The sequence below is a fragment of the Flavobacterium sp. genome, assembly GCF_046153165.1.
In the GTDB taxonomy this organism is placed as follows: Bacteria; Bacteroidota; Bacteroidia; order Flavobacteriales; family Flavobacteriaceae; genus Flavobacterium.
The window spans coordinates 1-57,671 of the sequence record NZ_JBJXEN010000070.1 but is presented as its reverse complement, the minus strand read 5'-3'; the positions used below and the strand labels follow the sequence as shown (position 1 = coordinate 57,671).

46 protein-coding genes and 4 tRNA genes (1 of these 50 running past the window's edge) are annotated in these 57,671 nt (G+C 32.4%); 26 read left to right on the top strand and 24 right to left on the bottom strand.

What is annotated here, in order from left to right; genetic code table 11:
• Together ACKVOV_RS08085 and ACKVOV_RS08080 are read right to left on the bottom strand one after the other, a co-directional pair.
• Positions 1–230, bottom strand: the beginning of a protein-coding gene (locus ACKVOV_RS08085; RefSeq protein WP_409206255.1) for a TonB-dependent receptor. 2,023 nt of this gene lie to the left of the window's left edge; 230 of the gene's 2,253 nt are visible here — the first part of the coding sequence; it begins with the start codon at positions 228–230; its stop codon lies off the left edge, out of view.
• Positions 231–307: 77 nt separating this feature from the next.
• Positions 308–814 carry a hypothetical protein gene (locus ACKVOV_RS08080; RefSeq protein WP_409206254.1) on the bottom strand — a complete coding sequence of 169 codons (507 nt, stop codon included), beginning with the start codon at positions 812–814 and terminating at the stop codon, positions 308–310.
• 143 nt (positions 815–957) lie between these two features.
• On the opposite strand from ACKVOV_RS08080, the gene der reads away from it, so the two are divergent.
• Both der and ACKVOV_RS08070 read left to right on the top strand, forming a co-directional pair.
• Positions 958–2,268 (top strand): ribosome biogenesis GTPase Der, encoded by a 1,311-nt coding sequence (gene der / locus ACKVOV_RS08075; protein WP_409206253.1) that lies wholly within the window; start codon positions 958–960, stop codon positions 2,266–2,268.
• Between the two features lie 56 nt (positions 2,269–2,324).
• Positions 2,325–3,116: an SDR family oxidoreductase gene (locus tag ACKVOV_RS08070; RefSeq protein ID WP_409206252.1), complete on the top strand. Its 792-nt coding sequence runs from the start codon at positions 2,325–2,327 to the stop codon at positions 3,114–3,116.
• A gap of 43 nt (positions 3,117–3,159) precedes the next feature.
• Here ACKVOV_RS08070 and ACKVOV_RS08065 read toward each other — a convergent pair whose 3' ends face one another.
• From ACKVOV_RS08065 to ACKVOV_RS08045, 5 genes are all read right to left on the bottom strand, one after another.
• Positions 3,160–3,960: a TPM domain-containing protein gene (locus tag ACKVOV_RS08065; RefSeq protein ID WP_409206251.1), complete on the bottom strand. Its 801-nt coding sequence runs from the start codon at positions 3,958–3,960 to the stop codon at positions 3,160–3,162.
• Complete coding sequence (locus ACKVOV_RS08060) at positions 3,960–4,397, bottom strand: TPM domain-containing protein (protein ID WP_409206250.1); 438 nt, start codon at positions 4,395–4,397, stop codon at positions 3,960–3,962. The genes ACKVOV_RS08065 and ACKVOV_RS08060 overlap by 1 nt, the downstream gene beginning before the upstream one ends.
• A 70-nt stretch (positions 4,398–4,467) precedes the next feature.
• The gene (locus tag ACKVOV_RS08055) at positions 4,468–5,061 is read right to left on the bottom strand and encodes a LemA family protein (protein WP_409206249.1); all 594 of its coding nucleotides are present in this window, start codon (positions 5,059–5,061) and stop codon (positions 4,468–4,470) included.
• Positions 5,062–5,122: 61 nt separating this feature from the next.
• Positions 5,123–5,455, bottom strand: coding sequence for a MerR family transcriptional regulator (locus ACKVOV_RS08050; RefSeq protein ID WP_409206248.1), 333 nt, complete (start codon positions 5,453–5,455; stop codon positions 5,123–5,125).
• Positions 5,455–6,432 carry a M23 family metallopeptidase gene (locus tag ACKVOV_RS08045; RefSeq protein WP_409206247.1) on the bottom strand — a complete coding sequence of 326 codons (978 nt, stop codon included), beginning with the start codon at positions 6,430–6,432 and terminating at the stop codon, positions 5,455–5,457. Before ACKVOV_RS08045 ends, ACKVOV_RS08050 begins: the two co-directional genes overlap by 1 nt.
• A 327-nt stretch (positions 6,433–6,759) precedes the next feature.
• On the opposite strand from ACKVOV_RS08045, the gene alaS reads away from it, so the two are divergent.
• A complete protein-coding gene (alaS, locus tag ACKVOV_RS08040) occupies positions 6,760–9,402 on the top strand; it encodes an alanine--tRNA ligase (protein ID WP_409206246.1) in 2,643 nt (880 codons plus the stop codon).
• Between the two features lie 44 nt (positions 9,403–9,446).
• Here alaS and ACKVOV_RS08035 read toward each other — a convergent pair whose 3' ends face one another.
• The 6 genes from ACKVOV_RS08035 to ACKVOV_RS08010 form a co-directional block, all read right to left on the bottom strand.
• Positions 9,447–9,830: a RidA family protein gene (locus ACKVOV_RS08035; protein ID WP_409206245.1), complete on the bottom strand. Its 384-nt coding sequence runs from the start codon at positions 9,828–9,830 to the stop codon at positions 9,447–9,449.
• A gap of 4 nt (positions 9,831–9,834) precedes the next feature.
• A complete protein-coding gene (locus tag ACKVOV_RS08030; RefSeq protein ID WP_409206244.1) occupies positions 9,835–10,674 on the bottom strand; it encodes a DUF3667 domain-containing protein in 840 nt (279 codons plus the stop codon).
• Entirely contained in the window at positions 10,644–12,389 is a 1,746-nt protein-coding gene (locus ACKVOV_RS08025) for an ABC transporter ATP-binding protein (protein ID WP_409206243.1), read from the bottom strand. The genes ACKVOV_RS08030 and ACKVOV_RS08025 overlap by 31 nt, the downstream gene beginning before the upstream one ends.
• A 114-nt stretch (positions 12,390–12,503) precedes the next feature.
• Complete coding sequence (gene hemL / locus ACKVOV_RS08020; RefSeq protein WP_409206242.1) at positions 12,504–13,790, bottom strand: glutamate-1-semialdehyde 2,1-aminomutase; 1,287 nt, start codon at positions 13,788–13,790, stop codon at positions 12,504–12,506.
• A gap of 32 nt (positions 13,791–13,822) precedes the next feature.
• Positions 13,823–14,689 (bottom strand): glucosaminidase domain-containing protein, encoded by an 867-nt coding sequence (locus ACKVOV_RS08015; protein WP_409206241.1) that lies wholly within the window; start codon positions 14,687–14,689, stop codon positions 13,823–13,825.
• Complete coding sequence (locus ACKVOV_RS08010; RefSeq protein WP_409206240.1) at positions 14,682–15,611, bottom strand: 1-aminocyclopropane-1-carboxylate deaminase/D-cysteine desulfhydrase; 930 nt, start codon at positions 15,609–15,611, stop codon at positions 14,682–14,684. The genes ACKVOV_RS08015 and ACKVOV_RS08010 overlap by 8 nt, the downstream gene beginning before the upstream one ends.
• 166 nt (positions 15,612–15,777) lie before the next feature.
• Here ACKVOV_RS08010 and ACKVOV_RS08005 point away from each other — a divergent pair, with 166 nt between their 5' ends.
• Positions 15,778–16,398, top strand: coding sequence for a DUF4230 domain-containing protein (locus ACKVOV_RS08005; protein ID WP_409206239.1), 621 nt, complete (start codon positions 15,778–15,780; stop codon positions 16,396–16,398).
• Here ACKVOV_RS08005 and ACKVOV_RS08000 read toward each other — a convergent pair whose 3' ends face one another.
• From ACKVOV_RS08000 to ACKVOV_RS07985, 4 genes are all read right to left on the bottom strand, one after another.
• Positions 16,399–18,156, bottom strand: coding sequence for an aromatic amino acid hydroxylase (locus ACKVOV_RS08000; RefSeq protein ID WP_409206238.1), 1,758 nt, complete (start codon positions 18,154–18,156; stop codon positions 16,399–16,401). It abuts the gene before it with no gap.
• 116 nt (positions 18,157–18,272) lie between these two features.
• Positions 18,273–18,803 (bottom strand): DUF4136 domain-containing protein, encoded by a 531-nt coding sequence (locus ACKVOV_RS07995; protein ID WP_409206237.1) that lies wholly within the window; start codon positions 18,801–18,803, stop codon positions 18,273–18,275.
• Between the two features lie 61 nt (positions 18,804–18,864).
• Positions 18,865–20,841 (bottom strand): urocanate hydratase, encoded by a 1,977-nt coding sequence (locus ACKVOV_RS07990; RefSeq protein ID WP_409206236.1) that lies wholly within the window; start codon positions 20,839–20,841, stop codon positions 18,865–18,867.
• A gap of 7 nt (positions 20,842–20,848) precedes the next feature.
• Positions 20,849–21,034, bottom strand: coding sequence for a DUF5522 domain-containing protein (locus ACKVOV_RS07985; RefSeq protein ID WP_409206235.1), 186 nt, complete (start codon positions 21,032–21,034; stop codon positions 20,849–20,851).
• Positions 21,035–21,060: 26 nt separating this feature from the next.
• Between ACKVOV_RS07985 and ACKVOV_RS07980 the strand changes: the two genes are divergently transcribed.
• Positions 21,061–21,387 (top strand): hypothetical protein, encoded by a 327-nt coding sequence (locus tag ACKVOV_RS07980; protein ID WP_409206234.1) that lies wholly within the window; start codon positions 21,061–21,063, stop codon positions 21,385–21,387.
• Position 21,388: 1 nt separating this feature from the next.
• On the opposite strand, the gene ACKVOV_RS07975 is transcribed toward ACKVOV_RS07980, so the two are convergent.
• Together ACKVOV_RS07975 and ACKVOV_RS07970 are read right to left on the bottom strand one after the other, a co-directional pair.
• Complete coding sequence (locus tag ACKVOV_RS07975) at positions 21,389–26,215, bottom strand: GEVED domain-containing protein (protein ID WP_409206233.1); 4,827 nt, start codon at positions 26,213–26,215, stop codon at positions 21,389–21,391.
• A gap of 218 nt (positions 26,216–26,433) precedes the next feature.
• A complete protein-coding gene (locus ACKVOV_RS07970; protein ID WP_409206232.1) occupies positions 26,434–31,407 on the bottom strand; it encodes a GEVED domain-containing protein in 4,974 nt (1,657 codons plus the stop codon).
• A 203-nt stretch (positions 31,408–31,610) separates the two neighbouring features.
• Here ACKVOV_RS07970 and ACKVOV_RS07965 point away from each other — a divergent pair, with 203 nt between their 5' ends.
• The gene (locus ACKVOV_RS07965) at positions 31,611–33,479 is read left to right on the top strand and encodes a T9SS sorting signal type C domain-containing protein (RefSeq protein ID WP_409206231.1); all 1,869 of its coding nucleotides are present in this window, start codon (positions 31,611–31,613) and stop codon (positions 33,477–33,479) included.
• A 114-nt stretch (positions 33,480–33,593) separates the two neighbouring features.
• Here the strand turns inward: ACKVOV_RS07965 and ACKVOV_RS07960 are convergent, their stop codons facing one another.
• The 3 genes from ACKVOV_RS07960 to ACKVOV_RS07950 all read right to left on the bottom strand — a co-directional run bounded on the left by ACKVOV_RS07960 (position 33,594) and on the right by ACKVOV_RS07950 (position 35,504).
• Positions 33,594–34,544: a GSCFA domain-containing protein gene (locus ACKVOV_RS07960; RefSeq protein ID WP_409206230.1), complete on the bottom strand. Its 951-nt coding sequence runs from the start codon at positions 34,542–34,544 to the stop codon at positions 33,594–33,596.
• 95 nt (positions 34,545–34,639) lie between these two features.
• Entirely contained in the window at positions 34,640–34,981 is a 342-nt protein-coding gene (locus ACKVOV_RS07955) for a hypothetical protein (protein ID WP_409206229.1), read from the bottom strand.
• A 64-nt stretch (positions 34,982–35,045) separates the two neighbouring features.
• Positions 35,046–35,504, bottom strand: coding sequence for a hypothetical protein (locus ACKVOV_RS07950; RefSeq protein WP_409206228.1), 459 nt, complete (start codon positions 35,502–35,504; stop codon positions 35,046–35,048).
• A 248-nt stretch (positions 35,505–35,752) separates the two neighbouring features.
• Here ACKVOV_RS07950 and ACKVOV_RS07945 point away from each other — a divergent pair, with 248 nt between their 5' ends.
• Positions 35,753–37,558 carry a hypothetical protein gene (locus ACKVOV_RS07945; protein WP_409206227.1) on the top strand — a complete coding sequence of 602 codons (1,806 nt, stop codon included), beginning with the start codon at positions 35,753–35,755 and terminating at the stop codon, positions 37,556–37,558.
• A 58-nt stretch (positions 37,559–37,616) separates the two neighbouring features.
• Here the strand turns inward: ACKVOV_RS07945 and lysS are convergent, their stop codons facing one another.
• On the bottom strand, positions 37,617–39,314 hold the full coding sequence (gene lysS, locus ACKVOV_RS07940; protein ID WP_409206226.1) for a lysine--tRNA ligase: 1,698 nt from the start codon (positions 39,312–39,314) through the stop codon (positions 37,617–37,619).
• Between the two features lie 386 nt (positions 39,315–39,700).
• Between lysS and lipB the strand changes: the two genes are divergently transcribed.
• A complete protein-coding gene (gene lipB, locus ACKVOV_RS07935) occupies positions 39,701–40,399 on the top strand; it encodes a lipoyl(octanoyl) transferase LipB (RefSeq protein ID WP_409206225.1) in 699 nt (232 codons plus the stop codon).
• Between the two features lie 7 nt (positions 40,400–40,406).
• Here lipB and ACKVOV_RS07930 read toward each other — a convergent pair whose 3' ends face one another.
• Positions 40,407–41,066, bottom strand: a complete 660-nt coding sequence (locus tag ACKVOV_RS07930) for a ribonuclease HII (protein WP_409206224.1) — start codon at positions 41,064–41,066, stop codon at positions 40,407–40,409.
• Between the two features lie 210 nt (positions 41,067–41,276).
• On the opposite strand from ACKVOV_RS07930, the gene ACKVOV_RS07925 reads away from it, so the two are divergent.
• The 18 genes from ACKVOV_RS07925 to nusG all read left to right on the top strand — a co-directional run bounded on the left by ACKVOV_RS07925 (position 41,277) and on the right by nusG (position 57,556).
• The gene (locus ACKVOV_RS07925) at positions 41,277–44,456 is read left to right on the top strand and encodes a SusC/RagA family TonB-linked outer membrane protein (protein ID WP_409206223.1); all 3,180 of its coding nucleotides are present in this window, start codon (positions 41,277–41,279) and stop codon (positions 44,454–44,456) included.
• Between the two features lie 11 nt (positions 44,457–44,467).
• Positions 44,468–46,078: a SusD/RagB family nutrient-binding outer membrane lipoprotein gene (locus ACKVOV_RS07920; RefSeq protein ID WP_409206222.1), complete on the top strand. Its 1,611-nt coding sequence runs from the start codon at positions 44,468–44,470 to the stop codon at positions 46,076–46,078.
• A gap of 100 nt (positions 46,079–46,178) precedes the next feature.
• The gene (locus tag ACKVOV_RS07915; RefSeq protein ID WP_409206221.1) at positions 46,179–48,101 is read left to right on the top strand and encodes a putative porin; all 1,923 of its coding nucleotides are present in this window, start codon (positions 46,179–46,181) and stop codon (positions 48,099–48,101) included.
• Between the two features lie 225 nt (positions 48,102–48,326).
• Positions 48,327–49,685 (top strand): pyridoxal-phosphate dependent enzyme, encoded by a 1,359-nt coding sequence (locus ACKVOV_RS07910; RefSeq protein ID WP_409206220.1) that lies wholly within the window; start codon positions 48,327–48,329, stop codon positions 49,683–49,685.
• 96 nt (positions 49,686–49,781) lie between these two features.
• Positions 49,782–51,050 carry a DUF2851 family protein gene (locus tag ACKVOV_RS07905; RefSeq protein WP_409206219.1) on the top strand — a complete coding sequence of 423 codons (1,269 nt, stop codon included), beginning with the start codon at positions 49,782–49,784 and terminating at the stop codon, positions 51,048–51,050.
• 66 nt (positions 51,051–51,116) lie between these two features.
• Positions 51,117–51,344 carry a hypothetical protein gene (locus ACKVOV_RS07900; protein WP_011963325.1) on the top strand — a complete coding sequence of 76 codons (228 nt, stop codon included), beginning with the start codon at positions 51,117–51,119 and terminating at the stop codon, positions 51,342–51,344.
• A gap of 3 nt (positions 51,345–51,347) precedes the next feature.
• Complete coding sequence (locus ACKVOV_RS07895) at positions 51,348–52,223, top strand: ComEA family DNA-binding protein (RefSeq protein ID WP_409206218.1); 876 nt, start codon at positions 51,348–51,350, stop codon at positions 52,221–52,223.
• Between the two features lie 38 nt (positions 52,224–52,261).
• Positions 52,262–53,431, top strand: coding sequence for an acyl-CoA dehydrogenase family protein (locus tag ACKVOV_RS07890; protein WP_409206217.1), 1,170 nt, complete (start codon positions 52,262–52,264; stop codon positions 53,429–53,431).
• Positions 53,432–53,504: 73 nt separating this feature from the next.
• Positions 53,505–53,702 (top strand): 30S ribosomal protein S21, encoded by a 198-nt coding sequence (gene rpsU / locus ACKVOV_RS07885; protein ID WP_409206216.1) that lies wholly within the window; start codon positions 53,505–53,507, stop codon positions 53,700–53,702.
• Positions 53,703–53,768: 66 nt separating this feature from the next.
• On the top strand, positions 53,769–54,665 hold the full coding sequence (locus tag ACKVOV_RS07880) for a tyrosine-type recombinase/integrase (protein WP_409206215.1): 897 nt from the start codon (positions 53,769–53,771) through the stop codon (positions 54,663–54,665).
• Between the two features lie 31 nt (positions 54,666–54,696).
• Positions 54,697–54,999: a ribosome hibernation-promoting factor, HPF/YfiA family gene (hpf, locus tag ACKVOV_RS07875; RefSeq protein ID WP_409206214.1), complete on the top strand. Its 303-nt coding sequence runs from the start codon at positions 54,697–54,699 to the stop codon at positions 54,997–54,999.
• Positions 55,000–55,086: 87 nt separating this feature from the next.
• A tRNA-Thr gene (locus tag ACKVOV_RS07870) sits at positions 55,087–55,160 on the top strand.
• A 33-nt stretch (positions 55,161–55,193) separates the two neighbouring features.
• Positions 55,194–55,274, top strand: a tRNA-Tyr gene (locus tag ACKVOV_RS07865).
• A 54-nt stretch (positions 55,275–55,328) separates the two neighbouring features.
• Positions 55,329–55,400: transfer RNA gene (locus tag ACKVOV_RS07860), tRNA-Thr, on the top strand.
• A gap of 58 nt (positions 55,401–55,458) precedes the next feature.
• Positions 55,459–56,646: an elongation factor Tu gene (gene tuf / locus ACKVOV_RS07855; RefSeq protein WP_409206213.1), complete on the top strand. Its 1,188-nt coding sequence runs from the start codon at positions 55,459–55,461 to the stop codon at positions 56,644–56,646.
• A 61-nt stretch (positions 56,647–56,707) separates the two neighbouring features.
• Positions 56,708–56,778, top strand: a tRNA-Trp gene (locus ACKVOV_RS07850).
• Positions 56,779–56,796: 18 nt separating this feature from the next.
• Positions 56,797–56,994 carry a preprotein translocase subunit SecE gene (gene secE / locus ACKVOV_RS07845; protein WP_409206212.1) on the top strand — a complete coding sequence of 66 codons (198 nt, stop codon included), beginning with the start codon at positions 56,797–56,799 and terminating at the stop codon, positions 56,992–56,994.
• A 10-nt stretch (positions 56,995–57,004) separates the two neighbouring features.
• The gene (gene nusG / locus ACKVOV_RS07840; RefSeq protein ID WP_409206211.1) at positions 57,005–57,556 is read left to right on the top strand and encodes a transcription termination/antitermination protein NusG; all 552 of its coding nucleotides are present in this window, start codon (positions 57,005–57,007) and stop codon (positions 57,554–57,556) included.
• Positions 57,557–57,671: the final 115 nt, after the last annotated feature.

The following is a 57,671-nucleotide window of genomic DNA, read 5'->3' as shown; positions in this document are numbered from 1 at the left end:
TTTAAGGCATCTTCAAGAAACAAACCATTACCTCTTTTTAACTCTTTAGCTTCTATTTTAGAAATAGATTGAGGTTGGTTTAATATAGATTTATTTGTAACAGAAGTTGCGGTAATTTCTACCTCTTGTAATTGACTTGATTTAATACTATCGTTTTTAACTTCTTGAGCTATAGACGATATAGATTGAACGATTGTAGCAACAATCGCTATTTTTTTTGTAAAATTCATTTTCATTTTATGATTTATTTATACATAGATAATTAAATAGAAATACTATAAATGTAGAATTCTATTGTTTTGAGCTATTATGTTAAAACTAAATCAGGAGGAGGAATATGTATTTGTTGTGGTCTTTTTATAAGATTCTGATTCTTGTAAAAAGTATAAAAAGAAAGGTTATTAATATTTAAAAAACAAACTTTGTTTTCGGGAACTGAAAAAAAATATAATAAAACTTTATTTTTTGAATCTATTTTGTTTTTCTCATTTTTGCTTTTTTTGTTGTAATCTTTTATTTTATGTAATAATTTATTTTCTTTTTCATCCTTTACAATGCGAAGAACTACAATAGATTTTGTTTTTTTTAATGATTGAATTTCATACATTTTTTCATTAATCCAGATTTCTTTATCGGATATGTTACTCCTTTTATAATCCGCTATCGAAATTGTGATTTTTTGAGACTCTTTATTAATTAAGTCAATTCTAGCTTCATTTTTTATATAAGATTGCTGAATATCATAAGCCAAAAGCATCACGCCAGAGTGATTAATAAGTATGGTTACAAGTAATATTAAACAAATTTTTTTCAAAAAAATAGAAATAAAATTATATATAGAATTTGCAAATATATTTAAAAAATTATATGAGTCTTGCAAATATAAACTTTATTTAAACTTTATGTAAGCTTTAATGGCTTAATTGGTTAACTTTGCAAAATATTTGAAAAAGCATTATGAATAACATTGTAGCTATAGTAGGAAGGCCTAACGTAGGAAAATCGACACTTTTTAATAGGTTGATACAGAGAAGAGAAGCGATTGTCGATTCGGTTTCGGGAGTAACTCGTGATCGTAATTATGGTAAAAGCGAATGGAACGGAAAGGAATTTTCAGTAATAGATACTGGTGGTTACATTAGAGGTTCAGACGACGTTTTTGAAGGAGAAATTCGTAAACAAGTGGAATTAGCCATCGACGAAAGTGATGTAATTATTTTTGTTGTCGATGTAGAAGAAGGTATAACTCCAATGGACGATGCGGTTGCTAAAATGTTACGTAAAGTAACCAAGCCAGTTTTGCTTGCCGTAAACAAGGTAGATAACGCTATGCGTGAAAAAGATGCTATCGAGTTTTATAACTTAGGATTAGGTGAATATTATACTTTTGCTAGTATTTCTGGAAGTGGGACAGGAGATTTGTTAGATGCTCTTATTGATGCTTTTCCTATAAAACCGTTACCAACACAAGATGAAATTGTATTGCCTCGTTTTGCAGTGGTAGGTCGCCCTAATGCTGGAAAATCTAGTTTTATAAATGCCTTGATTGGTAAAGAACGCTTTATGGTTACCGATATTGCGGGTACTACTCGTGATGCTATTGATACAAAATTTGACCGTTTTGGTTTCGAATTTAACTTGGTAGATACAGCAGGTATTCGTCGTAAAGCTAAAGTAAAAGAAGATTTAGAATTTTACTCCGTAATGCGTTCCGTTCGTGCTATCGAACACGCCGACGTTTGTATCTTAATTATCGATGCGACTCGTGGTTTTGAAGGTCAAGATCAAAGTATATTTTGGTTGGCTGAAAAAAACAGAAAAGGAGTTGTTATCTTGGTAAATAAATGGGATTTGGTCGAAAAAGATACGATGTCAACTCGTGATTATGAAACTAAAATTCGTGAAGAATTAATGCCGTTTGTAGATGTGCCTATTCTTTTTGTGTCAGCTCTTACAAAACAACGTTTGCTAAAAGCATTAGAAGCAACAGTGCAAGTTTATGAAAATAGACAGCAACGAATTCCTACATCAAAATTCAATGATTATATGTTAAAAATCATCGAAAACCATCCGCCACCAGCCTTGAAAGGGAAGTTTGTAAAAATTAAATATTGCATGCAGTTGCCAACACCAACACCACAGTTTGTGTTTTTTGCTAACTTACCACAATATGTAAAAGATGCTTACAAACGTTTCTTAGAAAATAAAATTCGTGAAAATTGGGATTTTTCTGGAGTACCAATAGATATTTATATTAGAGAAAAATAATTTTTTTTAATATTCATTTAAAGTTCATTAAGTTTACTACTTAATGAACTTTTTTTATGAAATCAATCAATAACAAAATAGTCTGGATTACTGGAGCGTCATCTGGAATTGGAGAAGCATTAGCTTATGAATTAGCTAATAATAAAAACTGTAAGTTAATACTTTCTGCCAGAAATCAAGAGGCTTTAGAGTTTGTGAAATCGAAATGCAATACCGAAGTTGTTTTACTTCCTTTTGATTTGTCCGATTTCGGTCATGCCAAAAATCATGCTGAAAAAGCGATTGCTGCTTTTGGAAAAGTTGATGTGTTAATTAATAATGGAGGAGTAAGTCAACGATCACTTCTTATAGAAACTGATTTTGAAGTAGATAAAAAACTAATTGAAGTTGATTATTTAGGAACAGTTGCTATTACCAAAGCAATTCTACCACATTTTATTCAAAACCATAATGGACACTTTGTGACAATAACAAGTCTAATGGGTAAATTTGGGTCGCCTTACCGCTCTGGTTATTGTGGTGCAAAACATGCTTTGCATGGCTTTTTTGATGTCTTGCGAATGGAACATCAAAAAGATGCTATAAATGTGACATTAGTTTGTCCCGGATTTATTCAAACCAATGTAGCCAAAAATGCTTTAACGGCTAATGGATCTAAACAAAACATAGACGATAATGCTACCCAAAACGGAATGGCAGTATCTGTTTTTGTTAAAAAATTAGTAAAAGCTGTCGAGACTAATAAATTTGAAGCTTATATAGGAGGAAAAGAAATTTTAGGAGTTTATCTGAAAAGATTTTTTCCAAAATTTTTACATTATTTTGTTTTGAGGAGTAAAGTAAGATAATTGGAAATGGATTATTATGAAAAAGTATAACTAAAAAAATAGTTTACCAACTTCCGCTACTTCCGCCGCCAGAGAAACCTCCACCACCGAAACCTCCACCAAAACCTCCGCCACCAGAGAAACCTCCTCCAGACGAACCTCCAAAACCACCACCACCACTTCGTCCCATACTACTTAAAATAATTATGTCGAGTAGGCTAGGTGTTCTGCCAATTCCGCTTCCGTTTCCTTTGTTGTTTTTGGAGATAATAATTAATATAATTATGAAAAGAATAATAAAAAAGACAATAGGAATTCCTCCGCCATCATCTTTATCTCCTTTTCGAGTTCCTTTGTACTTTCCTTTAAAAACATCAAAAATAGCATCGGCACCTTTATCCAGCCCTTTGTAGTAGCTTCCTGCTTTAAATTCAGGGATAATAATATTTCTAATAATTTCCCCGCCAATTCCTGCAGTTAATCGATCTTCTAGTCCGTAACCAGGATTAATGGCAATTTTTCTTTCAGCTTTAGCTAATAAAATAACAACACCGTTGTCATCCTTTGCTGTTCCGCCAATTCCCCATGTTTGTCCCCATTTTGTAGCAAGTTGACTAACATCTTCACCTTTTAAACTTTCAATAGTAATCACTACAATTTGAGTGGTGGTAGAATCGGAATATTTAATTAGCTTTTCTTCTAATTGTGATTTTTCTTCTGCACTTAAAATATTTGCATAATCATAAACTGAAGTCTGAAATTTGGGAATTTCTGGTATAGTAAATTGTGCAAAACCAATTTGTGTAAAGAAAAAACAAACCAATATTTGGAACAAAAAGGGAGTATTCTTTTTAAGTAAATTCATTATCCTCTAGATATTTCGTTAGATAATTCATTTGTATCATCATCTTGATACGGGAAATATTTTTTGAGTTGTTCACCGGCTTTAAGAATACCATCAACTAACCCTTGTTTGAAATTTCCATTCTGAAAATGATTTGCCATAATATTTTTAGTAGATTCCCAGAAATCGCTAGGAACAACTTTGTTTATACCATCGTCGCCACAAATAGCAAATTGCTTACTTTTTACAGCAATATATATTAAAACGCCATTAGAATCTTTAGTATTGTACATCTCTAATTCGTTAAAAACTTCTACTGCGCGATCATAGGCTACAGTAGTTATGTTTTTTTCTAAGTGTACACGAATTTCGCCAGAAGTATTTTTTTCGGCCATACGAATGGCTTCAACAATTTCTTGCTCTTCTTTTTTAGTTAAAAATTCTTCTACTTTTGACATTTTGTTATTAATTTAAAAATCATTTACCGCGAATTTTAGAAAATTCGCGGTTTAATTTTTTATTGTTTTTTTAGAATTTTACTTCAACTGGTTTTTCAGCTCCAGCCACAGATTGAAAATATGCTTTTTCTTTGAAACCAAACATTCCTGCAAATAATGAATTTGGGAAAGTTTTGATGTGTGTGTTGTAAGGTTTCACAGCTTCATTAAAACGAGTTCTAGCAGTTAAAATCTGATTTTCAGTACTAGCTAATTCATCTTGTAGTTTTAAGAAACTTTGGTCTGCTTTCAAATTAGGATATTGCTCAACAGATACTAATAATCTTGATAAAGAACTACTCACTCCGCTTTGTGCTTGATTAAATTGTGCTAATTGTTCTGGAGTAATATTTGATGGATCAACCGTTACAGAAGTTGCTTTTGCTCTAGCTTCGATAACTGCTGTTAATGTTTCTTTTTCATGCGTTGCATAACCTTTTACTGTGTTTACTAAATTTCCGATAAGGTCATTTCTTCTTTGGTAAGACGTTTGTACATCACCCCAAGATTGCTCTACAGTTTGACCTAATGTCACGGCAGTATTGTTAATTCCTTTAACCCAGCTATAAATTCCAAAAATTAGAACAGCTCCAATAATCCAAGGCAAAAATTTTTTAAAATCCATTTTATTTGTTTTTAAAGTTAGTTTCTTTTTAATTAGTCGTTTGTTTTATAATTCGTTACAATTATAATTCATTTTTAATACTCAATAATTGTGCCTTAACAGTTTCTAGTTTGCTAATAATATCAAACTTGTCTAAAGTTTTTTTTTGATCTTCTTTCAAATGAACTTTTGCACCTTCTAATGTAAAACCACGTTCTTTGACTAAATGAAATATGAGTTGCAAATTTCTCACATCTTCAGGAGTGAACATTCGGTTGCCTTTCGCGTTTTTCTTGGGTTTCAGAATATCAAATTCTTTGTCCCAAAAACGAATAAGCGATTGGTTTACATCAAACGCTTTAGCAATTTCTCCCATGCTATAATATCTCTTATCTTTAGGTAAATCTATATGCATTAATCCAGAGATTGATTTTCTTGTGTTGCTAATTTAGCAATAGCAGTATATTCTACCGCCGAAATATTTCCGTAATAAAAATTAATCGGATTGATAGCGTTTCCGTTTTTATGAACCTCATAATGGCAATGTGGCGCTTCACTACGTCCAGTGCTTCCCACAAATCCTATAATATCTCCACGGTTTACATGTTGTCCTGCCCGTTTATTGTATCTGCTTAAATGTGCATATAAAGTTTCATAACCAAAACCATGCTGAATTACAATATGGTTTCCAAAACCAGAAGCAGTATTATCGGCTCTTTCTATAACGCCATCACCTGTTGCAAAAACAGGAGTTCCTGTAGGTGCTGTAAAGTCCATGCCTTTGTGCATTTTCCTAGCTTTGGTAAACGGGTCGCTTCGGTATCCAAAACCAGAAGCCATATGTTTCAATTGTTCATTTTTTACTGGCTGAATAGCAGGAATAGAACCTAAAAACTTCTCTTTTGCTTTCGATAATTTCAAAATTTCATCAAGCGATTTCGATTGCATAGCGAGTTGTTTCGAGATCAAATCGACACGCTCAGATGTATTGGTTACCAATTGTTCGTTATTATAACTCAACAATTGTTTAAATCTATTTTCTGTAATAATTCCTTTCTTTTTAGGCATTTCAGAAATAGGAGCGTTATTAAAATATACTCGGTAAATATTATTATCACGATCAGCAACACTAGCTAAAACGGCATCTAATTCGTCTATTTGTTTGTTTAAAATAGTGTAATTTAATTTTAAATTCTCATTCTCTCGAGCCAGCAATTTGTCTTTTGGAGTTTCAAAGTAAGGAGTGTTTAGCAACACAACAAAACACAAAAAACCAAACAATGCTGACGCTACTAAAAATAAGGCGATATAGCCAAAACTTTTCGCTTTTTTAGTTTTTATTTTCCGATACGCTAAATTTTCGGCATCGTAATAGTATTTTACTTTCTTCATATCTTAAAAATATACTATTTTTGCAGTCATTATTACAAAAGTAACAAAATATTAGACTAACTAATGTATAATTTGTTTCAATTAGCAAACAATTTTTTTATTAGTATGTGCCTAATCCAGCTATTTGTTGCAAGTTCTCGTTTAGAAATATTTTTTTCTACGAGCCATCAGGAGCTTCCGTTGGTCGCTCTGCCAGCTCAAGAAAAAATAAATTTCTAAATCTCGAAGCTTTTCACTGCTATCTGGGGCAAAAGAGATTGAAAGATTAAAGTATTGAAAAATTCAATCCTAAATAATCTTTTAATTTTAAATTTTTAAATTAAGAAAATGACATCAAAAGAAATCCGCAAGCAATTCCTTCAATTCTTCGAATCAAAAGGGCATCTTATCGTTCCATCAGCACCAATCGTTCTTAAAGACGATCCAACCTTAATGTTCAACAATTCAGGAATGGCGCAATTCAAAGAATATTTCTTAGGAAATGGAACGCCAAAAAGTCCAAGAATTGCTGATACTCAAAAATGTTTGCGTGTGTCAGGAAAACATAATGATCTTGAAGATGTAGGTTTCGATACTTACCACCACACGATGTTCGAAATGCTAGGAAACTGGTCTTTTGGTGATTATTTTAAAAAAGAAGCCATCAATTGGGCTTGGGAATTGTTAACTGAAGTCTATAAAATTCCAAAAGAAAATCTTTACGTTTCTGTTTTCGAAGGAAGTAAAGAAGATAATGTGCCTTTCGATCAAGAAGCTTGGGATATCTGGAAAGGATTAATCGACGAAGATCGAATTATTTTAGGAAATAAAAAAGACAACTTCTGGGAAATGGGAGACCAAGGACCTTGCGGACCTTGTTCAGAAATTCATGTCGATTTGCGTACTGATGCAGAAAAAGCTTTAGTTTCAGGGAAAAGTTTAGTCAATAATGATCATCCTCAAGTAGTTGAAATCTGGAATAATGTATTCATGGAATTCAACCGTAAAGCCGATGGTTCTCTAGAAAAATTACCAGCACAGCACGTAGATACTGGAATGGGATTTGAGCGTTTGTGCATGGCGTTGCAAGGGAAAACATCTAACTATGACACCGATGTTTTTACGCCACTTATCGAAAAAGTAGAACAAATTACGGGATTAAAATATACTTCAAACGAAGTTAAAAATATATCTGAGGAACAAAATAAAACCAATATTGCCATTCGTGTTATTGTCGATCACGTTCGTGCTGTAGCTTTTGCTATTGCCGACGGACAATTACCTTCTAACACAGGTGCAGGTTATGTAATTCGTAGAATTTTGCGTCGTGCCATTCGTTACGGATTTACGTTCTTGAATACCAAAGAACCTTTTATCAATAAATTGGTAGAAGTTTTGGCGAATCAAATGGGTGAATTTTTCCCAGAAATAAAATCACAACAACAATTGGTTACTAATGTAATTCGTGAAGAAGAAGCTTCTTTTTTGAGAACATTGGATCAAGGATTACAATTATTAGACAAAGTTGTTGCCGAAACAAAAGGAAAAGAAGTATTGGGAGCAAAAGCTTTCGAATTGTATGATACTTTCGGTTTTCCAATCGACTTAACGGCTTTAATTCTTCGTGAAAAAGGCTACGAATTAGATGAAGCTGGATTTAATGCAGCCATGCAAGAACAAAAAAATCGTTCACGTGCTGCATCAGAAGTTTCGACCGAAGATTGGACAATATTAATTCCAGGAAATGTGGAAACATTTGTAGGATATGACCAAACAGAAAATGATGTAAAAATCACTCGTATTCGTAAAGTAGATTCTAAAAAAGATGGAATTTTATACCAAATCGTTTTAGACAACACACCATTTTATCCAGAAGGAGGAGGTCAAGTAGGAGATAAGGGAACCTTGGTTTCTGCAAATGAAACGATTGATATTATTGATACTAAAAAAGAAAACAACCTGATTTTACATTTTGCAAAACAATTGCCAGAAAATATTGAAGCAGGTTTTGTCGCCAAAGTAAATACCGATTTAAGAACATCAACTTCCAAAAATCACTCGGCTACGCATTTGATGCATTTGGCTTTGAGAAACATTCTTGGAACACATGTAGAACAAAAAGGATCATTAGTAAATCCAAATTATTTGCGTTTTGACTTTTCACATTTCAGTAAAGTTTCGGATGACGAATTACGTCAGGTAGAAGCAAGTGTAAACGCACAAATCGAATCGCAATTACAGTTGGTAGAACATAGAAACATTCCAATTAAAGAGGCGTTGGACAAAGGTGCAATGGCTTTATTTGGAGAAAAATATGGAGATAATGTCCGCATGATTGAATTTGGCGAAAGTAAAGAACTTTGTGGTGGAATTCACGTGAAAAACACGGCTGAAATCTGGCATTTCAAAATCATTTCAGAAGGAGCAGTTGCAGCAGGAATTCGAAGAATTGAAGCAATTACTGGCGATGCTGTTAAGAATTTCTATACAAATCAAGAAAATACATTATCTGAAATTAAAGAAACTTTGAAAAACCCACAAGATATTTTAAAATCTGTGGCTTCATTACAAGACGATAATGCGAAGTTGAAAAAGCAAATCGAGCAATTGCTGAAAGAAAAAATTGACGGATTAAAAAATAAATTGCTTTCAGAATTTCATGAAATTAATGGAGTAAACGTTTTAGATAGACAAGTGGATTTATCCATGAGTGCTACTAAAGATTTAACGCAAGCATTAGGAAATGCAAAACCAAATTCATTTGTCGTTTTAGCTTCAATAGAAGACAATATGCCAAATATTCATTGTTATATTGCTAAAGAATTGGTTGAAAGAAGAGGTTTAAACGCAAATGTAGTAATCAAAGAATTAGGACAATATATTGACGGAAATGGTGGAGGACAACCCTTCTTTGCATCTGGAAAAGGAAAAAATGTAGCTGGAATTACTGACGCATTGAACAATGTTGCCAAAATTTTGATTCGCAATTAAATAATTTTTAATCCTCCAAGAGTTTCAAACTCTTGGAGGTTTTTTTATACAGATTTTTTATCAATCACAGCAGTAGCTTCTATCTCTATTAGCCAATTTCTATTTCCTAAAACGCTAACACCAACTACAGTGCTTGCAGGATAATTTTTAGAACCTAAAAACGCATTTCGTACTTTTCTAAAAATCGGTAAATCCACTTCTGGATTAAAATTTGCGATATACGTATTCATTTTTACCACATCTTGAAAATTGGAATTACATTCTTTTAAAAGTGATTCTAAATTTTTAAATGTCGAAATAGTTTGATCTTCTAAATCTTTTCCTTCACCAATTTGTCCTGAAATGTGTAATGTTTTGATTTCTTCAGTTTCTATAACTACAATTTGAGAAAAGCCTTCATTAGGATGAAGATATTCTTTTTTAAACATAAAATTAAAAGTTAAGTATTCCTAGGAAATACATGATAACAGCCATAAATGTGGTGAATATAAATAAAAACAACAAATGACTTAAAATAGAATTCAGTATCACTTTAGGTCTGCTTAATTTATCGAAAAATTGAATGTTTGTCCAAAAAATTAAACTTACATCTAGAAGGTATAAAATCAATCGGACTTTATTAATTTGTGGTGTTTCCTTAAAGTAATAAATGACAGGAAAAAGTAGGATATGTACAAATAAACGTTGTGAAGCTTTATACGTGTTTTGTATTAAAAGCTCAATAAAATTATAATTTTGCTTTCTAAAAAACACAAAAGTTCCAATAGTATAAAAAGGAATTGTCAATAAAGTTATCCAAGCAAAATGGGAAGTCGACCATTCATTATAATCATTTATTTTTTCAATATTATTCTCTGAAACAATTAAATGTACATCGAATAAATGACATAAAAATCCATAAATTGTTGCTAAAATTATGACTAAAGAGACGGGTTTAAAATGATGAACCCTTTTTCCTTCTATATATTCTCTGATGGTAATTCCAGGTTCTGTAAAAAGTTTTTTTGCAGAATACAAAATACCTTTGTCAAAATGCAACAAACCATGCTGTATATCGTGCCATAAAAAATGAATATCAAGTTTATGTGTTTCCGCAGTTTGTCCGCAATTGTTACAATAATGACCTTTGAATGTTTGATTACAATTTTTACAAGTTATTAACATATTGTGTAATTCGGTTTCATCACAAATATAATAAAAAACAATAGATGCAAAATGGTAGCTTTTTTTCGAGTTTGAAATTACTTCCTCTCCCCAATCTGTTGTCTCCACATGGCGTAATACAAACCTTTTTCAATCAGTAAATCTTCGTGTTTGCCTTGTTCGATGATTTTGCCTTGTTCTAGAACAAAAATCTTATCAGCATGCATAATGGTCGACAATCTGTGTGCAATAAGAACAGTAATTCGGTTTTGGTCTGAAATACTTCTAATGGTAGTATTTATTTCTTCTTCGGTAATCGAATCTAATGCTGAGGTTGCTTCGTCGAAAATTAATAAATTTGGATTTCTCAAAATGGCACGAGCAATAGACAAACGTTGCTTTTCGCCACCAGACACTTTAATTCCTCCTTCGCCAATAGTAGAATTTAGTCCGTCTTCGGCACGATTTAGTAGTTTTTCGCAACTGGCTTTGTGTAAAGCTTCCAAAAGCTCTTGATCTGTAGCATCTGGTTTTACAAATAATAAATTTTCACGAATAGTACCCGAAAATAATTGTGCATCTTGTGTTACAAAACCAAGTTGCTTGCGTAAGTCTAATAAATCGATAGTATTAGAATCGATACCGTTATATAAAACTTGACCTAACGCTGGCGGATATAAACCTACTAATAGCTTTACTAAAGTTGTTTTTCCAGCACCTGACGGACCAACAAAAGCAACTGTTTCTCCCTGTTTGATATGAAAATTGATATTTTCTACTGCTGAAAATTTTGCTGTTTTGTGTTTAAAACTAACATTTATAAATTGTAAGGAAGAGATTTGACCTATCGATTTAGGGTTTTCAGGACGAAACTCAGATTTAGCATTTAGTAAATTTTCGAAATTTTCCATCGAAACTTTGGTTTCATTTCTTGCAATAATAAATGCGCTTAATTCTTGTAATGGATTAAAAATAAAGAAGGTAAAAAACACCATCGTAAGCAAATCTCCCACTACTATTTTATTGCTAAACAAGAAATAATATAAGGTAAAAACAACAGAAGTTCTCATAAAATGAACAGTTGTCCCTTGAATAAAACTTAAGCTTCTAATGAATCGAATTTTCTCAATTTCTAAGTGTAAAATTTTATGTGTATTCGAATTTAATCGACTTTCTTCTTGTTGTGTTAAACCTAAACTTTTTACTAATTCGATGTTTCGCAAACTTTCAGTTGTAGATCCAGCGAGCGAATTGGTTTGTTGTACGATTCTTCTAGAGACTACTTTGATTTTTTTGCCTAAAAAAGAACTAATAAAAGCAATGATTGGTGCTGTTAATATGAATACAAAAGCAATACGATAATCGATTCTCGAAATGTAAACAATCACAAAAATAAACCCAATGATGGTTTGAAATATTAATGAAATGGAAAGCGTAATTAATTTTTCTGAATCGGTACGTGCTTTTTGTAATTTGCTTAGTGTTTCGCCACTTCGTTGGTCTTCAAAATCTTCATATGGTAAATCTAAAGATTTTTTAATTCCGTCGGTATACATTTCGGCGCCAGTGCGTTGAATCACTAAATTGGTAAAATAGTCCTGAAAATTTTTAGTAATTCTTGAAATCATGGCAGCCCCTAAGGAAAGACCTATCCAAAACCCAACTGCTTTTATAAAATTAAGTTCTTGTCCTTTATATTTGGCAATTCCCACACCACAATCTTGCATTAATTTACCTGTAATTATTGAGTCGCTTAAGCTAAAACAAATGTTTATAGCAGCCATTACTAAAGCAAAAAATAATAGTATTTTATGTTTTATTAAGTAAGAATATAGAAGTTTCATATTTGTTTTTTATAAGAAGTACAAAAGTAGTAAATAGATTTGCGCGATTACAAATTAATGTAAATGCGTACAAACATTCTCTATAGGAAAAGTATAAATAAAAAATTAATTATTTTATAGATTCATAGAAACCTTATCTATTGCTAGAATTGTAAAATCTAAATCTTCATAAGTTAATGCATCGGTGATGAACCAAGTTTCATAAGCAGATGGTGCAATATAAACACCTTCTGCAAGTAATCCGTGGAAGAATTTTTTAAAAGTATCGTTGTCTCCATTTTTAGCTGATTGAAAATCAAAAACTGGATGTGCATCAAAATGAACAGAAATCATTGAGCCGACTCTGTTTATAGTATGGATTACATTATTTGAAGTAAGCACTCTGGCGATTCCTTTTTCTAGATAAGCTGTTTTCTCTTCTAATCTGTTAAAAACTTCTTGATCTTCATTTAAAGCTTTTAACATAGCTAATCCCGCAGCCATAGCTAAAGGGTTTCCAGATAATGTTCCAGCTTGATAAACTGGTCCAAGAGGTGCTAAATAATTCATTATTTCGTTACGTGCAGCAAATGCCCCAACAGGCAATCCGCCACCTATTACTTTACCAAAGCAAACAATGTCTGCTTTTATATTGTATAATTCCTGAACGCCACCTTTTGCAAGACGAAATCCAGTCATTACTTCATCAAAAATAAGTAATGCGCCATTGTCGTTGCAAAGTTGTCTTAAAGCTTCTAAAAATCCTTTGTGAGGCGGGATACAGCCCATGTTTCCTGCAACGGGCTCTATAATAATAGCTGCAATCTCATTTTTATTAGCATCAAATAAATCTTTTACATTTTGAATGTCGTTGTAGTTTGCTAATAAAGTGTCTTTTGCAGTTCCTGATGTTACTCCTGGACTATTTGGTGAGCCAAAAGTTATTGCGCCACTTCCTGCTTGTATTAAAAAAGAATCGGAATGTCCGTGGTAGCAACCTGCAAATTTGATTATTTTATCTCTTTTTGTAAATCCGCGAGCCAATCTAATGGCGCTCATACAAGCTTCGGTTCCTGAATTTACAAATCGAATTTTATCTATGTTCGATACCATAGAAACTGCTAATTTTGCGATTTCAGTTTCCAATTCTGTTGGCATACCAAACGAAGTTCCTAGTTTTGCTTTTTCAATTACTGCATTTACAACTGGCTCGTAAGCATGTCCTAAAACCATTGGTCCCCAAGAATTAATGAAATCGATAAATCGATTCCCATCCTCATCATACACATAAGCTCCTTTTGCACTTTTTGCAAATATTGGAGTTCCACCTACTGATTTGAATGCTCTTACGGGTGAGTTTACACCACCTGGTATTACTTTTTCAGCTTCTAGAAATAACTGACTGCTTCTTTGGTATAACATTTGTTTTTATATAATATTAAATTTCAGCTTTACTACTTCACATTTAAGCTTTGTCCTAATGAAAGTGAATTGTCTGAAATGTTATTTTTCTTTTTTAATTCGTCGATAGTAAGGTTAAATTTTTTTGAAATTGAATACAAAGTATCTCCTTTTATAACTTTATATTGATCATTGTTATCTGCAATTTCTTCTTTCTTATCTAAATTTTTTGTTGGAAAATCTAATCCTAAAACTTCGGCATCATATTGTTGCAACTGATATCTTTCTATGAGTCCAATTAATTTATCTGGATATTTAACATCGGTTGCATATCCAGCTTTTTTAAGCCCTCTTGCCCAGGCTTTGTAATCATTTTTTGGTAATGAAAACAATGATTTATACCATGCTCTGCTGGTTAAAAAATAAGAATGATCTCGATATGATTCCTCTGCATGTTCATATTTTCTAAAACATTCTTGTAGCGCATCATCATCGTGTTTTACACTTTCACCTGTCCATTCTTTGTGACATTTTATCCCAAAGTGATTATTTGCTTGAACACTTAAATCTCCTGTTCCTGCACCAGATTCTAGAATTCCTTGTGCCAATGTTATACTTGCAGGAATCCCGTCTCGAACCATATTTTCTTTTGCGACTGCTTTAAATTGAGAGATGTAAGCTAAAACCATTTCGGTAGTAACTCTTACTTTTTGAGTAGCTTCTAAAATTTCGCTTTTAGGTTGTGTTGTGTTTTCCTTTTCAGGAATTTTTGTCAAGACTTTTTCAGTATGATTTTCAGTTTTTTGTTTGTTAACAGGTCTTTGAGTTGTATGTACAGTTTTTTTAGCCTGCATTTTTGGTTTAGAAACCCCGCAGCTTACTAATAATGATAATAATATGAAAAACGCTATTTTATTCATTTTCATCAAAAACTATTTTGGTCATTTTTTTCTTCTCTAATAACTGATTCATGCCTTTTATTCCTTGTAATCCTCCTGTGTGAATCATTAGTATCTTTGATCCGTTTTGGAAATAATTATTAGCTAATAAATTAATTACACCATAAACCATTTTCCCAGTATAAATTGGATCTAAAGGAATTTTAGTATCTATATAGAATTGGTTTATAAAATCAATTAACTCAGTGGTTACTTTTCCATAACCGCCAAAATGATAATCTGTAATTAAGTCCCAATTATTTTTTTTTGCAAAGTTACGAATTTCATCTTTCAAAAAATCACCTTTTAAGGCTGGGAATCCAAGAATTTTTTGGTTTGTATTACTGCTATTTATTATTCCTGAAATCGTCCCTCCTGTTCCTATAGCGCAACATATATAATCGAAATCTGAATCTTGATTTGTCAAAATTTCTTCACAACCAAGTATTGCTAATTCATTTGTGCCACCCTCTGGAAGTAAATAATGATCTCCATATTTATAACTTAGTCTAGAAATAAATGATTCGGAAGTTTTATTTTGATATTCTTCACGAGAAACAAACTCAAATTTCATTCCACAATTTTGGGCAAAGAGTAAAGTTGGGTTATCTTGAATTTTATCTGCCAGTTCGTCACCTCTAATAATCCCTATCGATTGAATACCTTCTTCCTGACAAGCAAACGCCACAGCTGCAATATGGTTTGAGAAAGCTCCGCCAAATGTAATAAGCTTCTTGTGATTAAGCTCTTTGGCTTTAATAATGTTGTATTTTAGTTTTCTAAACTTATTTCCTGATATAAATGGATGTAACAAATCTTCACGCTTTATAGATAACGTGATTGTACTATTTGCAACTTGAATGTTTTGATTAATTATATTCATATTCATTACAAAAATACGCATAAATACATATTTTTTGCTTTTATAGATATGAGAATTTATGTTTTATGAACAAGTATTTATAATCAAAAAAGTTGTAATTATTTATAATTCAAACATTATTTTACTTCTTTTAGATCTATATGTTTTGGTTTCAGCTTAATTTTATATTTTTATAAAAAATAATAAAATGCGAAATAGAATATTATCAGGAATAGGAATTATAGTTGCCATTATTATATTATTCAAATTTTGTACGTTTAAAAAAAATGACAGTTCAAATTTAGAGAATAATACAGCCCTAATTCAGCAACAGATAGTTAATGTTGGGAAGCTTGTTGTGACAGAAGGGCATTTTGCTGAAGTTTTAACCTATAAAGATCAAGATACTTATTTTGGTGGGATGGTTTCTTTTGATAAAAAAGCATTAATTGTAGTAAATGCAGATGTAACTGTTGCTTATGATTTGCATCAAATGAAATATGATATCAACGAAAAAACGAAAACAATTACAATTCTTAATATTCCTAAGGAAGAAATAAAAATTTCTCCAGATATTCAGTTTTATGATGTAGATCAAAGTAAGTTAAATCCTTTTACAGGTGACGATTATAATAAAATAAACAAACAAGCTAAAGCTAGTTTAGCTAAAAAAATAGAAAAATCGACACTAAAATCTAATGCTCAAAACCGATTAATTTCCGAATTGTCTAAAATGTTAATTCTGACTAATTCTATGGGTTGGAAATTGCAATATGAGGGAAATATTATTGGAAAAGAAAGTGATTTTTCTGCCAAAATAAAACCTTAATTACAAAACTGACTCCTTTTCTAAAATTAATTCTAATCCGTTACTAATTAATTTTTTTACTTCTGGACGAGAATTTTTTAAAGTCTCTAAGTGAGAAATCACTTTTGAAGCCAAAACTGTATTTTTAGAATGTATTAATTCTACTATTTCAACTGGAAGTAACCAATCTTTGGGATGATTCTGAGTCACTTTTTCAAAAGTATTTTCTAAAGAGAGTTGAGTTGATTTCCCTTCTCTAATATCACGAACATTTTGATACAAATCTTCTAATTCTTTACGTTCAGCAGTTTTGATTGATTTGATAGTTTTAGATGAAGGCACATGTGTAATCATATCAAAACTATTTACATCGGCTGGGCCGGAGAAAGCTGAAATTACTTTTTTGCCAACAGCCATATCATAAATCCCCCATTCTGGTTGAAATAAGATAGTCTCTCCATGCGTAACAGTACAGTTTTTGAAACTAATTAGTATAATTTCACCTTGTAGGTTTCTAGAACCAGTAACTATTTCTCCAGTAACCGTAATGTTTCCCTCAAATTCTAATGTTACTTTTTCAGCTTCATATATATCATAAGCACGTAAATCTCGTGGACTCATGTCTTCGATAGCAAGATTGATGCCTTTTAGTTTCCCAATTGGACTTCCAAAACCTTCGGCATGGTAATTTGTACCATGTCCTACTAATTCCTTTTCTCTATATGATAAGGCCGTTTTTCCTTTAGTTTGTATATACACTGGCTTTCCATCATCTTCAATAACATTGGTAAATAAACCAGATATTTGAATTCCAGTACTCAATTCAATTGTCCCTATTGCTTGTGAATTAATTAGTTTTTTAATTCCAGATAAACCGCCAGTTCTAAGAGCCATTTTGTTTGCAAATTCTTCAAGAACAAGGCTTAGATGAGCGAAATCTGGGGTTACAAAAAGTTGAGGTTGAGGTTTAGTAATATCGAAACTTTTGTTTGAGGCATCGATAGAGTAGGGTATTTTTTCTACTTCATCTGTCATGCACCAAGCACTTTCTCCAATAGATGAAAGTAAACCAGCTCCATATATTTTGGGATTTTCTATAGTTCCTATTAGACCGTATTCTACAGTCCACCAGTGTAGATTTCGAATTTGTGCCATTTCCGATGGTTCGCCCATGTTATTCTGAAGAAAATCAACTTGCTTTTCGGCAGCATCAATTTCAGATTGTGGTGTTCCTTCGGCTTCTTTTACAATTGATAATAATCGAACAGCTTCATACAATTCATAATCTCGTGATGAAGATATGGCTTTGCATCCTATTTCTCCGAAACGTCTTAAGTATTCTGCATATTCTGGATTAGCAATAATAGGAGCGTGGCCAGCTCCTTCATGTATGATGTCTGGTGCGGGAGTATATTCTATATGTTCCAGTTGTCTTATATCACAAGCAATTACAAGAACATTATAGGCTTGAAATTCCATAAAAGCGTTTGGCGGAATAAACCCATCAACAGCAACAGCAGCCCAACCAATTTCTTTTAGAATTCGATTCATGCCGTACATGTTTGGAATATTATCGACAGCAATTCCAGTTTTTTTCAATCCTTCTAAATAAGAACTATGAGCAACTTTTGATAAATAATCTACGTTTTTACGCATCACATATCTCCACACAGCTTGATTTATAGGGGTGTAGTCACTATAATCTTGCGGCTTTATAAATTGCTTTAGATGTTTAGGTAGTCTGTCAATCAGCGGGTTGCTTTCAAAAGGAGCTTCCATAATGTTGTAATTGTTATTTGATGTAAAATTAAGAATTAAAAAAGGTATTTTTTAGTTTATTGTATAAAAAAAACCGAAACTTTTTTGTTCCGGTTTCTATAGAAACTTTTTAATACTTATTTTTTTACAGGTGGATACTGTGCTAATATACTGGTAACAAAACATTTTATATTTTCATCTTTTTTGTCTGTATTTTTTGTTAAATATCCCACACCTTCACCTTGCCAAATTAACTCTTTTTTGTTAGCATCTATCAAATCGATGATTAGTGTTCCTTCGGTATTTGTACTTACATTATAATTACCTCCCCAATATGGATTCCAACCAAAGCCCCAACCGTAACCATATCCTGCATAAAACTGATTTACATTAATGTTTTTTTCTGCTTTTGTAGTGAAGTTAATTAGCATATCTGGTGTTTCACTTTTAGTAAAACCTTTAGCAGTCATTTCTTCATCAATAGATCTGAGTATTCGTTTTTTATCTAAATCGGAGATTTCTACTTTATCTATACCTGTTTTATAAAAAGCATAGGTTTTGTAAGTTGAAAAATCTACTTTTTTGTCATAATCTGAATTTACTCTTACGGAACTACATGAGGTTAGTAAGAATAGTATTAATACCGATAATAATTTAATTGTTCTCATAATTTAATTGTTTTAAGGTTCAGGTGTTTAAAGTTATCATTAGAACCTAATTAACTTTAAACTAAAATAACTTTTCATCTACTATATTAGGGATGGTAATTTTTAATAATGGTTGCGTCGCCATCGCTCTTTTTATGGCAAAAATCGCATTGTCGTTTCTTGCCCAGCTTCTTCTTGATATTCCGTTGTTTACATCCCAAAAAAGCATCGATTCTAATCGTTTTGAAGCTTCTTTAGAGCCATCAAGAACCATACCAAAACCTCCATTTATTACTTCTCCCCAACCAACTCCACCACCATTGTGTATAGATACCCAAGTTGCGCCACGGAAGCTGTCTCCAATCACATTTTGTATCGCCATATCGGCAGTAAAACGAGAACCATCATATATATTTGAAGTTTCTCTATAAGGTGAATCGGTTCCTGAAACATCATGATGGTCGCGACCAAGAATTACTGTTCCAATTTCTCCTTTAGCAATAGCTTGATTAAAAGCTTCTGCTATTTTTATTCTGCCTTCGGCATCAGCATAAAGGATTCGGGCTTGTGAGCCAACTACTAATTTGTTTTCTTGAGCACCTTTTATCCAAGTGATATTATCTTGCATTTGTTGTTGAATCTCTTCTGGTGAGTTTTGTATCATTTCTTCTAAAACTGAGCAAGCAATAGCATCGGTTTTTGCTAAATCTTCAGGTTTTCCAGAAGCACAAACCCAACGAAAAGGACCAAAACCATAATCAAAACACATAGGTCCCATGATATCTTGTACGTAACTTGGATAACGAAAATCGATATGATTTTCTGCCATAATATCGGCGCCAGCACGTGAAGCTTCTAGGAGAAAAGCATTTCCGTAGTCGAAAAAATAAGTTCCTTTTGCAGTGTGTTTATTTATGGCTGTAGTGTGTCTGCGTAATGTTTTTTGAACTTCTTCTTTAAATTTTTCAGGATTTTTAGACATCATTTCATTCGATTCTTCAAATGAAAATCCAGTAGGGTAGTAGCCACCAGCCCACGGATTGTGTAAGGAAGTTTGGTCAGATCCTAAATCGATATGTATACTTTCTTCGTCAAATCGTTCCCAAACATCAACTACATTTCCTAAATAAGCAAGGGAAACAATTTCTTTGTTGGCTTTGGCCAAAATTACTCTGGCAACCAATTCATCTATATTTTCAAAAACTTCATTTATCCAACCTTGACTGTGGCGAATGTGTGTGATTTTTGGATTTACTTCGGCACAAACAGTGATGCAACCCGCAATATTCCCTGCTTTGGGTTGTGCGCCAGACATTCCTCCCAATCCTGAGGTTACAAATAATCCCCCTGAAGTTGCTTTTTTAATTTTTCTGAAGCCATTCAAAACCGTGATGGTTGTTCCGTGTACAATTCCTTGCGGACCAATATACATATAACTTCCAGCAGTCATTTGTCCGTATTGAGAGACACCAAGAGCATTCATTCTTTCCCAATCATCTGGTTTGGAATAATTAGGAATCACCATTCCATTGGTAACTACAACCCTTGGAGCTTCTTTGTGCGAAGGGAATAAGCCCATTGGGTGACCTGAATACATTGATAGCGTTTGTTCATCTGTCATTTCAGACAAGTATTGCATCGTGAGTAGATATTGTGCCCAATTGGAGAAAACAGCACCGTTTCCTCCATAAGTTATTAACTCGTGAGGATGTTGGGCTACAGCATAATCGAGGTTATTCTGAATCATAAGCATGATGGCTTTTGCCTGCTCACATTTTCCAGGATACTCAGAAATTGGTCTTGCTTTCATTTCGTAATCTGGACGAAAACGATACATGTAAATTCGTCCGTAAGTTTCTAATTCTTGAGAGAATTCTTGGATTAATTCTTTATGGTGTTCTGCATCAAAATAGCGTAAAGCATTTTTTAAAGCTAATTTTTTTTCATCTGCGGAAAGAATTTCTTTTCTTTTTGGCGCATGATTTATGGCTAAATCGTATGGTTTAAGGGTTGGAAGTGTAGTTGGAATTCCTTGTTGTATTTGTTCTTGGAAAGTCATCGTGTGTTTATTTGTTTAATCGTTTGATTGTGTTTGTTTTTTTGTCAAAGCCATAAGGGCAATGGCGACAGCCGCTTTTGCAACAATGTCCACGTTTTAAGTGGTGTTTCTCTGTAAAACATTTGTAGCCTTCGGGGGTGTAATAAAAATCTTCGCCTTCTATGAGTTTATTTTCTTTACTTTGTGAATTCATAATTACAAATTTATAAACTTTAAAGTATGTTTCTAATTGTTTCTAAATATTTAATTCCAAAAAAATACCGAGGACTTACTTTTTTTCCGTTTATAATTATTAAAGATGGTTGTGATAAGTCAAATGTGATTTTAATAAATCACGAGAAAATACATATCCGGCAGCAGTTGGAATTACTTATTTTACCTTTTTATGTTTGGTATTTTTTAGATTTTTTAATAAAAATGATTAGATATAAAGATAAGAATAAAGCTTATAAAAATATTATTTTTGAAAGAGAGGCTTATGCAAATGAAAAAGACCTTGATTATTTAAAATCAAGGTCTTTTTGGAGTTTTTTAAATTATTTGTAATTTAGTAAATTACTTTTTTTATTACTATTTTATTATTTTCTAAAATTACTTTAACGATTAGTACATTAGTTGTTGGTCTTAATTCGTTTAGCGTTATTTCATTTTTGTTTATATTTTTCTTATCTAAAAGTGTTTTGCCTAAAACATCATAAACAATAATATCTTTTATAGATTCAGCTGTTGATGTCACATTCATGTTGCCATTATTATTGAAAACTTTCACTAAATCATTATAATCCATATCACTATTTTGCAATGTGTTTTTAGTATAACGAATTACAAAACGGTTGTTTATTATACCTTGATTTTCTGTAAATTGATACGGTTTTTCTGTAAGATTGTGGATGATATTTAGTGATTTATCTTCAAGATAAACAATTTGAGCACCAGCTGTAAATAATCCATCAACATCTGCTATAGCAATATTATATGTTCCCGAAGTAGGAATTTGTACTCCCATTGGGATAGTATCATTAATATCGAATGGAATCGCTTTCCCTTGAATAATCATTGGATTTCCATTTATCAAAGAATAGAAGTTTTGGCTTGGTTTGTTATCTGTAAACATATCATATAAACGGTCTTCAGCTTCTGTTGCTCCATCTACGTAACCTATAAGAGTTCTGTTTATTTCACCTGTTGGCGATACAAGATCTAACCAAATTCTATTTTTCTCGACGATATTTGATCTGTTTGCGTTTTTATAAAACTGATTGTTAGCAAAAGTAGCGCTTCTCATCGAATTATTGAAAGTAACTGTACTTGAGCCAGCAGCTCCAGCATTCATTAAAACCATAAACCCTTGACCAGAACCAATTTTGTAATCACCAGCTCCACTTGTTGCACCTGTTAAGTTGACAGTAATATAATCAGAAGGGAAGTAATTTACTATAAAATTTTCGTAAAATGGGTCAACCGTATTTGTTGGTAATAATCCATGTGACCAAATTTTAACGCTCCCAACGATATTACTGTTAGCAGGTAATGATAAAAATTCGTTTACACCAATAGCTGACGGATAAGGATTTCCTATTAGATTCCAGTTGTCATCTGTAGCAGTTCTAGGAATTCCTTGAGTTCCTACAGTTGTGAAATTAGTGCCTCTAAAAATTGAAGGAGAAAATATTCCATTATTTGGTGTTCCTATAAAATTTGCAGTTAACGCGGTAGTAGCAGCATTTGTAAATCCAGTTGGCGCACGAAGGATATATCCAGTCGCTGGAACCATATTTTCTGTAGTATTTATCCAGTATCCTTGGCCTCCGTTAGGATTCGAAGTAGTTGCTCCCCATTTAAATATATAACTTGCAGGTGTTAATGGTGATATGCTTTGAACTGGAAATGTTCCAGTTAGTAAATTACCTACTGGAGATGACCAATAACAATAATCTTGTAAACGAAGATTTGCTATACGCTCCATATTAATATTTCCAGAGTTGGTAACATTATTTACTTGCACTAAACTTCCTGTGTTTTTAATATTAAAAGCACCTCCAGCTATAACAGTCACTGCGTTAGTTACAGTGATACTATAGCCAGCATTAATTGTTAAAACACCTCCGTTTTGTACTGTTACACTACAAGCCAATGCATTTACACCTGTTCCAACAATTGGATCATTTGTTACATTTGGAATACTTACAGACTGAGCAGAAGTAGGAACGCCTGAAGGAGTCCAGTTGCCAGCAGTATTCCAGTTTGTACTTACGGAACCATTCCAAGTTTTATCAGTGTTAACAGTTACGGTTGTTTGAGCAGTATTTGAATAAACAAGGCCATTACATAATGTATAAGTTAACTCTGCAGTATATACTGTTGTTGCTGCAGGACATACGCTTATAGTAGCTGTGGTTCCTACAACAGGTCCAGTAGTTCCTGCTCCTTCATACCATTTTATTGAAGTTGGAACATTTGCACCAGATGGTGTAAAACGCCATGCTTCGTTTGTAGCAGTCCAATTGGTGTCTAGACCATTTCTGCCAGGAGCTACGGTTGCTAATGTTCCTGTTGCATCTTGAAGACCAACAATTGCATTACCGTCATTCCAAGGGGTAACATTGTTATTGTCAATTTTTTTCTCTTTAATGTAGACTTCAATGATATTTGTATTTTCATATAAAACCATCATTCCTGTATAAAGGATTGTATTGTCTGAAAACATTGGAACATTACTCCATGAAGCAACTAATGCTCTACATCCAGTATTCAGAGTAATTAATTCCCAACCTACTTCTCCTCCCTTACTTGGATCTATATCGTGATAAACTCCATAAATTGAATTGGCAAATAATGCACCTGTTGTGCTTGGTAAACTGTCAGCAAAAGAATAACCAGATGAAGTTCCTGCTTTTGTAGCGTCAAAAGTTAATACTCCATTAGAACCTATTACACATTGATTATAAGTGTTTCCATAAAAACAAAAGTTAAAAGGTAAATTAACTAAAGGAGACCATTTGTCATCAATATTAACACTTACAGGATTTCTCATGCAATTAAATTGATAAGGAGGTGCGTAAGCTATTGAAGCTACAGTATAACTTGTAGTTTGTTTAATAGGTGAAAATGTAGCTTCTAAATTTGCGCATGCTGCTGTAGAGCATGTTATTGCTGGTGCTGGTGCACCACTTAATCCTAAGCCTCCAGAGATTGTATTTGGACAACCTAATGTAGTTACTCCCGTTCCAGGTCCAATAGAGCATGTTGGTTGCGTAAATGTTGTTGTACCAACCCATACGCCAGTTCCAGTGCCTGAAGCCGTGCAATTTGCTCTTACCCAAAAATAGTATGTAGTGCCTGCTGTTAAACCTGTTAAAGTTACAGATGTTATTCCTGCGCCTACTGAACCTGTTGGTGCTGCAGCTGCAGCTGGAAAAGCATTTGTTGTTGATAAAATATATTGATAGCCACTAGCTGGTGCAGGAACTCCTGCTGTCCAACTGATTGTACTTGATGTTGATGATACTATAAAGACAGAAACAGTAGTAGGATTACCAGCACAAGGTAATGGAGAGGATACTGTAAAAGTATAATCTTCAGTTTCTGAGCTAGTTGTAGATCCGCAAGCAGTTGGGTCAGTTGATGAACCATTTGCGACAATTCTCATTCTATAATTTCCAACAGAAGCGGTAGGTGGCACGCTAAAAGTTCCAGTAGCTGTAGATACATAAGCACCACTAGCATATACTTTTTCTCCTGCATCGTTAAAATCTAAATCATTATTCCAATCTACCCAAATATTAAAACCTGAAGTTCCTCCAGAAATAGTTGCTGAAAAACTAACTGAGCCTGAAGCTACTTGACTTACAACTTGTGCTGTAAAATTACCATAACCACCTGCTGAAAGCCCAGAACCATTGTTAGTTATATTTGCTGTTCCTCCTGATGTTGAGAAATCATTAGTATAATAAAATGATCCTGTTGAAGTTGATGAGCAATATCCTGTAAAAAATGAAGATCCAACCCATGAGCTAAAATCTCCTGCGCCGCAATCTGATCTTACAAAAACATAATAGGTTGTGTTTGCCGTTAATCCAGTAAAAGAGGCAGTTGTTCCAGCGACAGGAGTTCCTGCTCCGCCTGGTAACGTATTACTAGTTGATATAACATATTGGTAACCTGCTGGTGCAGTTCCTAGAGTTGGTGCACTCCAAGATGCATTTCCGGCAGTTGTAGAACTTGCATTTGCAGCTAATCCAGTTGGAGAATAACAAGTTGGAGGTGTAGTTACTTGTATTCTGTAATCTTCTGCCTCGGTATAAGTCTCACTACTACAAGCTGGAGGGTCAGTGTTTAAAAAATGACTAACAACTCTCATGCGATAATTTCCAACAGCTTGTGCACCTGGAATATTGAATGTGCCTGTTGAAGAAGAAACATAACCACCTGAGGCATATACTTTTTCTCCAGCGTCTGCAAAATCAAAATCGTTATTCCAATCGACCCATATATTTATTCCGTGAGTACTTGAACTCATATTTACTCCAAAGTTTATTGCACCACCTGCAATTTGACTCACTACTTGACTAGCATAATAATCTCCATATCCTCCCACAGAGAATGTTGTGGTGTTATTTATGTTAGAAAAACCGCCAGTGGTTGTAACATTACTTATCCAATAAGAACCACTGGTTGCTGTGTAAGCACATGGTCCTGTTGGAGCACTAGAAACTAAAGATATATTATCTATTGCTCCTGGAGGTTGTGTTCCTACGCTTCCGTCATTTGTCCATTCGAAAACTAAGCGTACAGTTGTACCAGCATAAGCAGTTGGTAAAATTAAATTTGCAGTTGTCCAAGTTCCTTGTGAGCTAAAATCTCCACCTACTTGAATATTTCCTGTGGGAGCAGTCCCAGATGCTGTTATTCCAGTTCCGTAAGCAGGAGTTACGGTTGTTGGTACTACCCATATATTCATTTTATCTAAAGAAGATTCTCCTTGCCCAATCCATTTAAAGCTTAAAGCAATACTACTTTCTCCTGCAGGTATTGTGATGTCTCTATAAATATGAGTTACTCTAGCTGCAGTTACATCATATGTGTATGGAGGTGGGGTTCCTCCTCTATTTTGAGAAACATAAGCACATCTTGTACCTGAAAAGCCTGCTGTTGCTCCCGTACTGCAAACCCATTGGTTTCTAGTGGCTGTGCCAGAGGTATTAGTCCAGCCATTTGCCGCAAAAGTTGTACCAGTTTCAAAACCTCCTACTGTTGCAGGATTGATTATTGTAGTTTGTGCATTTATGCTGAAAAAATTTAGCAATAATAACACTGTAAAAGCTATAAAAGAGCATAGTTGTCTATGCTTTTTTTCAAAATAATTGTGTTTCATAAGGGTTTAATTTATGTTTTTGGATTACGAAAAATATAAAAAATATTGATATAAACAAATTATTATGTAAAATTATTATTAAACAATTATTAATATTTATGCGAATGTGTTATTGCCATTGCGTTTTTGTCTTATTTTAAAAATATTAATTTTTACTAAAAAAGACCTCGACTAATTAAAGAAGAGGTCTTTTTTTAAAATTTTAATATAATGTAAATTTAGTAAATCACTTTTTTAATGACAACATTGTTGTTTTCTAAAATAACTTTTACAATAATAACATTAGTTGTTGATTTTAATTCATTTAAAGAGATTTCTTTTTTACTGATATCTTTTTTATCAACTAATATTTTTCCTAAAACATCATAAACTATAACTTCTTTTATAGATTGATTCATTGAAGAAATATTAATACTATTGTTAGCATAAATTTTAACTTCATTAGAATAATCGAAATCACTGTTTGATAATGTGTTATTTGTATATCTAAGAACAAAACGGTCATTTACAGTCCCTTGATTTTCTGTAAATTGATATTGTGAAGCTGTTAGATTATGAACAGTATTCAGTAATTTATCTTCTAAATAAACCGTCTGAACTCCATTAGCAAACACTCCATCTACAGTTGCAATCGCGATATTATAGGTTCCATTTGTAGGAATTTTAAGTCCTAAAGGGACAAGGTCATTATTGTCAAATGGTAATGATCTACCTTGTATAAGCATTGCTTCGTTATTAATTAATGAATAGAAATTTTGTGAGTTTTTATTATCGGTAAAGGCATCATACAAACGATCGTTTGCTTGAGTTGCTCCATCTAAATATCCAATAAGTGTTCTAGATACTGTTCCTGTTGACGAAACTAAATCTAACCAAATTCTATTTTGCTCACTAATTGTTGCTGAATGGTTTGAGGATCCATTTTTATAAAATTGCGTGTTTGCAAAGGTTGCATTTCTCATAGTATTGTTGAAAGTTACAGAACCTGATCCAGGCGCTCCTGCATTCATTAATACCATAAATCCTTGACCTGCTCCAATTTTATAGTTTCCAGGGCCGCTCGTTGCTCCAGTTGCATTAATTGTTAAATAATCTCCAGCTGTATAGTTGTATACAAAATCTTGATAAAAAGGGTCTGTAGCTATAGTAGTTGGTAATGTTCCATGAGTCCATATTTTAACGAAACCTTGTATGCTTGGATTTGCTGTTAAAAACTCATTTACCCCAAGTGATGACGGATAAGGGTTTCCTAAAAGATTCCAGTTGTCATCTGTAGCTGTTCTTGAGATGCCTTGTGTTCCAGCAGTTGTAAAATCTGTTCCTCTAAAAATAGTAGGAGAGAAAGTACCATTATTAGGTACTCCAATAAAGTTTGCTGTTAACGGCGTAGTGGTAGCATTGTTAAATCCGTTTGCTCCACGAATAATATAACCTTTTGTTGGAATCATATTCTCATTAATATTACCCCAGTTTCCTTGACCTCCATTAGCATTAACTCCTGTTGTGAGCCAATTGAAAATATAATTTGTTGGTGTTGATGGAGATACACTTGTTACTGGAAACGTTCCAGTCAATAGATTTCCAACAGGGGATGACCAATAAGAATAATCGTTAAAACGAAGATTCGCAATACGTTCCATATTTATATTTCCCAAGTTTGTAAGATTGTCTATTTGTACTAAACTTGAGTTATTTTTAATATTGAATGTACCACCTGTATTTACATCAACTATTTCTTTTATTGTTAATGCATTTCCTGATTGTATTTCAAGAATTCCGCCATTTTTTATAGTTAAATTTTTACCGTTTCCTGCTGAACCTGTACTTAATGTTGTAGGGTTAGGTATAGCTGTTGGTATAATTACACAATTTGCTATAGTTGGGACAGTTGCTGGAGCCCAGTTACTTGCGGTATTCCAGTCACTGTTAGTTGAGCCTTTCCATATTTTTGTGTTGTTTGTAACATTTATTGTACCACTTGTAACACAACCATTATTTAAGTTAGAACTAACATTAATAATAAAAGAAGGTTGTTCTAATTGTGTTAGAGTTGGTCTAATATATATTGTATTGGCTGGTTGTCCATCATATGGAGTTGTAGTAGCTGTAGCATCATAAAAGCCATCTACACCACCACCAAGCGCAAAGAAAGGAGTTAGTGGTCTGTCTCCAAATAATTTCACATCGTCTATTGCTACACCATCACCTGCTAAACCACTTGCGGTACCATCTCCAAGCGCTCTTATTCTAATTTTCAAAAGTGTATTATTTATGTAACCAGACATAGGAAAGCTAGCTGTAATAAAGCTTGATCCGTAACCTTGGTCTGCTGTGTAAGTCCCTGCTGGTAAAGTTGTCCAAGTACCACCTCCATTTGTTGAAATTTCTACATTACAGTTTTCTATAGTTGGATTTATTCCATCTGCATAATATCTAGAATAAAATATTCTAAAACTTAGGGTTAGGTTTGTAAAGCCAGTAGAGTTTACACTACTTGCTAGTGTTAATGAGTTTTCCATAGGGACGGTCGGGAATGATCCAGAAAAATCATCAAAAGAAGTTAAGGCAAATTTATTTGTGCCAAAACCTGAGGTGATAGCTGGAAACCATCTTGCTCCAGATGGAACAAAAATACTTGTTTTGTTTTTCCATGCGGTTTTTGCTTTGTCAGCTGCGCTTGTCGCATCGCTATTTATATTTGTAAAAACACCCAGTGTTCCGGTTTCGAAATTCTCATTAATCAAATAAGCTACTTCATCATCTCCTGTAGCATCTAGCTGAATAATAGAATTCTCTCCACAAACTGTAACGTTAGGTGTGGCGATTATTAGTGCAGGAACTGGTTTTACTTCTACAAAAACAGGAGTTCTTACTAAGGATTCGCATGATCCTAAGGCAGTTGCATAATATGTTGTGCTTGTAGATATTGCTGGAGTTGTCCAGTTTGCCCCAGATGCGGTATTGCCTAATAACGTTCCGCCTGTTAGTGCATCATACCAATTTATAGTTCCTGCTGTGCTTGTTGCAGAAATTGTTGCAGTAACGGTTCCTGATACAGCACCACAAATCGCTGGATTGGTAATGCTGGTAATTATATTATCACATTTAGGAATTACTGTAAATAAATAATCTTCAGCTTCACCATAAGTTCTATAGTTAATTCCGCTAATAGTAATTGGATCAAAACTATTACATGAATTAAAATCAACTAATGTTTCTGCTCCATTGGAATTTCTGTATGTATTTTGTACTCTTACTCTAATTCTGTAATCACCTACAGGAGCATAGCTAGGTATTATAAAACCAAATGTTGTTGAAGAAAATAGAAATCCTCCAGGATTGTAAACTTCTTCACCTGCATCTAAAAAATCACCATCTTTATTCCAATCTACCCAAACTTTCCAAAAACCACGAACTGCATTAGATGATAATTTCATGTTAATGGCGCCGCCTTGAGCTTGAATACATTTTGGTCTTGCTGTCCAGTCTTGATAACCATCAGCAGGAGTGTCTGTTGTGCTTATAGTGCTTTGATCTAACATTGTTCCCACAAAATCTACGTTTGTTACATATAATCTGTCAGTTGCTACTGATGTTGTTGCGGGTGTACAATAGCCTGTTGGAACAGCTGGAGTTGTTGCATTACCGGTAAGTGGTACAACGTTTCGATATAAAGGACCTCCCGTACAAGCAGAGTTAAAAGAAAAAATATAAAAATAATAAGTTGTACTAAGATTTAATGCTCCAGCATTAAAATTATTATTTGCATCAATATCTACTACTGTATATCCAGCACCAACACTATCTCCAATACTATATGTAGTTCCATTAGCTGGTGTTGGTGCAATGTTTGATGTGCTTATAACTACTAAGTATTGATTTGGTCTAGGAGCTGCATGGGTAAATGTACCACCTATACTTTGTCCTACAGGAGTTAATATAAGTGCGGTTGGTTGTGTAGTAGGTGTTATGCAAGGTGTTTGAGCAATAACATTTACTATGTAATCTTCTGCTTGACCGTAACCCGCACCTGTTTGACATGGATCATTAGGATAACCTCCATATCGTTTCATTACTCTCATTTTTGTATTACCAAGTAATGCTCCAGAAGGCACAGATATACTACTTATTAACGTAATTGCATCAACGCCAGTTGAATTAAGTATAGATCCTAAACTGTATATTTCATTTGGATTATTACCAAAAACACCATTTTGATCCCAATCGATATAGGCTTTGAAAAAATCTTCAAAAGCGCCATCGGTATTTCCTTTTATGCTAATCTCATTATAAGATGAGCCTTGAACTACTGTTGCAGAAGATGAGCAAAAAACCTCTAAACTTGGTGTACCTCCAACAGTTGCAGACGTAGTATTATTAATCCCTGCAAAAGTAACATTAGTAATTGGCTCTATAGCATTTGTGAAAGTAGGCAAGCAATATGGTGAAATTATCGTGTATGTAATTGTAATTTGACCATTACTTCCATTACCTCCGTTTCTTCCACTACCACCTGAAATTCTTAATGCTCCGCCGCCGCCACTTCCGGGATTGGTTGCTCCATTACCATTACCGGTTGTGTTTCTTGAAGTTCCTCCTGCTAATGCGTTACAAGTCCCTCCAGCTGCTCCTAATAAAATTGTACCAAGAGATCCATTACCACCAGAAGTATCAGTTCCGCCGTTAATTGCACCACCAGTAGCAGTTCCTCCCGTTCCAATAGCTCCTTGATTTTGTCCACCACCATTACCGCCATTAGCGGTTATTGCTAAAATTGTAGTAGCTGTACCATTACCTCCATTATTAGCATTCCCGGTGCCTCCAGTGCCAACTGTATAAGCAATGATTTGACCAGGTACCACAGTCGCGGTATAAGTAGAATAACCACCACCACCACCACCAGATCCTCCATTTGGAGTGTTGTCTGCTGCGCCACCAGCGCCACCAGCGCCCCATGCACGTATTGTAATAGATGTTACATCACATGGAACTGTAAAATTACGTGTGCCTGGAGTATTGTCAGTAAAAGTTTGCGCATTTGCAACATTAAAACTAAAAAGGGTTGCAAATAAAAAAAATAAGCCGGTAAAGATTTTTGATTTATTTTTTTTCTCTGAATTATTTGAGAAAAAGGGTGGTTTTTTTAAAATAAAAATACCACCCAATTCATGGGTGAAGTAGTTATTTTTCATATGTATATATATTTAGATAATGTAAACTTAAAAATTATATACGTGATTACCAAACAAATAGTTTTATTTTACTTCATTTTATTTCGTTTTATCGGGTTTTAAAGTATTTCGTCGATTTTATTTGTAAAGTAAAGAAAGTCTATTATATTTCTTTATATTTGTTATAAACCTAAATTGAAATTGCTAACTCTAATTTTTAAATTATGAAAATCAATTATTTATTAACACTATTTTTATTAGGAATTACTGCTCAGGCACAAATGTATGTAAGCCCCAATTCTTATGTTTTTGTAAACGATCAATATGTCTTTGTTACGCAAGATGTAAATCTTAATGCAGCAACAAGCAATATTTATTTACGAAATAATTCACAGTTGTTGCAAGGAACTACAGCTGTTAATGGTGCTAATGTAGGTTTAGGTGCTTTGTCAGTATATCAGGAAGGTACTGTGAATAATTATCAATACAATTATTGGTGTTCTCCAGTTGGAGCTTCTAATGCTACTGTTGGAAATTCTGCTTTTGGAATTACACAACTTGGTATTCCTAGCACAAATTTAGACACAAGATCCTATACTACTGCATCAATATTGCCTATAGGTAATTATAATGGTGTTTCTGCAAATGGGTCACTTAGCATAGCTCCTTATTGGATTTGGACATTTAGGTCATCAACTTTATATTCTCAATGGTTTCAAATTGCTTCGGCATCAACACTTGCAGCTGGTGAAGGATTTACGATGAAAGGAACTAGTGGTTCAGACACATTTACTCCATTTACTGGATCTGGAGCAAACAATCCTGGAAGTAAACAACGTTATGATTTTAGAGGTAAACCAAATGATGGTACAATAAATAATTCTGTTACTAATGGGACATTTACTTTAATAGGAAATCCTTATCCAAGTACTATAGATATTAATCTTTTCTTAAGTGATGCAGGAAATGCTGCACTTATAAATGGTACTGCTTATTATTGGGAGCAAGCTGTTGTAAATTCACATTTAATAGCTTCTTATCAAGGTGGTTATGGTAAATATACTATTGGTGGAGGATATGTGCCAGCGGATATATGGTCTTATAATAGCGATGGGACATATAATGTAGATACAACTGTAAATGGTGCTGTTTATCAAAGAAGATTTCCGCCAATTGGTCAAGGATTTATGGTTATGGGTACTGCTACAGGAAGTGTTAGCATGAAAAATAGTTTTAGAAATTATATCAAAGAAGGAGCAGTTAATCTTTCTGAGTTTGCAAAAACCTCAGGAAAAGCTACTAATTCTCCGAATTCAGTTTATGATCCAAATTCTGAATTTTTTCCAGAAATACCTAACCTTGCTGGAGTAGATTATACACAAGTGAGAAAAACTTATGCCCCACAAATAAGAATTAATACTAAAATTAATGAAACAGGTATAATTCATACAGCTTTAGGTTTTGGAGATCAATATACTGATGGATTTGATTATAGTGGAGATGCTAGAGCAACTTCAGATGGAGCTCCTGCAAGCTTTTATTTTGTATTAGATAATCAGCCTTATGAGTTTGCAATGTCTCTAGCTAAATTTGATATTGATAAAAAATACCCTGTAGGTCTAAAGTCAACAGCTCAATCAAATTTTAAAATAAAAGTAGGTGATTTATTGTATGGTTTCGATCCAAATCAACAAGTATATATGCATGACAAACAAACGGATGTCTATTATAATATTAAAACTGGAGAATTTGATATGACTCTTCCTGCGGGAGATGTTAGAGATAGATTTGAAATTACTTTTAAAGAAAATGCGCTTAGCACAAATGACAATTCGATTGCTGATAATTTTACTGTTTTCCAAAACAATGATGGAGGATTTTTGACTATCAAAAACCCAAAAGCAATAGCTTTAAGTAACTGTGTTCTATATGATATTTCTGGAAAAGTAATTTTGTCTAAAACCAGTTTAGGTTCAAATCTTAGTTTTGAATATAGTACTTCAGGTTTAAGTGAAGGTGTATATATTGTAAAACTGACTACTGAAAAAAATGAAGTAGTTGCAAAGAAAATTTCTATATTTAATAAAAAATAACATCTTTATAAAGTTAAATAAAAAAGGAGCCCTAGGGTTCCTTTTTTGTTTTTCAGAGCTTTTTTACGAAATGGCAAAAGAGTATTTAAAAAATCATTAGAAAAAAATACATCTTTATCTAAAATTTATTTGTGGAAATTTCTCTTCTAAAAGCATTATTTTATTTTGAAGTTTCAATAAGAATTGTTGATGGCTTTTTGATTCAATATTAAAAGGTTTATGATGTAATGCTTTCTGAATATCACAGACTTGTTGCATTATAGGAAATTCTTTTGGATCAATATGATTTTCAAGAAATCGCTCCCAAATATAATCGATAGCTATCTGATTTGGATGTAACATGTCTTGGTTATAAAAACGGTAATCACGTAATTCGTCCATTATGACTTCATAGCTTGGAAAATAGCTAGCTGTTGGACTATTTTTGATAAATGAATGTAAAGCGGTAATTAAATGTGCCTTGCTTAATGTGTTTTCTACAAAACCATCTTTTATATGACGAACAGGAGAAATAGTAAAAATAAACTTTGCGGACTTATTGACTGATGAAATTAAAGAAATAATATTTTCTAAATTTTCTTGAATACTTTCAATTGAAAGTAACTCCTTTGTAAATTGCTTTTGTGGGACTTTATGGCAATTTGCAACAATTTCTTTGTTATCTATGTTTTTGTAAATCCAAGCAGTTCCTAATGTGATTATTATATGAGTTGATTCGGTAATTTGTTTATTTGTTGATTTAAGAATTGAATTAAGATTTTGAAGTAACTCATTTTTATTTAAATTACTTAAATCAGAATGTACCTCATAGCAATTCCAACGGTCATTATGAAAAAAAATATCTTTTTCAGTAAAAATATCATTCAAAATAACCCTTCTAATAATTTTTTCTAAAGAAGCTGTATTAAAAATAATTCCAAAAGGATTTACATTATTTTGAAACTTAAAATAGTCTAATTTATCTGAAATATTTTCTGCAAAGCAAGAACCCAAAGAAATTATTTTAGAATTGTAATTTATAGGGTAATTGTTGTTAGAAATTGGTATTTGAGTTCTAAATTGCATGATTAAATTTTTCGAAAATACTTGTTAATGAATGAGCTTTAAACAAAAAAAATCCCAAACTTTACGTTAGGGATTTTTATAATTTCAAACTAAAATTAGTTTATTAAATTCTTGTATAAACCTTTAGCAATAAGTTTTTGGATTAATTCGTCATTTAATGTAGCTCTTAATTTAGCATCAATTTCATTAGAAATTCCTTGTTTTTCAGCAACTGTAATGTTTTCTTTACTTAACATTTTATATTTTCTATAAAAAAGTTGATTTAAAGTTTCAGACATTGGATTAGTAATATCCATAACAGCAGTTAAAGATTCTACATTTTGCTTTGCTTTTTCTTCAATCGATAATTCTTTTTGAGTTGTTGCTTTCTCAGCTTGAGCATTTGCAGTCAATGAGAATGCGAAGAACAGAACGAATATTGATAGTGCTTTTTTCATAATTTGATGTAATAAATTAGGTTGTGAACATCAAATCTAAACATTTTTTTTAAATTAACAAAAATTATTTAGAAACTTCAGGTTTTCTTTTGTTTCTATGTTCTTTTTTCATTTTATGTAATTGAGATTTTCTTTTTCCTTTATTAGCTTCCCATTTTTCCATTTGTTCAGAATTCAGAATTTTTTTCATTTTAGCTTTCATTTCAATTTGAGAATCTAATGATTTATTTTTCATTTCAAATTTCTCATTTGCCGTTAGAGGTTTTTTAGTCTCTTTTTGTGCTCTCATTTCATTATTTTTCGCATCTCTTTTTGCAGTTTGTTCAGCAATAATAGGAGCTATTTCTTTTTGTTGAGAAGCGGTTAAATCTAAATTCAATGTCATCTCCTTTAGTATTAGAGTATTTCTTTGTTCAGGAGATAATTTTTCAGTTGCTTCTCTTTTTTCTGCTCCTTTTTCTTGTGCAAATGCTGTAAAAGAAAGGCTAGTAATTAGTGCTAGGGTAAAAATCAATTTTTTCATGATATCTTTTTTAAGTTATATCATTAAGACAATAAATAAATGAAAAGGTTTAATATAAATAAAAATATGCTTATTTATAAATTTAAAAAACATACAGATTTTTATTTTATAATTCAGCTACTAATTTATAATGTAACTTATGAACAGAAAACTAAAATGAGTTCATTGTTATATGGCTGATATGATATTTATCATTTTTTTAATCAATATGATTTGTAATATTTGTTGATTATATAAAACAGTTTTTAATGAAAACAACAAAACCACTACATACATTTCACATACCAGTAATGGGACTCGCTTATACAATAGACAGTCCGATTAGAGTAGCAAAATATGGAATTTCCTCAGTTATTTCAATTATTGATGATGATTTAATAGAAAAAATGAATGCTTTTTATAGTGAGAAATTTAGTCTTCCTTATCAAGAAATCACTCAAAAAATCCATGATTATCGAGCAGAAAGAATCACCGCGTATCTAAATTTAGTTGATAAAATTGTAAAAGAAAAATTCAATAATTTTAAAACAGAATTAGCCGAAAGTAAATTAGCATTGGAAAGTTATATTGCTACATTACCTAATAAATCTGAAATTAAAAAAGGATTGCAAGATTTGATGAATGATGGAATTTCCTTCAAAGAAAATATTAAAAAATTTCTTGAAGAAAATTTATCACCTGGTGATATTGATGTTAATATTATGACTAAAGTTGATAAAGATAATTTTATCAAAGAGGAACAATTACCTATAGATTTTAATGATGCTCACGCTTCTCTTCGAGGATTTGCAAATAGTAATTTAAATTCTTCGGTAGTACTTTCTGCTGGGATGAATCCAAGATTGTACAGTTATTTTGAGAATTTTAAAGACTTCTTCCCTGATTTTAATGATACATTAAAAAAGAAAATTATTCTAAAAGTTAGTGATTTTAGATCTGCCATGATACAAGGAAATTTTCTAGCTAAAAAAGGACTTTGGGTATCGGAATATCGAATCGAATCAGGACTGAATTGTGGTGGACATGCGTTTGCTACTGATGGTTTTCTTTTAGGGCCTATTTTAGAAGAATTTAAGCAAAAAAAGGATCAGCTAATTCAATCTGCTCACGATTTAATGATTAAGGCTTTAGGGCAAAAAGAAATGCATGTTCCTGAAAAGCCTTTAGAGTTAAAAATAACAGTTCAAGGTGGCGTGGGAACTGCCGAAGAGCATAGTTTTTTATTAGATAATTATAATGTTGATTCAGTGGGTTGGGGTTCTCCGTTTTTATTGGTTCCTGAAGCAACATCTGTAGATAAGGAAACACGAGAATTATTAGCAAATGCTAAAGAAGAAGATTTATATTTAAGCCATATTTCTCCATTAGGAGTTCCTTTTAATACTTTAAAAGGAACAACTAACGAAATGTTGAAGCAAAAGCGAATTCAAGAAAGTATTGCTGGAAGTTCTTGCCCTAAAAAGTTTTTAGCGCTGAGTAAAGAATATGGAGAAAAAGGCATTTGCACAGCTTCAAAAAAATATCAAGATTTAAAATTAGAGGAATTAGAAAAAAATGCTGCTAATTTTTCTGCGGAAGCTATTACAAAAATGAAAAACAGTATTACTGAAAAAGCTTGTCTTTGCGTAGGTTTAGCAAATGCTTCTTATTTAGAAAATGACATAAAAATTAAAGGGCAATCACAAGGAGTTGTTATTTGTCCTGGACCCAATATGGCTTATTTTGATCAAGAGGTTTCTCTTTCTAAAATGATGCAACACATTTATGGAAATGCTTCGGTTTTGCGAGTTGCAAACCGTCCAAATATGTTTGTCAAGGAATTGAAAATGTATGTGGATTATTTAAGAAACGAAATCACCTCTATTTCTGAAGAAATTACTTCAGCACAGGTTAAAAAATGGAATTTGTTTAAAAATAATTTAATAGAAGGAATTGGGTATTATGAAGGATTGTTTTCATCAACATTGTTTTTTGATAATGAAAAGAATACTATTCAAAACCAACTACAGTTTTATAAATCAGAATTAGTTAAAGTTGAAATACCATCACTGTAATTAGTAAAATAAAAAAAGGAACTCAATTTTGAGTTCCTTTTTTTATTTAAAAATAAATTTATTTTCCTAAATATTCTACAATTTTTGCATCACCATCTACAACTACTTTCATTAAACCATGTTTGCTAAGGCCTTTGCTGGCTGCATCCCATTTTTTGCCGCTTAAAGCAGATTTTTCTTTTAAATCGCCAATTGAAATTCCTTCGTTAGCTTTCAAAAGTTCAACAATCCATTTTTCATCTTCGGTTAGCTCTACTTGTTTTTTCTCAGGTCTCATTTGAGGGAAGAACAACACTTCCTGAATAGAAGCATTATTAGTCAAGAACATGATGAGTCTGTCCATGCCAATTCCCATTCCAGATGTTGGAGGCATTCCGTATTCTAAGGCACGGAGAAAATCCTCATCAATAACACCATTAGCCTCATCATCACCTTTTTCGGAAAGTTTCATTTGATGTTCAAAGCGTTCGCGCTGGTCTATCGGGTCATTTAGTTCAGAATAAGCATTGGCAATTTCTTTACCACAAACCATCAACTCAAAACGTTCAGTTAAATCTGGATTGTCACGATGCGATTTACATAATGGAGACATTTCTTTCGGATAATCAGTAATAAATGTAGGCTGAATGTAATTTCCTTCGCATTTGGCTCCAAAAATTTCATCAATCAATTTTCCTTTTCCCATCGTTTCATCCACATCAATTCCCATGCCTTTTGCAGCAGCAAATAATTCTGCTTCGCTTTTTCCAGAAATGTCAAAACCAGTAAAATCGATAATGGCCTGCGTCATAGTTACACGAGCGTACGGTGCTTTGAAATTTATTTTATGTTCACCAAAAATTACTTCACTACTATCATTTACAGCAATAGCACAATGTTCTAGTAAATTTTCGGCAAAAGTCATCATCCAGTTGTAGTCTTTATAGGCTACATATATTTCCATAGCGGTAAATTCAGGATTGTGAGTTCTGTCCATTCCTTCGTTACGGAAATTTTTAGAAAACTCATACACACCATCAAAACCACCTACAATTAATCTTTTCAAATACAATTCGTTCGCGATACGCATATACAAAGGCATATCTAAACTATTATGGTGCGTAATAAACGGACGAGCCGCAGCGCCACCAGCGATAGATTGTAAAACGGGAGTTTCAACTTCCATATACCCACTTTCGTTAAAAAAGTTTCGCATGGCGGTAAATAATTTCGTTCTTTTTACAAAAACTTCTTTCACTTGCGGATTAACCACAAGATCTACATAACGCATTCTATATCGTAATTCAGGATCGTTAAACGCATCATGAATATTACCTTCTTCATCAGTTTTTGGCAATGGGAGCGGACGTAAAGTTTTACTCAAAAAAGTAAAATTTTGTACTCGAATACATTTTGCACCAACTTGAGTGGTAAATAATTCACCCTCAACACCAATAAAATCACCTAAATCGGTCAATTTTTTAAAAACCTGATTGTACAACGTTTTGTCATCACCTTCGCAAATCACATCACGGTTAAAATACAATTGAATTCTACCTTCACTGTCCTGCAACTCAGCAAAAGAAGCTTTTCCTTGATCTCTCACACTCATCAATCGTCCAGCAAGAATTACCTTTTTACCTTCTTCAAAATTTTCTTTAACCTGTTTTGAAGTATGATTTACAGGAAATAAATCTGCAGGATAAGGGTTAATTCCTAGTTGGCGCAAAGCGTTCAATTTTTCTCTTCTAATGATTTCTTGTTCCGAAAGTTGCATGGGTAAATTTTTATTTAAGAGTACAAAGATAGAGATTAGTTGCAAAGTTTCAAAGTCACAAAGATTCAAAGTTTTTTAGGAGCTATTTCCAGCTTTCCACTACAATCTTTTTCTCTTGTTCTCGATACTCCTCGTAAAAAGCGAGGAACTCGAACTGACAAGAAAAAGGATTTTCGTTGCAATCTGGGCTATTATCAGCAGTACAGTTCAAAATTCAATATTAGTTATTTGGAATACAATATTTAAAAAGTTTTAACAATGAATAGCGAATTTTTTAAAAAATAACTCGAATTAGTATTTTTCTGTGAACCTCAGAAACTTTGTGCCTTTGTGTCTTTGAAAACTTTGTACCTTTGTTCTTCAAAACCTCAGTACCTTCTAAAAAAATGAACAAAACCATACAACTTCAAGATTTAGGACATAAAGACTACAAAGAAACTTGGGATTATCAAGAACAATTATTTCAAAAAGTACTAGATATTAAAATCCAAAATAGGAGAGAGGAACGTCAAGACGAAACGCCAAATTATTTTTTGTTTGTCGAGCATCCACATGTTTATACTTTAGGGAAAAGTGGCGATTTCTCTAATTTGCTTCTATCCGAAAAACAATTGGAAGCAAAAGGAGCTACATTTTATAAAATAAACCGAGGAGGAGACATTACCTATCACGGACCAGGACAAATTGTAGGTTACCCAATTTTAGATTTAGAAAATTTCTTTACAGATATTCATAAATATTTGCGCTTTCTCGAAGAAGCCATAATTCTCACTTTAGCAGAATATAATATAATAGGTACAAGAAGTGAAGGTGAAACAGGAGTTTGGCTTGGTGTAGGAACTCCATTTGCACGAAAAATATGTGCTTTAGGAGTTCGCGCTTCTCGTTGGGTTACTATGCACGGATTTGCACTCAATGTAAATGTTGATTTGGGTTATTTTGATAATATTATTCCGTGTGGTATAAAAGGTAAAGCAGTTACGTCACTAAATGTCGAACTTGGTGTCGAAAAAGTAAATGAAGAAGAAGTAAAAGAAAAAATTCTAAAACATTTTATACAGTTATTTGAATGTACGATTGTTTAGGTAGTTTTTAAAGATCAAATTCTAATTGTTCTGGTAGCAATCTAAAACTCATTCGGTGGTATTTTGTCACACCATATTTTCTAATAGCTTCTCGATGTTCTTTTGTAGGATATCCTTTGTTTTGCTTCCAATTATACATTGGGAATTCCTCATGAATTTTATTCATATATTCGTCACGATACGTTTTTGCTAAAACCGATGCGGCAGCAATACTCATATACTTAGAATCGCCTTTTACGATGCTAGTATTCGGAATTGAATGAAGAATTTCCATTTCCTTATCGGTAAATATTTTTCCTGAACACTTTTTAAAGCTGTTTTTAGATAATAAAGGTCTATTTCCATCTACTATAATATATAAAGGAGTAGGATTTAACTGTAAAATGGACTCTTGCATTGCTTTTAGGGATGCATTGAGAATATTTATTTCATCAATAATTATAGGCTCTAAATGTGTAACTGCGAACGAAATTGCTAATTTTTCGATGAGAGGTTTTAGCTGTTCTCTAGTTTTTTCAGATAATTGCTTAGAGTCGTTTAAAATATCCAATTCAAAATTCTCAGGTAAAATTACAGTGGCGGCTGTCACGGGACCAGCTAAGCAACCTCTTCCTGCCTCGTCAGTGCCGGCTTCTAAATATTGTGTTAAAAAAAATGGACTTAACATGGACTTAACATAGATTTAATTTTGACAAAAATATAATTTTTAACGCAACCTTTTGCATTATTATCCATCTAACAAACGAGTGATTATCATTCCGATTATATTCAGGCAATTTTTTTAACTTAAATAAAAACGTAATATTCCGAAGTATTATTTGGTTATTTAAGAAATTATTAAGAAGTTTGCGGAATAACTAACTCAAATAAAAATAATATGAGATCAAAGTTCAAATGGATTTTTACGCTATTAGTAGCGTTAACTATGCAGCTTTCCTTTGCACAAGAGAAAACTGTAAAAGGTATTGTAACTGATGCAAGTGGCCCAATGCCAGGTGTTAATGTTGTAGTAAAAGGAACCCAACGTGGTGTTTCTACAGGTTTTGATGGATCGTATTCTATCAAAGCAAGTCAAGGAGAAGTTCTTGTTTTTTCATTCATGGGAATGAATGATATTTTAAGAACGGTTGATGCTTCAAGTACTGTTAATGTTAAAATGCAAGACAATACACAGCAATTAGAAGCTGTTGTTGTTACGGGTCTTGGTATCAAGAAAAGTCAACAAGCAATTACTTCGACTCAGCAACAAGTAAAAGGAGCTGAGATAACTCAAGCTGCTAACCCTAATATTGTTAGATCTCTTGCGGGTAAAGTTTCTGGTTTGCAAATTAGTAATACATCTAGTGGTGTAAATGGTGCTACAAGAATTCAATTAAGAGGTTCTCGTTCTATTTCAGGAAATAATGAGGCGTTAGTGGTTATAGATAATGCTATATCTAGTGCTTCTGTATTGCAATCATTACCTCCAGAAATTATAGAAAGTGTTAATGTTATCAAAGGGCCAGGTGGATCTGCATTGTATGGAGAGCTAGGTTCTAATGGTGTAATCATCGTGAATACTAAAAAAGGTTCGAAAGGTGAAAGTAAATTAGCTATTTCTGTTAATTCTTCTGTAGATTTTGAAACAATTTCTTTTTTACCAGAAAGACAACAAAAATATGGTCAAGGATGGGATGGAACTCATTTCTTCTATGAAAATGGTGGATGGGGAGAGCCTTTAGATGGTGTTGTTCGTCCTACAGGTTTAGCTCAAGCAGATGGAAATAGTCTTCAATTGCCTTATAGCGCTGTTAAAGATAATATTAAAGATTTTTATCAAACAGGTACAACATATCAAACAGGTGTTACTTTGAACTTTAGTGGTTCTGATGGTTATGCTTTGTTATCTGCTAACAGACAATCTACTGATTTTATTGTTGATGGAGATGGGTTGAAAAGAAATTCATTTATTTTCAAAGGAGGAAAAAAAGTTGGTAAATGGAATTTTGATGGAAATGTGAATTATATTTCTACTAAAACTAGCCAATCAGATTCTGAAAATGATCTTTTAGAATTATTGCAAACTGCATCAAATATTCCTGTTGGATTGTTTGCTAATTCTGGACCTGGGGAAGGTTGGAATGCATATTATGCTAATCCATTTTGGGTAAGAAAGAATGATAGATTAGATAGAGGTAGTGATTTTTTTAATGGTAGTGCAAATCTTGGATATAAATTCAATGATCACATTGATGTTAGTTATTTGGCTAATGTTCAAACTACTGGGTCTAATCAACAACAACATGCTAATCGTTTTGATGATATAAATAATCCTGGTGGTGGTGATGTTTCTCAACAGTCTTCATATTATAATACTTCTACTAATAGTAGAAATTATTATGGTGACTTATTGTTGAATTTTAACTATGATTTAACTAAAGATTTGTCTTTTAAACTTAATCTTGGTAACAACGTAACTGATAGATTGTCTAGAACAATTTCTCAAGGGGGTACTGATTTAGAGATTGACGGATGGTATCATATTCAAAATGTATTAAATCCTGCTCAAGCAAGACAATTAACTAATAATGAAATTAGAACTAGAAAATTCTCGTTTTTTAGTAATATGGATTTAGGTTTTAGAGATTATTTATTCTTGAATGCAACTTTGCGTAAAGATTATTCGTCAGTTTTAGTTTCTAAGACTAGTACAAGCGGAGGAGTTGCTCCTTATTATTCAGCTGGTTTGTCATTTATCCCTACTAAAGCTTTTTCAAGTTTAAAAGATAATAAGATTTTAAATTATACTAAATTATTTGCAAATATTTCAAAAGTTGGTAATGCATCTCCTGTTTCTACTTATGATTTAAGTGAAGTTGCTTTGTTAGCTACGGGGTTCCCTTATGGAAATTTATCATCATATACTGCTAATGGTAATATTACGGATGCTTTAATTACACCTGAGTTTGTTAATACATTAGAAGGTGGTGTTAGTTTAGGTTTCTTTAATAATAGATTAACTCTTGATGGTTCATACTATAAGTCTAATATTACAGATTTGATTACTAGAATTGGTTCTTCTTCAAGTGCTGGTATAGCTACTCAAAAACAAAATATTGGAGAGATGGATAACAAAGGTTTCGAAATTGATTTAGGTTTCACTCCTATTAAAACTGAAAGCTTCACATGGAGTGGTAGAGTAGGTTATAGTACATCTAAAACAGTAGTTAAATCTTTAGGTGGTGACGCAAAAGAAATTTTGTTATTTAACGGTTCTACTGTTAGTAATATAGTAGGTGGTAGTTACGCAGTTGTTGGAGAAGAATTCCCAATGATTAAAGGTACTACTTTTGTTAGAGATGGTGAAGGAAGAGTTGTTGTCGGTGCTAATGGAGTTCCATTAATCAATAGTGCGCTTTCTAATTTAGGAAAAGCGACACCTGATTATATTGTAAACTTTTCTAATAGCTTTGACTGGAAAGGATTGAGATTAGCTGTTTCTGGTGATTATAGAACTGGAGCATCTTTCTTATCTGAAACTAAATATAATTTGACTTGGTCTGGTCACTTAACAGATTCTGCTGAATTTGATCGTGATTTAGGATTTGTTTACCCTAATTCATCTGTAGAAACTGCTCCTGGTTCAGGAATATATACTGCAAATGATGGGAATACAGTTCCTTTAGTTACTTCTGCGGTTGGTTATGCTGCAGGTACAGGTGTAATCGATTATTATGGTGCTGTTTCTAGAGTTGGAGAATTCAATTTAATTGATGGTACAGCTTTAAAAATTCGTGAGATTGCATTAAGTTATGCATTGCCTTCTAAAATCACAGACAAATTACATCTTTCTTCTTTAAGATTTGGTGTAAATGCGAGAAATCCATTTATTCAACTTGCTAAAGGAAATAAAGGATATGCTGATCCAGAAGCTTCTAACTTATACTCTGCATCTAATACAAATAGTTCACTTAGAGCTACTGCATTAAATACTAGTAACAATGGTATTGGATATATTCAAACTGGACAATATCCTTCTACTAAAACATACGGTTTTAGTGTTAATCTAACTTTTTAAAACTTAATAATATGAAAAAAATAGTTTATATTTTTCTTGGATTAGTTTTATTAACGTCTTGTTCTGATTATCTAGATGTTAATGAAGATCCAAACAACCCTCAGCTTTCTCAAGTAAAACCTGAGAACCTATTAGCTGCTGCTTTAGTTATTCCTTTTAGGACTCAAGCCATAAATATGAATGAGTACGGAAACGTAATGTCAAATTCATGGGCTGGTAATGTAAATGCCTTTACTGGTGGTTATAGAAATGAGTTTACAATGGACTTTACAACTGCTACAAGATCAGTAATTTGGGATAATTTGTATCTTGGAATAGGTCACTTAGACAATATTACTAAGTATCCTAATCCTACTGGTGACTATGATAACTTTATTGGGGTTAGTAAAATCATGAAATCTTACTATATGGAATATATTGTAGATTTATATGGTGATGCTCCTTATAGTGAAGCATGGGAACGTGGTAAGAATTTAACTCCTAAATATGATGATGATAAAGCCATTTATTTAGATTTAATCAAACAATTAGATGTAGCTAGAAATTTATTGGCTAGTCCTTCTGCTGTACCGATAGATACTCAAGATGTTATGTTTCATGGTGATTTAAATGCATGGATTTCTTTTGCTAATACAGTAGAATTAAAAATGTGGTTAAGATTATCAGGATTGTCTAATGCACAATTAGGAACTGATTTAGCAGCATTAAAAGCGACTAGATTACCTTTATTAGCTGCTGGTAATGATTTTGTTATTGCTGATGTAACTATAAATCCTGGTTATTCTAACGCAGTTTTAGCTCAGAACAATCCATTCTATAGCGTTTGGGGGCCTTCTGCTACAGGTTCTGCTGCTGGAACAAGTAGAACTTTTACTGTTGCTTCTGATTATATAGCAAAAGTATTAATGGGAACTAGAAATAATGCACATGTAAACTCTTTAGGTGTTGTAGATGCTAGAAGAAATAGAATCTTTAGAGCTACTTCTGGAACAACTATTACAGGAGTTGTTCAAGGTGATGTTGCTGCTGCTGCTGGTGGTACAGCTCCAAATCCACTTTCTTTAATAGGTGTAGGTATAACTGGTTATACAGGATTAAATGCTGGTGATGCTCATAATAATGGTTCTAGAAAAGATGGATATGTTATGACTCTTTCTGAGGCTGATTTTTTAATATCTGAAGCTTCTCAAGTATTTCCAGATTTTTCTGGATATGATGGTAAAACATATTTTCAAGCTGGTATTTCTGCTTCTTTTGCATACCACAGTAAAGATTTGCTTTCTGTTGCTTTAGCTGATATTTCACCTGCATCTTATTTAACAGCAATAAACTTGAAACAAGGTTTAGGTTGGGATGGTACTCCAAACAAAATTGAAGCTATTATGACTCAAAAATGGATTGCTTTATGTGGTATTCACGGTATTGAGCCTTTCTTAGGTATTGTTAGAACAGGTTTCCCTGATGTTCCATTAGCTATTACAGCTAATGCTACTCGTACAAATAAACCTAAAAGATTATTATACCCTACATCTGAGTACACAGCAAACTCTGCTAATGTACCAAATGTAACTTTAGATCAAATATTTGCAGTAAATGCTTATTCGCCTTTCTGGGCACAATAATTAAATATTTTCTAAATATTTTAAAAAGGGCTACCATATGGTAGCCCTTTTTTTATGTATAATAATTTCAATTGTGTATTTTTGCAATAGAGTTTACTATATGAAGCACATTTTTACATTCTTATTATTCATTTTCACTATTGGCACTTTTGCACAAGTGGATAAAGAACTATCTATAAACAAAAATGATACTATAAAAAGATCTTTGCGTGATAAACCCAAAGAGAATCCCAAGGCGCCTATAAATATGTATCGTATTATAACTTTGCAAAGAGATACAACTTATGTAGATACTTCGCTTACGATTCATAAAGATTATAAATTTAATCACTTGCGTAAAGATAATTTTGGGTTGTTGCCTTTTGCTAACGATGGGCAAACTTATAATACTTTAGATTTTGGTTTAAATAATCCTAGCACTTTCCCAGAATTTGGGTTTAAAGCCAAGCATTTTAATTATAGTAAAGCAAAAGATATTAATTATTATTCGGTAGCGACTCCAATTACTGAATTGTATTTTAAAACTGTTTTAGAGCAAGGACAATCTGTCGATGCATTTATAACTTTAAATACTTCCGAGCAACTTAATTTATCTGTTGCTTATAAAGGATTGAGATCTTTAGGGAAATATGTGAATTCTTTGTCTAGTTCAGGTAATTTTAGATTTACAACTAGTTATTTTTCAAAAAATAAAAGATATTTAGCTAATTTTCATTATGTTAGTCAGGATGTGTTAAATGGGGAAAATGGTGGTGTCTCTGGTCTTTCAAATTTTGAATCTGGGAATTCTCAGTTCATACAACGATCTCGATTAGAAGTTTATTTCGAGGATGCAAGCACACTGCTAAAAGGAAAAAGATATTTTCTAGACCATTCTTTTAGAATAAATTCTAAAGATAGCGAGAATAATATTTCTATAAACCATCAGTTTAGTTATGAAACTAAAATGTTCGAGTTTAGTGGTAAGTCAGCAATTGATAGATTTGGAAATGGATATGTTGCTTCTAATTATTTTAATGTGACTAAAAGCAATATAACTTATAATAAATTAGGAGCTAGTTTCTCGAATAAAATCCTAGGAGATTTTCATTTTTTTGTAGAAAACTATCAATATAATTATTTGTACAAAAGGATTATAATTTCTAACAATCAGGTGTTAGTGCCTAATTTAAAAAATGATAAACTCAATGCTGTTGGTGGAAAATATATATATTCTAAAAATAAATTAAAAGGAGAGGCTTTGTTTTCTAAGTCAATTTCAAAACAAACATTTTCAACTTTAGATATTTCTGCTCAATACAAATGGAATGAGAAAAATAATTTTTATGCTCAATATTTAAACCAAAGTAAAGTCCCGGATTTAAACTATACTTTGTATCAAAGCGAATTTATTAGTTACAATTGGTATAATAATTTCAAAAATGAAAAAATAAATACAATTAAGTTGAAAGCTAATACGCAATGGTTAAATGCCGAGGTTCAAATTACAAGCTTAGATGATTATTTGTATTTTAGTGATGATGATGCATCAGATACTATTATTATTTCAACACCAAAACAATATAATAAAACAATAAATTATTTTTCTATTAAAGTTAGTAAAGAACTAAAATTTAGAAAGTTTGCCTTGGATAATACTGTTTTGTTTCAACAAGTATCTCAAGATAATAATATTCTAAATGTGCCGAAGTTTGTTGCTAGAAATACCTTGTATTTTTCCGATTATGTGTTTAAAAAAGCCATGTATTTGCAAACAGGTTTCACATTTCAAACATTTACAAAATACTATGCAAACGATTACAACCCGTTAATTGGGGAATTTTATGTTCAAGAAAAGACTAAAATTGGAGATTTTCCATTAGTCGATTTCTTCATAAATGCACGAGTTCGTCAAGCTAGAATCTTTTTAAAAGCTGAACATTTAAACTCAAGTTTTACAGGAAGAAATTATTATTCTGCTCCAAATTATCCTTATAAAGATTTTATCATTCGATTTGGTTTAGTTTGGACATTTTTTCAATAGATTTTTCTTCTAAATTTTAGAATAACCCAAAGGTCATACTTTTGGTTATATCTTTTTTTCGTACTTCAATAAAAGGTTTCACCTCACATGAGTGATAGCAAACCGGCGAAGTAATGATTAATGCAAATAACATTCTATTTCACAATTATAATTCTAATATGTATCTTTGCATATAAATTTTTAGGTTTTGATTTTTTAAATCAAAAGCCTTAATCAAAAACGACAATGAAATATTCAGAAAACATACTGGGAACTATTGGAAACACGCCGTTAGTAAGATTAAATAAAATCACAAAAGAAGTAAGCGCATTGGTACTTGCAAAAGTAGAAACCTTCAATCCAGGAAATTCTGTTAAAGACCGTATGGCTATAAAAATGATTGAAGATGCTGAAGCTGATGGTCGTTTAAAACCAGGAGGAACTATTATTGAAGGTACTTCAGGAAATACAGGAATGGGATTAGCATTAGTAGCAATTGTAAAAGGATACAAACTAATTTGCGTAATATCAGACAAACAATCGAAAGAAAAATGTGACATTCTTCGTGCCGTGGGAGCAAAAGTTGTGGTTTGTCCTACTGATGTTGAGCCAACAGATCCACGTTCCTATTATTCAGTTTCGAAAAAATTAGGAGAAGAAACACCAAATTCTTGGTATGTTAATCAATATGATAATCCGAGTAATGCAATAGCTCATTATGAACAAACTGGACCAGAAATTTGGGAACAAACCGACGGAAAAATCACACATTTTGTAGTTGGAGTAGGAACTGGAGGTACAATCTCTGGCGTAGGTAAGTTTTTAAAAGAAAAAAATCCAAATATTAAAATTTGGGGTGTAGATACTTATGGTTCTGTTTTTAAAAAGTATCATGAAACTGGTATTTTCGACGAAAACGAGATTTATTCTTATATAACAGAAGGAATCGGAGAAGATATTCTACCTAAAAACGTCGATTTCGATATTATTGATGGCTTTACAAAAGTTACCGATAAAGATGCAGCTGTTTATACTCGTAAAATTGCATTAGAAGAAGGTATTTTTGTAGGAAACTCAGCAGGTTCAGCAATAAAAGGGTTATTACAACTTAAAGAACATTTCAAACCAGAGGATGTCATTGTTGTTTTGTTTCATGATTCAGGAAGTCGTTATATAGGAAAGATGTTCAACGATGATTGGATGCGTGAACGTGGTTTTCTTGATGAAGAAATCACAAAAGCTGAAGATATCATTAAGGATCATATAGACAAACCTTTAGTAATTGTTCGTACTGAAGAGTTAGTTTCACACGCTATAGAGCGTATGCGTAAATATAAAATATCTCAAATTCCAGTAATAGACATTACAGGTTTTGTAGGTTCTGTAGATGAATCGGATTTATTTAGAAGTTATGTAGAAGATAAAAACATTGCCGACAAACCTATTCGTGAAATTATGGGAAAACCATATCCTATTGTAAAAGTAGGAACAGGAATTGAAGAGGTTTCTAAATTGTTTACAAAAGAAAATCAAGCTGTTTTAGTCGATTTAGGAAATGGGAAACACCATATTATTACAAAATATGATATTATAGGATCTATTTAATATTTTTTAAGCCACGAACTTAGTAATTTAAAATTACTAAGTTTGTAGCTTTATTCATTACTTTAGGTTTTATTTATAAGCCTATAAAAAATCACAATGAAAGAAGATTTTCTCCATTATATATGGCAATACAAGAAGTTTGATTTTTTAGACTTAAGAACTACTAATAATGAAAAATTATCAATTATTAAAGTTGGAGAATTTACACAACTAGCTGGACCAGATTTTTTTAATGCACAAATAGAAATTGACCAACAAAAATGGGCTGGAAATGTCGAGATTCATATTAAATCTTCCGATTGGTATGTGCATAATCATGAGAGAGACGATAATTATGATTCGGTTATTTTACATGTAGTTTGGGAACATGATGCGGCTATCTTTAGAAAAGACAACTCGGAAATTCCAGTTTTAGAAATGAAAAATTATGTTTCTACTACTTTAGTACAGCAATATAAAAAGTTGAAAGCTACAAAATCATGGATTTTTTGTGAAAACGAAATAAAAACTATTCCAAGTTTTGTGTTTAAAAATTGGCAAGAACGATTGTTTTTCGAGCGATTAGAAAGAAAATTCAATCCAATTGAAACTTTACTTTTAGAAAATAAAAACGATTGGGAAGCTACTTTTTTCTGTTTCTTAGCGAAGAATTTCGGACTTAATACAAACGGAGAATCTTTTTTTAAAATAGCACAATCTATTCCATTTTCTATTCTTCGAAAAGAAGCTTTTGAAGTTGAAAATATAGAAGCTATTTTTTTTGGAAGCTCTAATTTATTAGAGAATGATAAGGAAGATAATTATTTTAAAAATTTAAAACAACGTTGGGAATACATTCGGAATAAACATCAATTACAATTAGTTTATATTGAAACGGTTCAGTTTTTTAAGCATCGACCAGATAATTTTCCTACAATACGATTGTCGCAATTAGCAAATTTGTATCATACGCATCAAAATTTATTTTCTAAATCAATAAACGCAAAAAATATTGAAGAATTATATCAAATCTTCCAAATTTCAGTAACTGATTATTGGAAAGTTCATTATAATTTTGATAAAGTAAGCCCCAAAAAAACAAAATTTTTATCTAAATCCTTTATTGATTTGCTCATCATTAATACGATTATTCCTTTTCGATTTGCTTATGAAAAAAGTTTAAGCAAAGAAACATCGGAAGAAAACATCGAGTTTTTAGAAAAAATTTCTGCCGAGAAAAATGCAATTATAAATAAATTTAATGCAATAGGAATAACATCAAAAAACGCTTTCGAAACCCAATCATTATTGCAACTTAAGAACGAATATTGTGATAAAAGTAAATGTTTGCAATGTTCGATAGGTTTAGAGTTTTTTAAGAATTAAACTTTAATATTTTTTTGTAGTTTTACAAAACGATTAAACAAATAAATAAATGGTCAAATCAATTAGATGAGATTTGTTATAAAACTAAAATATCTTTTCGAAAAACAAGGTTTTCACATTGCGTCTCGACTAGCCGATAGGCTAGGAATGAGAGCTAATAGTGTGCGTTTGTTTTTTATTTATATTTCGTTTGTAACAGCAGGATTGTGGTTTGGTGTTTACCTAACATTAGGATTTTTAATAAAATTAAAGGATTTAGTGAGAGCTAAAAGATCTTCAGTATTCGATTTGTAGCTCATGAATTTTAAGGAATATTTTACTTTCAATAAAGAACAAAAAATTGGTTTGACAGTCTTAGTCGGATTAATAATTACAGTGCAACTATTGTGTTTTTTTGTCGATTTTTCAACCAATAAAATAGTGACAAAAGAAGAAGAACAATGGCTGTCGATGCAAACAGAAATCGATTCTATTAAATCTATTAATAGTGAAAGTAGCTATAAAATGTATCCTTTTAATCCAAATTTTATTACCGATTTTAAAGGTTATAAACTAGGTATGAAGGTATCGGAAATAGACAGATTGTTAGCTTTTAGAAAAACCAATAAATATGTAAATTCTGCACAAGAGTTTCAAAAAGTAACTCAAGTTTCGGACTCGTTGTTATCTGTAATTTCTCCTTATTTCAAATTTCCAGATTGGGTTGCGAATAAAAAAAATAATGAGTCTTACGGAAGTTCTAATTATAATGACTACAAGAAAAAAGAAAAAGTTGTAATCATTAATATTAATGAAGCTACAAAAGATGATTTGATGAAAATTTATGGAATAGGCGATGCAATTTCCGATAGAATTCTGAAACAAAAAGAGGCTTTCGGATCGTTTGTTAGCATGGATCAAATGAAAGATATTTGGGGATTGTCACCAGAAGTGGTAGCTGAACTAAATTCTCATTTTAAAATTTCTGGAAATACAATAACCAATAAAATAGATGTCAATAATATTTCTACTAAAGAATTAACAAAATTTCCGTATTTTAAATATGCTTTAGCTAAAGAAATTGTGACTTATCGAAGCATGAATAACGGAATCAAGAATATTGAGGATTTAACAAAAATTAAGGGTTTTCCTATTGATAAAATAAAAATTATTGCCTTATATTTGAAATTCTAAAAAAAAAACAACACTTTTTTAAAAACAGCCTTAGTTATATGAATTCAATATACTTTACAGAAGAACACGAATTATTTAGAGAAAGTTTACGAAATTTTTTACATAAAGAAGTTGTGCCTCATATTGAAAAATGGGAAAAAACCGGCACAATAGAACGCTTTATTTGGAAGAAATTTGGAGAAATGGGCTTTTTTGGAATAGCATATCCAGAGGCATACGGCGGATTAAATTTAGATTTATTTTATACCGTTGTGTTTTTAGAGGAGCTTCAAAAAATAAAATCTTCTGGTTTTGCTGCGGCTATGTGGGCACATTCATATTTAGCAATGACGCATTTGAATGCGGAAGGAGATGAACGAATTAAGCAAGATTATTTAGTACCAAGTATTTCAGGAGATAAAATAGGAGCTATGTGTATTACTGAACCTTTTGGAGGTAGTGATGTCGCAGGTATGCGAACAACTGCTGTAAAAAAAGGGGATAAGTATGTAATAAATGGATCTAAAACATTTATTACAAATGGTGTTTATGCTGATTATTATGTAGTTGCAGCAAAAACGAGCCCGGAGCTTGGAAATAAAGGAATAAGTATGTTTTTAGTAGATACAAATCTAAAAGGAATTGCTGCTACAAAATTAGATAAATTAGGTTGGAGAGCTTCGGATACTGCTGAAATTGCATTTGATGATGTTGAAATTCCTGAAGAAAATTTAATGGGTGAAGAGGGAAAAGGTTTTCCTTATATTATGCAGCATTTTGCTTTAGAGCGTCTAATTATGGCTGTCAATGCTCATGCAAGAGCAGAATATGCAATTGATTATACAATTGATTATATGTCACAACGCGAAGCATTTGGAACAACCATAAATAAGTTTCAGGCATTAAGACATACTATGGTAGAACATGCTACAGATGTTGAACATTGTAAAATATTTAATTATGCTGCTGTTGCTAGATTAGATAAAGGAGAATATGTAGTTAAAGAAGCAACTATGGCCAAGTTGAAATCTACAAAAGTAGCAGATGAAACCATTTACAGTTGTTTGCAAATGCTTGGTGGTTATGGTTATATGGAAGAATATCCATTGGCTCGTTTGTTGAGAGATAGTCGTTTAGGACCAATAGGTGGAGGGACTTCAGAGATTTTGAAAGAAATTTTATCAAAAATGATAATTGATAAACAAAATTATAAGCCAGCTGTAAAATAATTTATAATTTGTAATTCATAATTCATAATTTTTTTTTAAGTTTGCACCCTTAACGAGAGGAGGTGTCTATATTATGTTAATTATACCAATTAAAGACGGAGAAAATATCGATAGAGCATTAAAGCGCTATAAAAGAAAATTTGACAAAACAGGTGTCGTAAGACAATTGAGAAAACGTCAAGCTTTCATTAAACCTTCTGTTGTAAACAGAGCAATGATTCAAAAAGCTGCTTATGTTCAAAACATGAGAGAAGGCTTAGAAAATTTATAAATAATTTTCAATAATTATAAATCGTTAGTTATATAAGTTTCGTACTTTTATACTAACGATTTTTTTATGCAATCAAACCAGCAAAAATTCCAAGATTATCTACTCAAAGAAAAAAATTATTCTGTACTTACAGTATTAGCTTATGGGAAAGATTTGCAGTTTTTTCAAAAATTTCTTAAAAGAGATTTTGATAATGTACCACTTGAAGAAGTTTCTTATGTCTTAATAAGAAGTTGGGTGGTTTTTATGATTGACGATGGGATGAGTAATGTGTCGGTAAATCGAAAAATAGCATCGCTCAAAGCATTTTACAAATTTCTTTTAAAAACCAAACAAATAGAAGTAAACCCACTTGCAAAACACAAAGCACTCAAGACTCCTAAAAAAATTCAAATTCCATTTTCTGAAGAAGAATTGAATAAGGTATTAACTCAAATAGAATATAAAGAAGGGTTTGAAGGATTAAGAGATAAACTAATTATTGATTTGTTTTATACTACAGGAATTCGTCGATCTGAGTTAATTTCACTTAAAATATCAAATATTGATTTATTGAATAGTACTATTAAGGTTATTGGGAAAAGAAATAAAGAAAGAATAATACCATTATTGCCTATAATTACACAACAACTAAAATCATATCTATTTGAAAGAAAACTACTTCCGTTAATTGTGGAAGAAAATATTTTAATTTTATTGTCAAACGGAAATAAAGCTAACGAAACATTTGTATATCGATTAATAAATAACTACTTTAGTAATGTCTCCGAGAAAGTAAAAAAAAGTCCGCATATGTTACGTCATACATTTGCAACTCATATGCTTAATCACGGTGCCGATTTAAATTCAATCAAAGAATTATTAGGACATTCCAGTCTTGCGTCAACACAAGTTTATACTCATTCAAGTTTAGCGGAACTTAAAAATGTATACCAAAACACGCACCCTAGAAATCAGAAATAATTCTACAATGTTTAACCAAAATTTAAAAATTATGAAGGTAAATGTTCATGCTGTTAACTTTAATGTTGATAAAAAACTAGTAGATTTTGTAGAAGAAAGAATGAGTAAACTAGAAAAATTTTACGACAAAGTTGTTTCGTACGATGTATTTCTAAAAGTAGAAAAAACCAGTGATAAGGAAAATAAAATAGTTGAAGCCAAAATTATAGTTCCGGGAGACGAGTTTATTGTAAAAAAGCAATGTAAGACCTTTGAAGAGGGGGTAGAATTAGCTTCTGAATCTCTAGAAAGATTACTTGTAAAAAGAAAAGAAAAAATCAGAGCTCATATTTAAATAATTTTTTATTAAAAAAGTTTTGATTAATAAATAAAATACATACATTTGCAGTCCGTTAGAAATAGCGGACTTTTTTATTTAATTGCCAGCGTAGCTCAGTTGGCTAGAGCAGCTGATTTGTAATCAGCAGGTCGTGGGTTCGAGTCCCTCCGCCGGCTCAAAAGTCGTAAAGGGTTAAAAGTAAAAAAGTTGGGGAGATACTCAAGCGGCCAACGAGGGCAGACTGTAAATCTGCTGTGTAAACTTCGCAGGTTCGAATCCTGCTCTCCCCACAAGTTGAAATTTTAGGTTTTAATCTAAAATTTAAGCTCTAAATCAAGGATTCTGCCGACTTAGCTCAGGGGTAGAGTGCTTCCTTGGTAAGGAAGAGGTCACGGGTTCAATTCCCGTAGTTGGCTCAAAATTGTAAAATTTGAACACTAATATATTATAATTAAAGATTAAAAACTAAGTAAAATGGCAAAAGAAACCTTTAACCGTTCGAAACCACACTTAAATATTGGTACGATCGGACACGTAGATCACGGTAAAACTACTTTAACAGCAGCAATCACAAAAGTGTTATCTGATGCTGGTTACTGTCAAGCAAAATCATTTGATCAAATTGATAATGCTCCTGAAGAAAAAGAAAGAGGTATTACAATTAATACATCACACGTTGAGTATGAAACTGCTAATCGTCACTACGCACACGTTGACTGTCCTGGTCACGCGGATTACGTAAAGAACATGGTTACTGGTGCTGCTCAAATGGATGGTGCTATCCTTGTTGTAGCTGCAACTGATGGACCAATGCCGCAAACACGTGAGCACATCCTTTTAGGTCGTCAAGTAGGTATTCCTAGAATGGTAGTATTCATGAATAAAGTGGATATGGTTGATGATGCTGAGTTATTGGAATTGGTTGAAATGGAAATCAGAGATTTATTATCTTTCTACGAATATGATGGAGATAATGGTCCTGTAGTTCAAGGTTCAGCTTTAGGAGGATTGAATAATGATCCTGCTTGGGTTCCTAAAATTATTGAATTAATGGAAGCTTGTGATTCTTGGATCCAAGAGCCAATCCGTGATACTGAAAAACCATTCTTAATGCCGGTTGAAGATGTATTTACAATTACTGGTCGTGGAACTGTTGCTACAGGTCGTATCGAAACAGGTATCTGTAATACAGGAGATCCAGTAGAAATTATTGGTATGGGTGCTGAGAAATTAACTTCTACAGTAACTGGTATCGAAATGTTCCGTCAAATCCTTGATAGAGGTGAGGCTGGAGATAACGCAGGTATCTTGTTAAGAGGTGTTGCAAAAGAAGATATTAAAAGAGGAATGGTTATTATTAAGCCAGGATCTGTAAAACCACACGCTAAATTTAAAGCAGAGGTTTATATCTTGAAAAAAGAAGAAGGTGGTCGTCACACGCCATTCCATAACAACTACCGTCCACAGTTTTACGTTCGTACAACTGACGTAACAGGAGTAATCATGTTGCCTACAGGAGTTGAAATGGTTATGCCAGGTGATAACTTAACTATAGATGTAACATTGTTAAGCCCAATCGCAATGAGTGTTGGATTACGTTTCGCTATCCGTGAAGGTGGTAGAACAGTAGGTGCTGGACAGGTTACTGAAATTACTGAATAAGTATATTTTTAAATAAATAAAACCCAGTGTCGTTATTTTTACGACACTGGTTTTTTAACAAACGGGCGTAGTTCAAGGGTAGAATAGCGGTCTCCAAAACCGTTGATGGGGGTTCGAATCCCTCCGCCCGTGCAAAAAAAATAAAACACAATGACAAAAGTTGTTAATTATATATCAGAAGCTTTTGAAGAGCTAAAGTCTAATGTCTCTTGGCCTAGTTGGGAAGAAACTCAAAAATATGCTATAATAGTAGCGATTTTTTCAGTTGTATTTTCACTTGCTACTTGGGGTGTCGATACAGTCTTTGAAAAATCTATTGCAGGTTTTTTTAATTGGATAAAATCTTAAAAATTACCTCATGGCAGATGTTAATGTTAAAAAATGGTATGTTGTAAGAGCCGTTAGTGGACAAGAAAATAAAGTTAAAGCTTATATTGAAGCAGAGATTAATAGACTTGGTTTGTCGGATTATGTTTCTCAAGTTCTTGTGCCTACAGAAAAAGTAGTTACAGTTAAAGACGGAAAGAAGATAATAAAAGATAAAGTTTATTTTTCAGGTTACGTTATGATTGAAGCTAATTTAGCAGGAGAGATAACGCATATCATAAAATCTATCACTAGTGTAATTGGTTTTCTTGGAGAGACTAAAAATGGTGATCCAGTTCCATTAAGAATTGCTGAAGTAAATAGAATGTTAGGTAAAGTAGATGAATTGGCAGTTACTGCAGATCATAGTTCTATACCATTTACATTGGGAGAAACAATTAAAGTTATTGATGGTCCTTTCAATGGTTTCAACGGTACTGTTGAAAAAATTAATGAAGAAAAGCGTAAGCTTGAGGTAATGGTTAAGATTTTCGGAAGGAAAACACCATTAGAATTAAGTTTTATGCAAGTTGAAAAAGTATAATTTTTTGTTACATATATTAACCGCATTAATCGCTTCCAATGATTAATGTAAAATTTTAAAAAATGGCTAAAGAAGTTAGTAAAGTAGTTAAACTACAAGTTAAGGGAGGTGCTGC

Excerpts from the sequence above, each read along its gene's own strand:
- der (WP_409206253.1), top strand. The coding sequence starts at position 958 with ATGAATAACATTGTAGCTATAGTAGGAAGGCCTAACGTAGGAAAATCG.
- ACKVOV_RS08070 (WP_409206252.1), top strand. The coding sequence starts at position 2,325 with ATGAAATCAATCAATAACAAAATAGTCTGGATTACTGGAGCGTCATCT.
- ACKVOV_RS08065 (WP_409206251.1), bottom strand. The coding sequence starts at position 3,960 with ATGAATTTACTTAAAAAGAATACTCCCTTTTTGTTCCAAATATTGGTT.
- ACKVOV_RS08060 (WP_409206250.1), bottom strand. The coding sequence starts at position 4,397 with ATGTCAAAAGTAGAAGAATTTTTAACTAAAAAAGAAGAGCAAGAAATT.
- ACKVOV_RS08055 (WP_409206249.1), bottom strand. The coding sequence starts at position 5,061 with ATGGATTTTAAAAAATTTTTGCCTTGGATTATTGGAGCTGTTCTAATT.
- ACKVOV_RS08050 (WP_409206248.1), bottom strand. The coding sequence starts at position 5,455 with ATGCATATAGATTTACCTAAAGATAAGAGATATTATAGCATGGGAGAA.
- ACKVOV_RS08045 (WP_409206247.1), bottom strand. The coding sequence starts at position 6,432 with ATGAAGAAAGTAAAATACTATTACGATGCCGAAAATTTAGCGTATCGG.
- alaS (WP_409206246.1), top strand. The coding sequence starts at position 6,760 with ATGACATCAAAAGAAATCCGCAAGCAATTCCTTCAATTCTTCGAATCA.
- ACKVOV_RS08035 (WP_409206245.1), bottom strand. The coding sequence starts at position 9,830 with ATGTTTAAAAAAGAATATCTTCATCCTAATGAAGGCTTTTCTCAAATT.
- ACKVOV_RS08025 (WP_409206243.1), bottom strand. The coding sequence starts at position 12,389 with ATGAAACTTCTATATTCTTACTTAATAAAACATAAAATACTATTATTT.
- hemL (WP_409206242.1), bottom strand. The coding sequence starts at position 13,790 with ATGTTATACCAAAGAAGCAGTCAGTTATTTCTAGAAGCTGAAAAAGTA.
- ACKVOV_RS08015 (WP_409206241.1), bottom strand. The coding sequence starts at position 14,689 with ATGAATAAAATAGCGTTTTTCATATTATTATCATTATTAGTAAGCTGC.
- ACKVOV_RS08010 (WP_409206240.1), bottom strand. The coding sequence starts at position 15,611 with ATGCGTATTTTTGTAATGAATATGAATATAATTAATCAAAACATTCAA.
- ACKVOV_RS08005 (WP_409206239.1), top strand. The coding sequence starts at position 15,778 with ATGCGAAATAGAATATTATCAGGAATAGGAATTATAGTTGCCATTATT.
- ACKVOV_RS08000 (WP_409206238.1), bottom strand. The coding sequence starts at position 18,156 with ATGGAAGCTCCTTTTGAAAGCAACCCGCTGATTGACAGACTACCTAAA.
- ACKVOV_RS07995 (WP_409206237.1), bottom strand. The coding sequence starts at position 18,803 with ATGAGAACAATTAAATTATTATCGGTATTAATACTATTCTTACTAACC.
- ACKVOV_RS07990 (WP_409206236.1), bottom strand. The coding sequence starts at position 20,841 with ATGACTTTCCAAGAACAAATACAACAAGGAATTCCAACTACACTTCCA.
- ACKVOV_RS07985 (WP_409206235.1), bottom strand. The coding sequence starts at position 21,034 with ATGAATTCACAAAGTAAAGAAAATAAACTCATAGAAGGCGAAGATTTT.
- ACKVOV_RS07980 (WP_409206234.1), top strand. The coding sequence starts at position 21,061 with ATGTTTCTAATTGTTTCTAAATATTTAATTCCAAAAAAATACCGAGGA.
- ACKVOV_RS07975 (WP_409206233.1), bottom strand. The coding sequence starts at position 26,215 with ATGAAACACAATTATTTTGAAAAAAAGCATAGACAACTATGCTCTTTT.
- ACKVOV_RS07970 (WP_409206232.1), bottom strand. The coding sequence starts at position 31,407 with ATGAAAAATAACTACTTCACCCATGAATTGGGTGGTATTTTTATTTTA.
- ACKVOV_RS07965 (WP_409206231.1), top strand. The coding sequence starts at position 31,611 with ATGAAAATCAATTATTTATTAACACTATTTTTATTAGGAATTACTGCT.
- ACKVOV_RS07960 (WP_409206230.1), bottom strand. The coding sequence starts at position 34,544 with ATGCAATTTAGAACTCAAATACCAATTTCTAACAACAATTACCCTATA.
- ACKVOV_RS07955 (WP_409206229.1), bottom strand. The coding sequence starts at position 34,981 with ATGAAAAAAGCACTATCAATATTCGTTCTGTTCTTCGCATTCTCATTG.
- ACKVOV_RS07950 (WP_409206228.1), bottom strand. The coding sequence starts at position 35,504 with ATGAAAAAATTGATTTTTACCCTAGCACTAATTACTAGCCTTTCTTTT.
- ACKVOV_RS07945 (WP_409206227.1), top strand. The coding sequence starts at position 35,753 with ATGAAAACAACAAAACCACTACATACATTTCACATACCAGTAATGGGA.
- lysS (WP_409206226.1), bottom strand. The coding sequence starts at position 39,314 with ATGCAACTTTCGGAACAAGAAATCATTAGAAGAGAAAAATTGAACGCT.
- lipB (WP_409206225.1), top strand. The coding sequence starts at position 39,701 with ATGAACAAAACCATACAACTTCAAGATTTAGGACATAAAGACTACAAA.
- ACKVOV_RS07930 (WP_409206224.1), bottom strand. The coding sequence starts at position 41,066 with ATGTTAAGTCCATTTTTTTTAACACAATATTTAGAAGCCGGCACTGAC.
- ACKVOV_RS07925 (WP_409206223.1), top strand. The coding sequence starts at position 41,277 with ATGAGATCAAAGTTCAAATGGATTTTTACGCTATTAGTAGCGTTAACT.
- ACKVOV_RS07920 (WP_409206222.1), top strand. The coding sequence starts at position 44,468 with ATGAAAAAAATAGTTTATATTTTTCTTGGATTAGTTTTATTAACGTCT.
- ACKVOV_RS07915 (WP_409206221.1), top strand. The coding sequence starts at position 46,179 with ATGAAGCACATTTTTACATTCTTATTATTCATTTTCACTATTGGCACT.
- ACKVOV_RS07910 (WP_409206220.1), top strand. The coding sequence starts at position 48,327 with ATGAAATATTCAGAAAACATACTGGGAACTATTGGAAACACGCCGTTA.
- ACKVOV_RS07905 (WP_409206219.1), top strand. The coding sequence starts at position 49,782 with ATGAAAGAAGATTTTCTCCATTATATATGGCAATACAAGAAGTTTGAT.
- ACKVOV_RS07900 (WP_011963325.1), top strand. The coding sequence starts at position 51,117 with ATGAGATTTGTTATAAAACTAAAATATCTTTTCGAAAAACAAGGTTTT.
- ACKVOV_RS07895 (WP_409206218.1), top strand. The coding sequence starts at position 51,348 with ATGAATTTTAAGGAATATTTTACTTTCAATAAAGAACAAAAAATTGGT.
- ACKVOV_RS07890 (WP_409206217.1), top strand. The coding sequence starts at position 52,262 with ATGAATTCAATATACTTTACAGAAGAACACGAATTATTTAGAGAAAGT.
- rpsU (WP_409206216.1), top strand. The coding sequence starts at position 53,505 with ATGTTAATTATACCAATTAAAGACGGAGAAAATATCGATAGAGCATTA.
- ACKVOV_RS07880 (WP_409206215.1), top strand. The coding sequence starts at position 53,769 with ATGCAATCAAACCAGCAAAAATTCCAAGATTATCTACTCAAAGAAAAA.
- hpf (WP_409206214.1), top strand. The coding sequence starts at position 54,697 with ATGAAGGTAAATGTTCATGCTGTTAACTTTAATGTTGATAAAAAACTA.
- tuf (WP_409206213.1), top strand. The coding sequence starts at position 55,459 with ATGGCAAAAGAAACCTTTAACCGTTCGAAACCACACTTAAATATTGGT.
- secE (WP_409206212.1), top strand. The coding sequence starts at position 56,797 with ATGACAAAAGTTGTTAATTATATATCAGAAGCTTTTGAAGAGCTAAAG.
- nusG (WP_409206211.1), top strand. The coding sequence starts at position 57,005 with ATGGCAGATGTTAATGTTAAAAAATGGTATGTTGTAAGAGCCGTTAGT.